This is a genomic window from Halomonas cupida (genome assembly GCF_900142755.1).
Lineage (GTDB): Bacteria > Pseudomonadota > Gammaproteobacteria > Pseudomonadales > Halomonadaceae > Halomonas > Halomonas cupida.
The window spans coordinates 284434-342104 of record NZ_FRCA01000005.1 but is presented as its reverse complement, the minus strand read 5'-3'; the positions used below and the strand labels follow the sequence as shown (position 1 = coordinate 342104).

Sequence of the window (57671 nt, the reverse complement as noted above, 5' to 3'; positions counted from 1 at the left end):
CCGGCTACCACCATGGATACCCTGCCGACACTACTCGAGGCCATGGGCTTTACCATCGACTGGCATCGCGCGGGCCTCGGCGTATCACTGCTGTCGGGAGAACCTACCCTCGCTCAGCATTATGGCCTCGACGAGCTGAATCGCTATATGCGTGAGGAAACTGCGCTCCAGGAACGCCTCTGGGAAGGTCTGGCGCCGGAATTCCACAGTGATGGCCAGCCTCAGACTCCCCCCACAGCCCCCACAGCTCCCGAACAACCCTGAGCCGAGCTTGATGCCCCGCTCATTTCGACGACCAGAGCCGGAAGGTCACCAAAAAAACCAATAAACTACAATAAAAACAAGTGGTTAAATAAAAAACTCTTGATCGATTCCAGCGGCATTCTCCCAACAGAGGAACGCCGCTGTTTCACGTGAAACATGCCAGCGCTGAAATCAGCTTCAGTCCATGTCCCAACCACTGTCCTCCATGGCCTGACGGGTGATGGCTGTCACCCGTTGCAATGCCGGGCGCTGCTCCAGTGACTGACAGTAGGTTTCGAACTCCGGACGTTTTTCCAGCGAGCCGAAACTCATTCCCCAGCGCAGATGTGAACCGAGGTAGACATCAGCCGCCGAGAATCGGCCACCGGCGATGTATCGCTTGTCCTTCACCGCCAGGACCAGTGCTTCGATAACATGCTCATAACAGCCATGACCGAATGACACCTGTTGCTCCGCTGTCGGTTCGATACCGGCGCTTCTGAGGGACGAGGCCATCTCCACTGGACCCGCGGCAAAGAACAGCCAGCGGTAGTAATCGGCCCGCTCCGACAACGGCGGTGCCAGTCCCGCCTCGGGAAAGGCATCGGCGAGGTAGGCGCAGATAGCGGCGGCCTCGGTCACCACCACATCACCGTGACGGATCGCCGGTACCTTGCCCATGGGGTTGATGGACAGATATTCCGGTGTCTTCAGGTCAGCACCGAACTCCAGCACTTCCGTGGTGTAGGGGACAGCCAGTTCTTCGAGCATCCAGTGCACAATACCGCTGCGCGATAGAGGGTTGGTATAGAAGACAAGCGGTGCAGACATTGAAATCTCTCCTGATCGGGCGAGCTCTGTTCAAGCTCATAAGTGGATGGAGCCGCACACACAGGATATTCGGTACCACTGTCAGATTCTGTCAGTATTGAACCGATGAACATTGGCGGATTGACTGTGCCTTCTTCCACGCCTTGAGCATATCCTGTCGCCTCCCTGGGTAGCGTTGCTCCAATACCTCGGCCTCGGTGATACGATCGGTTCTGAAATGGCGAAACGCCTCTCTCAGTTCACACCAGGCTACGATCATGCAGACGGATTCAAAGAAGGTGATCGCGATAGGCCAGATGGTTCTGCTGGTCGGTTGGCCATGGGCATCAAGATAGGCAATACCGAGCTTGCGCTCTTCACGTACAGCCCGGTGCAGTATGCTCAGTGCGACCACCTGGGCGGGCCGAGCCACCGGCCCTACCAGCAAGGCCGAATCTTCCAGACGGTAACGCAGCTCTGTCGGCAACACCGCCGCCACCTTGCTCAGCGCCTCACCAGCAGAAGCGGCAAGGTCATCATCGGTACGCCTGGTCACCCAGCTCAGGCCGAGAGCAATCGCTTCGATCTCATCCTCGGAGAACATCAGTGGTGGCAGAAGGAAGCCTGGCTTCAGGACATAACCGATACCGGGCTCGCCTTCGATATCCGCGCCCAACGCCTTGAGTTCGGCAATATCACGATACAGGGTACGTTGAGAGATCCCCAACTCCTCGGCCAGACAAGCGCCACTGACGGGGCGACGATAACGCCGTAGTGTCTGCATCAGGACGAATAGCCGGGTGGTACGAGACATGGCAATGCTCCTGGATGCTCAGGTGACGGTGTCGGACTGAGCATGGATGATGGCAGTACCGCACGGGGCCGGCGCTGCTGGGCAGGAGGGTCAGGGACTGTCGAGAATCGCCGTCCGCAGGCTCTCGGGCGAAATCAGGTTGAGACAGTTGGTATGGCCCAGCGGGCAGTGGCGCTCGAAACAGGGCGAGCATTCCAACGCCAGGTAGTGGACCTGGGCGTTGTCGGTCAATGGCGGAGTATAGGACGGGCTGGAGGAGCCGTAGATGGCCTGGATACGCGTGCCCACAGCCGCAGCAACGTGCATCAGCCCCGAGTCATTGGTGACCACCTGCTGGCAGTCTCCCAGCAGATCCACGGCGTCTTCCAGACGTGTCTCGCCACAGAGATTCCAGGCATGTGCCAGGCCACGAACGATCTCCTCACCCGCAGGACTGTCCTTCGGTCCACCAAACACACGTACCTCGAAGCCCCCTTCGACCAGCATGGCTGCCAGACGATGAAAGTACGGCAACGGCCACTGCTTGGCTGGACCATATTCGGCGCCTGGCATCATGCCGATGGCCGGGCGGCCACCGAGTCCATGAACCTCAAGTAGTCGAGCGAGGTTGGCTGGATCACGGCGCAACTCGGGGCGCGGCATCGCGAACTCGCCTCGCGCAGCGGCATCCCGGGAGGCCCCCAGCGAGACGAAACGTTTGACGGTCTGATCAAGCACCGCTCTGTCCAGCTTGCGATGCTCGTTGAGCAAGCCATAGCGCTGCTCGCCAATAAAGCCGACACGCCGTGGAATACGCGCAAAGAACGGCACCAGCGCCGACTTCCAGGAACGAGGCAGGACGATGGCGTGGTCAAAGCGGCCACGCAAGGAACGCCCAAGACGCCGGCGCGCCGCAAGTCCGAACTCGCCATGTCCGGTGCCCAGCTCGATGATCTCATCGACCTCATCCATGCGCTCGAGAATCGGCCGCGACCAGGCTGGCGCAACAACGGCCACGCTGGCGGCTCCGTCGCGCTTGAGAGCCTTGAACAGGCTCTGGGCCATGACCATGTCACCGACCCAACTGGGGCCCACCACCAACAGGCGCTGCCCCATATAACGTTGTGTTGCTCCGCTCACTGCGGCCTCAGGCATTCAGCCACTCCAGATACTCGCGTACCCCCTCGGATACGGTGCGGAATTCCTTGTCATAGCCCACTTCGCGCAGGCGAGAAATATCCGCACGAGTATAGCTCTGATAGCGCCCCTTGAGCTCGTCGGGGAAGTCGATGTAATCAATTCGACCCTGAATTCCACGTGTCGAGGCGTAGAAATCGATCACCGTCTCGCCGATGGTCTTGAACGGCTCGGCGCGACCGGTGCCGAGGTTGAAGATACCGCTGGCTTCCGGGTGGTCGAGGAACCACAGATTGACGTCGACAACATCACCGACATAGACAAAGTCACGGCTCTGCATACCCGCTTCATAGCCATCCCAGGCACCGAACAGGCGAAGATTCTCGCCGCCCTTGACCTGGGTATGGTTGTGGTAGGCAACGCTGGCCATCTTGCCCTTGTGCTGCTCACGTGGGCCATAGACATTGAAGTAGCGGAACCCCGCCACCTGAATCTCGAAACTGTCCTGACGAGAGCGAACATACTGGTCGAACAGCAGCTTGGAGTAGCCGTAGACGTTGAGTGGCTTCTCGTGCTCCGGTGACTCGACAAACACCTCACTGCCGCCATAGGTCGCCGCCGAAGAGGCATACAGGAAGGGAATGCCCTGCTGCTCACAGAAGTGCAGCAGTTCCTTCGAATAGGTAAAGTTGTTTTCGAGCATGAATCTGCCATCCCACTCGGTGGTATCCGAGCAGGCCCCCTCGTGGAAGATCGCCTCGATGGGCGGCAGTTGATTCAGCTCGCCACGCATATGCGCCTTCACTCGAGCAAGGAACTCGTCCTTGTCCATGTAATCCCCGAGGGTCAGGTCGGCGAGGTTGACGAACTTGGTGCCGTCCCTCATGTCATCGACCACCAGCACGTCCGTGCGGCCACGCTCGTTGAGCGCCTTGACCAGATTCGAGCCGATGAAGCCGGCACCGCCTGTTACTACAATCATGGAAACCCCCTGATCCTGAAACACCGGGTATGCGGGTATGACCTCGTAAGCACTAAAACGCTCAATATGAGGTCATCGCACCCTGCGCCTATAACCGAATTGCCTGTGATTGTATACTTGACGGCTCGTGAATTCATGGCCAACGGTGCTTCTCCAATGACCCACTCAGCAACCTCGTCGACGCCAGACGCGGCGACCTTCCAGGGCTTGATCCTCGCCCTGCAACAGTACTGGGCCGAACAGGGCTGCGTGATCATGCAGCCGCTGGACATGGAAGTCGGTGCGGGCACCTTCCACCCGGCGACCTTCCTGCGCTCCATCGGACCCGAATCCTGGAACTCTGCCTACGTGCAGCCTTCTCGTCGCCCCACCGATGGCCGCTACGGCGAGAACCCCAATCGTCTGCAGCACTACTACCAGTTCCAGGTGGTGATGAAGCCCTCTCCCGCCAACCTGCAGGAGCTGTATCTGGGCTCACTCAAGCGCCTCGGCATTGATCCGCTGGTGCATGACATCCGCTTCGTCGAGGACAATTGGGAGTCCCCCACTCTCGGCGCCTGGGGGCTGGGATGGGAAGTCTGGCTCAACGGCATGGAAGTGACCCAGTTCACCTATTTCCAGCAGGCCGGCGGCATCGAATGTTTCCCGGTGACCGGCGAGCTGACCTACGGCCTCGAGCGTATCGCCATGTACCTGCAGGACGTGGACAGCGTCTACGACCTGGTGTGGACCATCGCGCCGGATGGTACTCGAGTCACCTATGGCGATGTTTACCTGCAGAACGAGCGCGAGCAGTCGACCTACAACTTCGAGCATGCCGACGTCGAAGCGCTGTTCCGCAACTTCGACCATCAGGAAGGTGAATGCCACAAGCTGCTTGACGCGAAGCTGCCACTGCCCGCCTACGAGCAGGTGCTCAAGGCATCCCACACCTTCAACCTGCTCGATGCTCGTCACGCCATCTCGGTAACCGAACGCCAGCGCTACATTCTGCGCGTTCGCACCATGGCCCGTGACGTGGCCCACGCCTACTACGATTCGCGCAAGGCCGCCGGCTTCCCGCTGGCGCCGGAAGCCCTGCGCAAGGAACTTCTGGCCGACGAATCCGATGCCGACCGATCCATTGCAGAACAGGGAGAAGCATAAGCATGGCTGTCAACACGCTACTGGTTGAACTCGGCGTCGAGGAACTTCCGCCGAGCGCCATCGACACCCTGTCCGATGCTCTTGCCAACGGTATTCGCCGCGGCCTGGATGACGCCGGCGTGGCCTTCGAGAACGTCATTGCCTACGCCTCTCCGCGCCGCCTGGCGGTGCGTGTCGAAGCACTGGCCGACAAACAGCCGGATCGCGAAGTCGAGAAGCGCGGCCCAGCCCTGGCCGCGGCCTTCAAGGACGGCCAGCCGACCAAGGCGGCCGAGGGCTTCGCCCGCTCCTGTGGTGTCACCGTCGATCAACTGATCCACCTGGAAACCGACAAGGGTACCTGGCTGGGCTATCGCGAACAGCAGCAGGGTGAAGCCAGCGTCGAGCTGCTGCCTGCCATCATTGCCCGGTCTGTTGCTGCCCTGCCGGTTCCGAAGAACATGCGCTGGGGTGCCTCGCGCATTGAGTTCTCCCGTCCGGTTCACTGGTTGGTGGTGCTGTATGGCGACCAGGTAGTGCCTGCCGAAGTGCTGGGACTGGAATCCGGCCGTGAAACACGCGGTCACCGCTTCCATGCCCCCGAGGCGATCAGCCTGGCACACGCCGACGACTACCTCGCCGCATTGGAGAATGCCTGGGTCATCGCCGATCGTGACAAGCGCCGTGAACGCATCCGCGAACAGGTACTCGCCGAGGCTGAACTGATGGAAGCCGAAGCGGTGATCGACGAGGAACTGCTGGTGGAAGTCAGCGGTCTGGTCGAGTGGCCAGTCGCGCTGACCGGCAGCTTCGACGAGCGCTTCCTCGAAGTGCCGGCGGAATGCCTGATCTCCTCGATGAAGGCCAACCAGAAGTACTTCCACCTGCTGGATGGCAACGGCAAGCTCAAGCCGGCTTTCATCACCATCTCCAACATCGACAGCCACGAGCCCGAGCAGGTGATCGCCGGTAACGAGAAGGTGATTCGCCCACGCCTGGCGGATGCCGCCTTCTTCTACGAGACCGATCGCCTCCACAAGCTCTCCGAGCGCGTCGCGGGCCTCGGCAATGTGGTCTTCCAGAAGCAGTTGGGTAGCCTGGCCGACAAGGCTGCACGTAGCGCCGGTATCGCTGCACACATCGCTACCCGCATCGGCAGTGATGAAGCACGTGCACGTCGTGCCGCGGAGCTGGCCAAGTGTGACCTGGTGACGGAAATGGTCCTCGAGTTCCCTGAACTGCAGGGCATCATGGGCCGCTACTATGCCGAGCACGACGGTGAAGATGCCGAAGTGGCCCAGGCACTGGAGGAGCAGTATCTGCCGCGCTTCGCCGGTGATGAGATTCCCGCCACTCGTACCGGACAGGCGCTGGCCATCGCCGACCGCCTCGATACTCTGACCGGTATCTTCGGTATCGGCCAACGCCCCAGCGGCACAAAGGACCCCTTCGCCCTGCGCCGCGCCTCCATCGGCGTGCTCAACATCCTGATCAAGGGCGAGCTGGATCTCGACCTGCGCGAGCTGCTCGAGCTGGCCGTGGCCCAGCATAAGGAACTGCCGAAGGCTGAAGGTCTGGTCGATGAGGTGCTGAGCTATATGCTGGACCGCTTCCGCGCCTGGGCCCAGGACGAAGGCATTGGCGCCGAGGTCTATCTGGCCGTGCGGGCCCGCCCGGTCACCAGACCACTGGACTTCGCCCGCCGTCTGCGCGCCGTGCATACCTTCAGCCACCGTGAAGAGGCTGCGGCCCTGGCTGCGGCCAACAAGCGCGTCTCCAACATCCTCGCCAAGCAGGAGCACGACGGCAGCACCCAGGTAGATGCCGGCCTGCTGTCTGAAGACGCCGAGAAGGCCCTTCACGAGGCTGTTACCCAGTGCCAGCAACAGGTGGCACCGTTGTTCGAGAACGCCCGCTACAGCGACGCTCTGGACGTTCTGGCCAGCCTGCGCACACCGGTTGACGCCTTCTTTGATCAGGTCATGGTCATGGCCGACGACAGTGCCGTACGCAACAACCGCCTGGCTCTGCTGGCCAGCCTGCAGGCACTGTTCCTCGAAGTCGCGGATATCGCCGAACTGCAACAGTAGGCAATCACCACCAGCAACAGGAAAGGGGCCGATCCAATGGATCGGCCCTTTTTTTCGTCCTTCGGCCCTCCCCTCCCACCTCAACTACCTACACCTGCGCCGTGGCTCGCGACCCACAGGGAGGTGGGAAGTGTGCATGTTCGTCGGGAACGAACATGTGCCAGCTCGTAGCTCACGTCCATGTTCCACGTGAAACATGGTCAGCCCGAGACAGAGTGCGCCAATACCTCATCCACCAGGATGACTGTCTTGCCGAGTGACTCCGGCCTGAGTGTCAGCGCACGCTGGATCTCTTCCGGGGCTAGAGTTGCAGCAATCCGGGGACGCAACTGGTGTTTGCCCATGAAGTCCAACAGCTCCGCGAACTGGGCCCGGCTTCCCACACTGATACCCTCGAGACGCAATAACCCTTTCAGCATCGGGCCGACCAGATCGCCGTGGACATGGCTGTCATCAAGAAAGCCGACCACTGCAATACGGCCCCCCGTGGCCATTGCCGGCAATACCAGCGACATCAGGGTTTCGCCACCCGCAACATCCACCGCGACGCTGACGCCCCGCCCTTCGGTGGCCTGCATGATCTGCGTCAGGCGTGTACTGCTGCTACCGGGCCCGATGACGACCTCGGCCCCCAACTGATGCAACTGCGCGGACAACTGCTCTCGCGAAGTCACGACGATGGGGCGTGCCCCGGCGCTGGCCGCAAGCTCGAGCGCCATCAAGGAGACATTACCGGTACCCTCGATCAACACATGCCGCCCGTGAAGGTCCGCTACATCGCCAAGCGCATGCCATGCGGTGACACCAGAAATTGCCAGACTGGCTGCCTCCATCAAGCTCCAGCCTTCAGGTACCTCTAGCAACGCACTGGCGGGCATCACGATCTCTTCCGCCAGCCAGCCATCCAGGGGACCACCGATCTTGCTGTCGTGGTATGACGGCTGGAAAGCGCCATCGAGCCAGGCGCTGGTGTAATGCCCCATGACCCGATCACCAGGTGTCAGATCAGTCACCTGATCGCCGGTTTCAAGCACAATACCAGCGCCCTCCGACAGTGGCACATAGGGGCGTGCCATCTGCGGTAGATATTCCCCGGTAGCAAGAGCGTAGTCGCGATAGTTGATGGCAGCTGCAGCCACCTTGACGCGTACCTCGTCCACAGCCAAAGCACGCCTCGCGCGCGCTCTCGGGCGGATACCATCGAGGCCTGGAGTGAAGGATTCATGAACCCGGAAAGTGCCACTCATATGTTTTCTCCATGGTCGGTCCAGCAACAGGATCTGAAGGCATGATCCCGCCGGTACATCTTCCCTTCCAGTGAAAGTCCCTCGACACAGTGTTGCGCCGGGCGCAACAATGCACAGGTTCCCGTCATGGCGGAGTCCCCATGCGCTATCCCATTCACGGTATTACCCTTGATGATATGGTCACCTTCGCCGAGGTGGCTCGGCTACGTTCACTGAGTCAGGCTGCCCACCAGTTACATCTCACGACGGGAGCTGTCAGTCGTCGCATCGACACACTGGAACAGCGCCTTGGTATACGCCTACTGCACCGTTCCACACGACTTGTCGCACTGACAACCGAAGGTAGCCAGTACCTCTGTGACATACTCCCGGCACTCGACGCCATAGCAGCGGCGGGCAATAGGCTGAATGAGGGGCAGCAAGAAGTTCGTGGCGAAATTCGCGCGGTTTTTCCTGTCAACTATGGGCGCCTGCATATCGCGCCTCATCTGGCTGAGTTTCTGCACCAGCACCCCGGCGTTGATCTGGAAGCGGTCTTTGACGACAGCTTCAATGACATTCCCGCAGAGGGATTCGATCTGGCGGTGCGCATTGGTCGGCTCGAGGATTCCCGACTGGTAGCCAGGCGTATCGCAACTGACCAGCGCGTGCTGGTCGCCTCCCCCGACTACATAGAGCAGTATGGCGCCGTCTCCCACCCCGCAGACCTGATGCACCACAACTGTCTCCACTACACTCGCTTCCGCGGCGTTCAAAGATGGTACTTCGAGAAAGAAGGCGAACAGTTGTCGATTGCCGTCAATGGCAACCTGAAAGCCAACTATGGCCTGGCCCTGACCATGGCCGCGGAGCATGGCCTTGGTATAGTGCAGACCGCCAGATCCATCGTCGGTGAGGCTCTGAACAGCGGTAGGCTGCTTGAGGTGCTCAGCGACTGGTCTCTGCCAGAGATCGATGTCCATGCGGTCACACCATCCCGAGAGGTTCCCGCTCGCGTCAAGGCACTGATCGACTTCCTGGCCACACGACTTCCGGATGCCTGAGCAGGCACTCATCGATGACCAGGTTATTAACCCGGCATGCTTTCATGTTGGGTTAATGGCGGCACAGGGACGTGCCGCCATCGGCCATCAGGCCAACGCGAGACCGCGCCACACCAGCAGATCCGCGCATCTGTGCCAGTGGGGTGCGGACGAAAATCAAATCGATCAGGATGAGCTATTTGATTGCCATGTTAATAATAGCGGCAGGATTGTTTCACGTGGAACACCACCCTACACTCTTCATTCCTGTGCCTCGAACTCGCTCCGGCACTCAGTCCTTCTCAGCAATCAGATGTCCCCATGCCAACCAAACTCGTTATTCTCGATCGTGACGGCGTCATCAACCAGGATTCCGATGAGTATGTGAAATCATTGGATGAGTGGATCCCCTACCCATCCTCCATCACCGCCATCGCCCGACTGAGCCAGGCTGGCTGGAAAGTCGCCGTCGCTACCAACCAGTCCGGTATCGGTCGTGGTTACTATGACGAGTCAACGCTGGCTGCGATGCATGACAGAATGCTGGAGCTGGTCGACACGGCTGGCGGGCATATCGATCATGTGGTCTATTGCCCGCATGTCTCCGAAGATGGATGCGATTGTCGCAAGCCCTTGCCAGGTATGCTGGAACAGATTCGTCAAGCTCTGGAACTGGATAGTCTGAAAGGGAGCTGGATGGTCGGTGACAGCCTGCGAGACCTCCAGGCCGGCAATACGGCCGGCTGTCGGCCCGCATTGGTGCGCACCGGCAAGGGTGAAAGAACCCTGGCCAGCCACCCAGAGCTGAACACGCCAGCAGATCCGACTCAGGTATTCGATGACCTTGCTGCGTTTGTCGACTGGCTACTCAACGGCGAAACCTGTCCCTGAAGTCGGCAATGTTTCACGTGGAACATCCACGCCATGGCGGGCGAAGGTGAGAAGCTATCCAGCAGCAGACCAGGGAACCGCTGCCTGAGTGCAGCCCGCCGCGACGCTCGTGAACTGACCAGCGCGACTACATCGGCGCCGGGAATTCACTGCACCATAGCCAGACCCGGTTGCGGGGCCCGGTGCCACATGCCGGCAAGGGCTATATCGCAGTGGGTCAAGAGGCTCACACAGTGTTCACCGAACGAGCGCGCAAGGCCGCTACAGATGGCTTTATAACCCTATGAATACCCAGTATCCCCTGCCCTATCGTCATATCGGTTCGACACCTACTTCACGTGCAGAACGACATCTGGCCGGTGTTAAGGAGGTTCGCGCTGGTGTGTACGTCTTCTTCGACCTGTTTATGGCTGACCTGAGGTTTCGCCGACTGAAAGATATTGCACTGCCGGTGTTGACCACCGTTATTGGGCATCAATACCACAAGGGTTGGATCTTGGTGGATGCGGGCAGGATGGCTTCACCGCGTGACAGAGGGACCGTCAGGCAGGGGATCGATCATGGCTCTGGGCTGGTCTGTAATCTGAATGTCGAGATCATACCTGGACCTTGTACTCGAGGGCGTCTATCAGCAACATGGCCTTCTCGAGCACCACACAGGGAGTAGCGTCACTCTGCCCTCCCGGAGCTTACCCTCGGCCCTCGCCTGAGCACGCCCCCCCATCCACGCCTGTGCCACCACCGCCCAGCACGCGCTCCACAGCAGGCCAGGCTTCCATTCAGGTGGATAGTCCTCCCGATGTTTCACGTGGAACATTTCTTCCATGTCTCTTGAGCATGTCTGTCCGGTCTCTGCAAACATGCATGTCGGAAACAATTTGCTCCTGAATGCAGAAATCCCGGCAAGCAGAAGCTGGCCGGGATTTCTGTACTGATGTGTTGATCAGTCTGACTGTTGCTGCGAGCAGTGATGTTCCACGTGAAACATCACGACTCACCAATGGTGGTTAAACGTCGAGATTCGCGACCAGTGCATTGCGCTCGATAAAGTCACGACGAGGTTCGACCTCATCACCCATCAGAGTGTTGAACATCATGTCGGCCGCTACGGCATCTTCGATAGTGACGCGCAGCATTCGGCGGGTATTCGGATCCATGGTGGTTTCCCACAGCTGATCCGGATTCATCTCGCCAAGCCCCTTGTAGCGCTGGATAGCCAGGCCACGCTGGGCTTCCGCCATCAGCCAGTCCAGCGCTTCATAGAAGGTGCTGATACTCTTCTGGCGCTCACCACGGGCGATATAGGCTCCCTCTTCGAGCAATCCATCCAACGTCTCACCGAGAGCAGCCATGGCGCGATAATCAGCACTGGTGAAGAAATCCAGGCCCCAGACGTAATCGGTGGTCACACCATGAGCAATCAAGCTGACCGCCGGCAGGAACACTCCTCGCTCGGTGTCCTCCTGCAGCGAGAAGGTGTAGCGCGGGCCGCCCTCATAAGCCACAAGGTCGTCCATTTCCTTCTGCAGGAGCTCAATCCACTGCTGCATGGTACTGCGATCCTTGAGGCTTTCCTCGCCATCAAGCTTCGCCGCATGCACCACCTTGCGCAGGACTTCGTTGGGGTAGACCCTCGATAGGCGATCTACACGCCTCATGACATCACGGTACTGGTTGACCAAGCTCTCGAGATGGGAGCCGCTAATGCCCGGAGCGTCGGCGTTGACACACAAGCGCGCACCATCAAGCGCTGTAGTGGTCAGGTAGTCGGTCATCGCCTGCTCATCCTTGAGGTAGCTTTCCTGCTTGCCTCGCTTGATCTTGTACAGCGGCGGCTGTGCGATGAATACATGACCACGCTCGATCAACACCGACATTTGACGGAAGAAGAACGTCAGCAACAGCGTACGGATGTGCGAACCATCAACGTCGGCGTCGGTCATGATGATGATCGAGTGATAACGCAGCTTTTCGGGGTTGAACTCCTCGCGGCCGATGCCACAGCCCAGCGCCGTGATCAGAGTACCGACCTCGGCAGATGACAGCATCTTGTCAAAGCGCGCCTTCTCGACGTTGAGGATCTTGCCCTTGAGCGGCAGGATAGCCTGAGTACGACGATCGCGGCCTTGCTTGGCACTACCACCGGCCGAGTCACCCTCGACCAGATAGAGTTCGGAAAGGCTGGGATCCTTCTCCTGGCAATCGGCCAGCTTGCCCGGCAGCCCGGCGATATCGAGAGCGCCCTTGCGGCGGGTCATGTCACGCGCCTTGCGTGCGGCCTCACGCGCCCTGGCAGCATCAAGCATCTTGTTGACGATTGCCTTGGCCTCGTTGGGCTTCTCCACCAGATACTCGGAGAACAGCCGTCCAAGCTCTTGTTCTACGGCGGTTTTCACCTCCGAAGATACCAGCTTGTCCTTGGTCTGCGAGGAGAACTTGGGATCGGGCACCTTGACTGAAATAATCGCCGTCAGGCCTTCACGAGCATCATCGCCTGATGTTGCAACCTTGGCTTTCTTCAGCAGCCCTTCCGCCTCGATATAGTGATTGAGGGTACGTGTCAGTGCGGCACGGAAGCCGGCCAGGTGCGTACCGCCATCGCGCTGCGGAATATTATTGGTGTAGCAGAAGATGTTCTCGGCAAAGGTGTCGTTCCACTGCATGGCCACTTCCACGGCCACGCCATCTTCGCGCTCGGCATTGAAGTGGAAGACCGGATTGAGCACCGTCTTGTTGGTGTTCAGATGGTCAACAAAGGCCTTGAGCCCGCCTTCATAATGGAACAGCTCTTCCTTGCCACTACGCTCGTCAAGCAAGCGAATGGCCACGCCAGAGTTGAGGAACGACAGTTCGCGCAGGCGCTTGGCAAGAATATCGAAGTGGAACTCGATATTGGCAAAGGTCTCCGGTGACGGCCGGAAATGGACCCGGGAACCGGTCTTTTCGGTCTGACCAACAACGCCCAGCGGCGCCTGAGGTACGCCATGACGATAGATCTGCTCATGCACCTGGCCAGCCCGCCAGATGGTCAGCTTGAGCTCCTCGGACAGTGCGTTGACCACCGAAACACCAACGCCATGCAACCCGCCCGACACCTTGTAGGAGTTGTCATCGAACTTACCGCCGGCGTGCAGCACCGTCATGATGACCTCGGCCGCCGAAACGCCCTCTTCCTCATGGATATCGGTGGGAATACCACGCCCGTTATCACTCACGGTAACCGACTCGTCAGGGTGAATGATCACCCTGATCTCGGTGCAGTGTCCGGCAAGGGCCTCGTCGATGGAGTTATCCACCAGCTCGAAGACCATATGGTGCAGGCCAGTGCCGTCATCGGTGTCGCCGATATACATCCCGGGCCGCTTGCGTACGGCATCCAGGCCTTTCAGTACCTTGATGCTCGATGAGTCGTAAGCCTGTTCGCTCATTGACCGCTCCGTCATGACGTCTGTCTGTCTATTGCCTGAAGCACTCCACCACCGTCAGCGTCATGTTTCACGTGAAACATCGCGACTGGTGTCGTGTCATGCCACAGGTTGGCCAGCACTTCGTGATCCACGCTGGTGATGAAGGCCTGGCACTGCATCCTTTCCAGCCACTGGCAGAAGACAGCACGGTGTGTGCTGTCCAGCTCCGCTGGAAGGTCATCGATCAGGTAGAGGCAGGTTCGCCCCGTGGTCCGTTCCAGCAACCGTCCCTGTGCCAGCTTCAATGCGCTCACGACGAGCTTCTGCTGTCCTCGTGAAAGCACTTCCACTGCTGGCCGCTTGTTCAATCGGATACCAAGATCCGCTCGCTGTGGCCCCTGTTGAGTAAACCCCATCTGGCGATCTGTATCACGCCCCTGGCGCAACACCTCTGCCAGATCACGCTGTCGATCCCAGCCCCGCGAGTAACGCAACCTCAACCCCGGCATGGAAATCAATCCTTCCAACGTCTCTTCAAATACCGGCAGAAAGGATTCCACCCACTCTGCTCTCAACTCATCGAGTCGCCGTCCCCATACCGCCAGCTCATGCTCCCACACATTCAGTGAGGCATCGTCCATTCTACCATGTCTGAGCAGTGCATTCCGATGTTTCAGCGCCCGCCTGAAACGACGCCACGCATCGATGAAGTCATGTTTCACGTGAAACACACCCCAGTCGAGAAACTCACGGCGACCTGCTGGAGGTCCCTCGAGCAGACGAAAGGCATCGGGGTTGATCAATTGCAGCGGCAAGGTCTCGACGAGACTGGCAATACGCTCGACTCGCTCGCCGGAAACCTTCATCAACAGCTCGCTCTGGTCGCGCTGGCGACGAATACCGATGGTAACGGGAGGATCCCCGGCCAGACGGCCGTGGAGGGTCACTGAGGGCGTTTCATGGGTAATCGCATGGGTCAGCCTACGAGCGCGAAAGGAACGGCCCATGCCGAGGATATGGATGCCTTCGAGCAGGCTGGTCTTGCCACTGCCATTGGCGCCGGAGATCAGATTGATTCTCGGGCCCGGAGAAACGTCCAGGGCCTGCAGATTACGCAGGCCCTGGAATATCAGACGGTCAATCGGCATGGGGATTCAGCCTCAACCGCATCGAGAGTCAACAGGCATCCGTTACAGACGCATCGGCATGACAACATAGAGCGCGTCGCCGCCACCCGGCTCCTCCATCAGCGCACTGCTGTTGGGGTCGCCAAGCGTCATCTGAACGCGATCCTCGCCGACAGCATTCAATACATCAATCAGATAACCAACATTGAAGCCGATTTCCATCGCCGCACCACTGTACTCGATGGCGATATTCTCTTCGGCCTCTTCCTGCTCAGGGTTGTTGGCCATGACCTTGAGATTGCCTTCCTCGAGATGCAGACGTACACCGCGATACTTCTCGTTGGACAGAATCGCAGTACGCGACAGTACCTGGCGAAGCTCCGAGCGCTCGGCGATAAACACCTTGTCGCCGCCGCGCGGCACAACACGCTCATAATCGGGGAATTTTCCGTCGACCAGCTTGGAGGTGAAGGTAAAGTCGCCAGTGTGGGCGCGCAGATGGGATGAGCCCAGTGTCAGGCTGACCGGCTCCTCGGAGTCGTCCAGCAGGCGCACCAGCTCGAGCACGCCCTTGCGCGGTACGATCAGCTTCTGCGAAGACTCAACCTGAATCTCGGCGGAACGCGAACACACCGCCAGGCGATGGCCATCAGTCGCCACCGAGCGCACCAGGTTAGGCGCGAACTCCAGCAGCAGGCCGTTGAGGTAGTAGCGTACATCCTGCTGCGCCATGGCGAAGGATGTGGAATCGATGAGGTGCTTGAGCGTGCCGCGCGGCAATGCCAGCTCGACGCTCTTCTGGCCATCCTCGATATTGGGGAACTCGGCAACCGGCAAGGTCGACAGCGTGAAACGCGAACGCCCACTACGCAGCACGGCACGACCGTCCTCCAGTGCCAGCTGGATCTCTGACTGGTCCGGCAGCGATTTGCAGATATCCATCAACTTACGCGCCGGGACAGTGATCGCGCCGACTTCCTCGACCTCGCTGGCCACGGTGCGACCCACCAGCTCAACCTCCAGATCCGTTCCGGTCAGCGAGACCTCGTCCTGCTCGACCTTGATCAATACATTGGAGAGCACTGGTAAGGTCTGGCGGCGCTCGACTACGCCAGCGACCAGCGTAAGTGGGCGCAACAGTGCTTCTCTGGAGATGGAAAATTTCATGACGGCTCCACTTCTTGTCCTGGAAGGGGTTGAGACGAATGACCCCAGCGGGTGTAACTCATGTGATCTGGACCCTGTTGGTCAAGACCCTGCAAGTCGAGGCTCCGGGGCCCATATGTCTAGTCAGCTGGTCAACAGCCGCAACAGATTCTTGTAGTCCTCACGAATATCGGCACTTTCTTCCTGCAACGCCTGAACCTTGCGGCAGGCATGCAGCACAGTGGTGTGATCACGACCACCGAAGGCATCACCAATCTCCGGAAGACTATGGTTGGTCAGTTCCTTGGCCAACGCCATGGCGACCTGACGGGGACGAGCTACAGAGCGGGAACGGCGCTTGGAAAGCAGGTCCGCCAGCTTGATCTTGTAGTACTCCGCCACGGTACGCTGAATATTGTCTACTCCAACCTGCTTGTCCTGCAGGGCGAGCAGATCCTTGAGAGACTCACGGATGAAATCCTGGGTAATCGGTTTGCCCATGAAGTGCGAGTCGGCAATCACCTTCTTCAGCGCCCCTTCCAGCTCACGCACATTGGAGCGGATCTTCTGGGCAATGAAGAAGGCGGCATCGTGAGGCAGGTCGACCCTGGCCTGATCAGCCTTCTTCATCAGGATTGCGACACGCGTCTCCAACTCGGGCGGCTCGATGGCAACCGTCAGGCCCCAGCCAAAACGTGACTTGAGACGCTCCTCGACACCACTGATCTCCTTCGGATAGCGATCCGAGGTCAGAATCATCTGCTGGCCACCTTCAAGCAACGCATTGAAGGTATGGAAGAACTCCTCCTGGGAACGCTCCTTGCCGGCAAAGAACTGGATGTCATCGATCAGCAGCGCATCAACGCTGCGATAGAAGCGCTTGAAGTCATTGATGGCGTTGAGCTGCAACGCCTTGACCATATCGGCCACAAAACGCTCGGAGTGCAGATACACCACCCGCGCATTCTCGCGACGCCCTGCCAACGCATTGCCCACGGCATGCATCAGGTGGGTTTTACCAAGCCCCACACCGCCATACAGGAACAGTGGGTTGTAGGCGCCCCCCGGGTTCTCCGACACCTGGCGCGAGGCGGCACGGGCCAACTGGTTCGACTTACCCTCGACAAAGGTTTCGAAGGTGAAGTTGGGATTGAGGCCACTGGAGTGCTTGAGGCTACCCTCCACCTGCACCTGGCGTTCGCCGCTGGGCGTACGAGTGCCACCGCCCTCACCAGTCTCGCGCAGACGATCAATCTCGCGCTCGTCTGCTACGTCTCCGCGGGGAGGGGTACGTACTGCAGGGGCCTGTGGCGGGGTGGCCGATACCGGATCACCCAGGTCACGAGTCAGGGGAGCTTGAGCCGCAGCGCGTCGGCTTCCCACTGCCAGCATCACCTTGGGTGGTTTGGCCGGCGCAAGCTCACGCATCAGCTCACTGATACGCTTGGCGTACTTGTCGTTGACCCAATCACGCACAAACCGGTTGGGCGCCAACAGCCGAAGCTGATTGGCCTCCTCCTCCGCCTGAAGCGGTCGAATCCAGGTGTTGAACTGCTGTGAACTCAGTTCGTCCTGGAGGGTTTCCAGACATTGTTGCCAAAGAGCGAGCGACACACGAGCTACCTTGATTGGAAGAACGACCGCGCATTGTATCGTTCCGGGAATGAGTTATCCACACGCCAGAAGTATCAAGAGAGCTCTGTGGAAAACCGGAGGTTTGCTACCCCAGGGAACTGGGGATGGAACAGGGACGGATTCCCTCCTGTGGATAATGCCAACCTTTCTGCACAGCTCATCAACGTCTCGCCCACCGGTGTTCAACGCTTTTCCCACACTTTTGTGTGCGGCGCAGCATATTGACTTTAAAGAAACTTTGCCAGTTATCCACAAACATTATCCCCAGTAATAATAACAAGTATATACAGGTACTTAGTTCTATAGTGATTAAGGTTTGAACATTCGAAGGAAGGTAAGCCGGGCTGTGGGTACCTGGCTCCTCCCGACCTCGCCATCTCAATGCCATCGAATGACAGCCACCGGGAACTTCCGAGCAGCTGGCAGTGGCAGGCGGTATTCAAGGCGGTAACCAGCACTGCTGGGCTAAAAATGCGCACAACAATTGCGCAGAGGACTTGAAATCACTAGAATGTCCGGTCTTGAACCGAATACCCCCGAGGAGCCCGACCCGATTCCGGGCTCCTTTGGTTGTCTATCCGATCCAAAAAACCATTCAGGATTAACAAGTTATGAAGCGCACATTCCAACCGAGCGTTCTCAAGCGCAAGCGCGCGCACGGCTTCCGTGCTCGCATGGCTACCAAGAACGGCCGTGCCGTTCTGGCACGTCGTCGTGCCAAGGGCCGCAAGCGCCTGAGCGCCTGATCGCAGGTCGAGCGTGACCTGTCTGACCTTTCCCCGGCACTACCGCTTGCTGACTGCTGGGGATTACCGCCACGTCTTTGACAGTGCGGTATACAAGGTCCACGGCAAGGGCCTGATGGCGCTGGCTACCCCCAATGATCTGGGGCACCCGCGCCTTGGCCTGGTGTTCAGCAAGAAGAACGTACGCAGGGCCGTTGATCGCAACCGTCTCAAGCGATTGGCCCGCGAATCTGTACGCCATTCCCAGTATCGACTTCCCGGTGTGGATATCGTTCTACTGGCGAGACGTGGCGTCAATGAGGTCGACAACAATACCGTGCATCGTCAGTTGTTCGGCATGTGGCGCCGCCTCGAGCGCGAGGCCGAGAAGTCGACCCGACCCTCTCGCTCCTCGACGGCCCCCCACTCCCCCGCCGCTCACCAGCGCCGCGGATAGCGCCGTCCGGCTCCTTCGATGCGATGACACTGTATATGCGCATGATCGAGCCCAACGTCGTCGATAACATTGACGTCACCTCTCTCATCGCAGAATGTCTGCGTACGGATCCTGGCCTGCCTCTGGCGGGCTTTGGTGTATTTCTCCCAGGCGTCGGCGCCCAGACGGACGCCACTGGATTGTTCACTTCCCATCGGGCAGACCCCTCATGGACGTAAAACGACTACTTTTGCTGATCCCCCTGGCGGTGCTCGCTTACCTGATCATGGTGCAGTGGAACCAGGATTATGGTCAGCCTCCCTCATCGCCGGAAGCTCCTCCGGCCATCACCAGCAACGCCGCTCCTCAGGAAGGCTCTGAAGGTTCCGAGGGTCTTGCAGCACCGGACTCAGGCTCCAGCAATGCCGTCAGCAACGAGCTGCCGGGCAACGAAGCTGCGGCAACCAACAGCCGCGACCTGATCGCCGTGATCACCGATGTGCTCGATGTACGCATCGATCCCGAGGGTGGTGATGTTGTCTATGCCGCGCTGCCTGAGCACCTGATGAGCCAGGACAGTGAACGTCCCTACGTGCTGCTGGCCGACAACAGCACACTGAGCTATGTCGCCCGCTCTGGCCTGCAACTGGACGGCAACTCCGGTCGTATCTCCTTCTCCCCGGAGAAGACCGAATACCGTCTGGTCGATGGCCAGGATGAGCTGCAGGTCGACCTGACCGCGACCGTCAATGGTGTCGATATCATCAAGCGCTTTACCTTCAAGCGTGATGACTATGCGGTCAACGTTTCCTACCTGCTGGACAATGGCAGCGGTGAAGCGGTGAATGCACGCTTCATTGGTCAGTTGGTCCGCGACAACAATCCTGACCCGTCCACCGGTCCCAAGATGGGCATGCGCTCGTTCCTGGGTGCCGCCTACTCCACTCCGGAGAATCGCTACGAGAAGGTCGATTTCGAGGACATCCAGGCCGGCAAGGTGCCCAATCAGGATGTCACCGGCGGCTGGGTAGCCATCATTCAGCACTACTTCACCTCGGCTTGGGTGCCTTCGCAGAAGCAGCAGAACCTGTACTACGCGGCCACCGATTCGAAGCAGCGCAACATCGCCGCCTTTGCTGGTCAGGCCCAGACTGTCGAACCCGGTGCCAATGCGACCCTGGCCGCAACCCTGTACGTGGGCCCCAAGATCCAGGAGCGCCTGGAAGCCGTGGCACCCAACCTCGAGCTGACCGTCGACTTCGGTTGGCTGTGGTTCATTGCCAACCCGCTGTTCTGGCTGCTTGATCATATCCACGACCTGATCGGTAACTGGGGCTGGTCGATCGTGATCCTGACCATCATGGTCAAGGCAGCACTGTGGCCACTGTCCGCCAAGGCCTACAAGTCCATGGCGCGCATGCGCAAGTTGGGCCCGGAAATGCAGCGTCTCAAGGAACGCTTCGGCGACGATCGCCAGAAGATGTCCCAGGAGATGATGAAGTTCTACCAGAAGGAAAAGATCAATCCGCTGGGGGGCTGTCTGCCGATCCTGATCCAGATGCCGGTATTCATTGCCCTGTACTGGATGCTGCTGGAGTCCGTTGAGCTGCGCCATGCTCCCTTCATGCTGTGGATCCAGGATCTGTCGGTGAAGGACCCATACTTCGTGCTGCCGATCCTGATGGGCGCTTCGATGTTCGTCCAGCAGATGCTCAACCCGACACCTCCGGACCCCATGCAGGCGAAGATCATGAAGATGCTGCCGATCATCTTCACCTTCTTCTTCCTGTGGTTCCCGGCTGGTCTGGTGATCTACTGGGTGTGCAACAACTGCATCTCGATCGCCCAGCAGTACATCATCACCCGCAGGATCGAGGACGACCCCAATGTCGGCAAGGGCATGAAGACCAAATAAGGTCACTGCCCATCTCGATCTTCCGAGCCCCCGCCTGATGAGCGGGGGTTCGGCTTTTCAGGGTGGTCAAACGCCATCCGTCCCCGGACAATAGCCCTGATCATCAAGGAATCCTGCCATGACCCAGCGACTCTACACCCAGGACAGTATCGCCGCCCTGGCCACCGCCCCAGGCCGTGGTGGCGTCGGCATCATTCGCGTCTCAGGGCCAGCCTGTGAGTCGATTGCCCGGGAAGTACTGGGACACTGCCCCACGCCTCGCCTGGCCCATTACGGTCCCTTCAGCGGCGCTCAGGGCGTCATCGACGAAGGGATCGCGTTGTTCTTTCGGGGGCCCCACTCCTTCACCGGAGAAGATGTACTGGAGCTCCAGGGCCATGGTGGGCCAGTGATCATGGATATGCTGCTGGAACGCTGCGTCGAACTCGGCGCTCGTCTGGCCAGACCCGGAGAATTTTCCGAGCGGGCCTTCCTCAACGACAAGCTCGACCTTGCCCAGGCCGAAGCCATCGCCGACCTGATCGAGGCCAGCTCACGCGGGGCCGCGGAAAATGCCCTGCGTTCGCTGCAGGGTGAGTTCTCGATCCGAGTCCAGGCATTGGTTCAGGGGCTGATCGAGCTGCGCATGTACGTCGAGGCCGCCATCGACTTTCCCGAGGAAGAGATCGACTTTCTTGCTGATGGCCATGTCGCCGGTAAATTGACAGCACTGATGAGCGATCTGACCGAGGTGCGTGCCAGTGCCGGCCAGGGCGCGCTGATGCGTGAAGGCATGAACGTGGTGATTGCAGGACGTCCCAATGCCGGAAAATCGAGCCTGCTCAATGCGTTGACCGAGCAGGAAACCGCCATCGTCACCGATATCGAAGGCACGACCAGAGACGTCCTGCGCGAACACATTCACATCGATGGCATGCCGCTGCATATCATCGACACTGCGGGGTTGCGTGATACCCCCGACGCCGTGGAGCAGATCGGCGTGGCTCGCGCATGGGCCGAGATCGAGAAGGCCGACCGAGTATTGTTGCTGGTCGACGCCGGTACCACTGACGCCGATGACCCGATGGCGATCTGGCCGGAATTTGTCGCGCGTCTGCCACTCCCCGATCGCCTGACCCTGGTGCGCAACAAGATCGACCAGAGTGGCGAACCGCCGGGTATCGATTTATCCACATCCACTCCCACCCTGCGTCTCTCGGCGCATACTGGCCAGGGTGTGGATAACCTCAAGGAACATCTCAAGGCAGTGATGGGCTTTGAAACCACCACCGAGGGCCGCTTCTCCGCCCGCCGCCGCCACCTGGATGCCCTCGACCGCGCTCGTACAGCGATGGAAAATGGTCAATCCCAACTGCTTGGCTACGGTGCTGGTGAACTGCTGGCCGAGGACCTGCGTGATGCCCAGCATGCGCTGGGCGAGATCACCGGTGAGTTCAGCGCCGATGACCTGCTGGGGGAAATCTTCGGTAGCTTCTGTATCGGCAAATAGCCCCCGGCAACAGGCCCGCTATCACATGCCTTGCACGTTGCTGTCGAGCGCAAGAACGGCATCGGGTAGCCAGGCCTGTTCGCCGCTCTCCGCCTCACAGAAGACAAAGCCACTTTCACTGAATATCAGCCGCAGGCGGTCTCCCCTGCGGACAGAGTGCTCCAGTGCACTGTAATCCCGCATCAGTTTCCAGCCATCAGCGCAGGGCTCACACCAGGCATTGGGCACCCAACCAGCGCGTCCGTCATTGGCAATACACCATGTCCAGCCCATGAAGTCGGTCTGCATGGAGCCATCTGTCAGCGGTTGAATCACTTCACCCTGATCAACTTCGATGGGAGTCTCGTACGGCCGAGAATAAGCCTCCATCGCCATGGCATAGGTGTGAGCGGGAAAGCGGTAGAGCATATGGACCTCATGGATATCAGCCTGCATTACCGAACATACGGGGACAGGGCCTCTCCTGCGGCCACACCACCGCCACAAGGCCAGCTACACTCATTCTGGATCAATGCATCAGGAGTATCCTGTCATGAGCTATGTCGAAGGATTTGTGGTTGCTGTACCGGAAGGCAACAAGCAGGCGTATCGCGATCTGGCGGCTGAGGCCGCCGAGATATTCAAACGCTATGGGGCAACCCGGATCGTGGAGGCCTGGGGTGTGGATGTGCCGGAAGGCAAGGTCACCGACTTCTATCGTGCTGTGCAGGCCGAACCAGGAGAGGTCATCGTCTTCAGCTGGATCGAATATCCCTCCCGACAGGTGCGCGATGACGCCTTCCAGAAGATGGAAGACGACAAGGCCATGGAAGGCTTCATGGGCGAGGCACCTTTCGATGGCAAGCGGTTGATCTACGGTGGTTTCGAGACCATCCTCGATGTCTGAATCGTAACCTGACAGAGCGGTGGGCAACCTTGACCATCACTCCTCCACCAACCAGCTCGATCGGTGTGACGACTGCGCCCCCAGCACCGGCAACCAGCGCTGAATGGCAGCTTCCAGCGCCTGATCAAGCCCCCAGGGAAGGTTGATCACCAGCATACCGCTGCCGTACATGCCGTGAGTCGCGTGAGTAGGCGGCTCACGGCATACTTCGCTACGCCATATCTTGCGGATCCCACTGCCGCCAAGTGCCTCCAGCATGGCTCGATGGCGTCCTGCCGGCAGCAACGGGTACCACACCAGCACCACGGCATGCCGCGCCTTGCGCATCGCCTGCCTGAGCGTCTCGACGACTTCGAGGTACTCGTCCTTGCGCTCGAAACTGGGGTCGATGAGCACACAGAGACGGGGGGTCGCTACCGGCAATGCCTTGACCAGGCCCTCGAGTCCGTCACCATGCACTCGCCTCAGCTTCCCTTCGTGCTCTGGCGCGACCACCGACTGCTCGGCCAGATGACGATGCTCGCCGGGATGCAGCTCGAAAAGTGTCAGTCGGTCCTGATCGCGAACCCGCGACCCCAGCCACCAGGGAGATCCCGGATAGCACACCAGGCGCTCTCCTTCCTGAAGCGCTCCCAGTGCTTCCAGCCATTGGCCAAGAAGGGGTTGATCCTGCAGCTGTCGACGTTCCTTCCATAGCCGTTCGACACCATCTCGATACTCCTGCAGCTGTTCCGTCTCCCTGGCGGTCAACGGATAACTCCCACGACCCGCATGAGTATCAATAAACGTAATGGGAGATTTTTTACGTAACAAATGTTCCGCTGCAGCATATGTGCAGAGATGCTTGTGAACGTCGGCGAAATTGCCGGCATGATAGGCGTGCTGATAGGAAAGCATAGTCAAGAATCCAGACCAGAGATCCACTGGGGTAGCAGAAATTACGAAAAGACTAGCGGCTGAAGCCCTGGCAATACCAGCAGAAATGCGGCTTCCCCTCCAGTCGCCGAAATTCATCGCTTGAGCCGGCTTACGGCCACAAAAAACCCGCCACCCTGAGGTGGCGGGCCGGATTCTCACCGAAGCGAGAGTCGCGCGACTATCAGCCCTACTGGCCAGCCTGGCCGGTCGGGGTGACCACGATCTCGACGCGACGGTTCTGGGCACGACCCTGTTCGGTGTTGTTGCTGGCGATCGGCTGGTTCTCGCCATAACCCATCATCGACAGGCGAGTACCGGAAACGCCACTACTCTGCAGGTAGCTACCCACGGCCTGGGCGCGACGCTCCGAGAGCTGCTGGTTGTAGCCGGCATCGCCAGTGGAATCGGTATGGCCCGCGATGGTGATGCGAGTTTCCGGGTACTGGTTGAGAACGTTCGCTACATCATTGAGTGCGCTGGATGCCTGCCCCGTCAGCTGCGATGAATCAAAACCGAAGGTCACACTGTTGGGCATGTTGAGCACGATGTTGTCGCCCTGACGCTCGACACCGATGCCGGTACCCTGAGTGCTCTGACGCAGCTGCTCTTCCTGCTTGTCCATGTAGGCACCGATACCGCCACCTACCGCCGCACCGGCGGCGGCGCCGATCAGTGCTCGGTCACGCTTGCTGGTGCTGCCGTCGCCACTGATGGCACCAGCAGCGGCACCTACGACGGCACCTACCGCAGCGCCGATACCGGTGTTGTTGCGATCTGTCTGACCTGTCGGCTGACCTGAATAGGGATCGTTGGAGGCACAACCCGCCAGAATGGCAGCGGCTGCCAGGGGAGCAATCAATCGAGTGGAGCGGATCATATTCTTCTATCTCCTTCCGTGCTGGTATGGGGAAATCTCTGCATCAGCATAAGCCACCGGGGCTGGAATGTTCATGCAGGCTTCCTGAATTACTGTCAGGTTTCACTGATCAGGGTCAACAAGTCATTCAAGAATAATAGACCGCGGGGGCTCGCTTGAAGCCTTGAGGGATCTTCCACAATAAGTCCTTTATCCCTCGCCGGCTGGAGACACTCCGCGAGCCTTTCGGCAGGTTGACCGGTATGTTGCTGCCAGATAGAGAGCGCTACCCCATCAACCAGCCGCAGGGCATTCATGGCAAACTCCAGCACCAGCTCGTCATCATTGATCTCACGGGCACCGGCGACAAACCCTCGAGGGTCATCAAGCCGACGCAGGTAAGCCTCAGGCTGTCGCGTTTTCCAGCGTCGTTCGATGCGTAGCCCATCATTTCCCGGCTGGCTGAGTTTGCCATGAGCTCCAGCGCCGATTCCCAGGTAATCACCGAACTGCCAGTAGTTGATGTTGTGTCGTGCCCGGCGCTCTGAACGGGCATAAGCCGATATCTCATAGCGATGAAAACCGGCCTGCTCCAGGCGCTCGTGCCCCAGATCCTGAATATCCCAGAGAATTTCCTCATCCGGCAGCGCCGGTGGATGCGAATGAAATTCGGTATTGGGCTCCAGCGTCAGTTGATACCAGGACAGGTGTTCCGGCGCCAATGCCAGGGCCTGATCCAGATCGGCCAACGCCAACTCCGGCGTCTGGCCGGGCAGGCCATGCATCAGGTCGAGATTGAGATTGTCGAAGCCGGCCTGTCGTGCTTCGCCGACAGCACGTTGGGCATCATCTCCCGAATGAATCCGCCCCAGCGCCTGTAATTGATCATCCTGAAAGCTCTGCACTCCCAGCGACAATCGGTTGATCCCCGCTTCGCGATAGGCCGCGAAACGTCCTCGCTCGAGCGTGCCGGGATTGGCTTCGAGGGTGATCTCGATGCCCCTGGCCAACGGAACACGCTGGGCAATGGCTTCCAATAGACGGGCGTAGAAATCACCGGACATCAGGCTTGGCGTACCGCCACCGATAAATATGCTAGTAAGTGAACGCTCACCAACAAGTGCGATATCCGCTTCGAGATCGGCCACAAGGGCACGCAGATAATCCTGTTCCGGCAGCGTCGACTGGCGGCCAACACCATGGGAGTTGAAATCACAATAGGGGCATTTGCGCACACACCAGGGAACGTGCACGTAAAGCGCCAGGCTGGGTAGTTCAGACGGAGTCGACATCTAAAGTCCCGGCACACCTTCATCGAGCGTCTTGAGCAGCACATCCAGTGCGCGGCCACGATGACTCAGGCGATTCTTTTCCTCGGCCGACAGCTCGGCGGCAGTCATGCCACACTCCGGCACCCAGAACAGTGGATCATACCCGAACCCTCCCTCACCACGAGGGTGCGCAAGAATCTCGCCACGCCACTGCTGTTGAACTACCAGCGGGACGGGGTCCTCGGCATGGCGCAACAGCACCAGTACGCACCAGTAACTCGCCCCTCTGCTGCCCTCGGGAATATCCTGCAACTGTTCCAGCAGCTTGTCGTTGTTGCGCTGATCGTCCTTTGGTTCACCGGCAAAACGTGCGGAATAGATTCCCGGTCGACCGCCCAGCGCATCGACCGCCAATCCGGAGTCATCCGCCAGCGCCGGGTGACCACTGACACGACAGGCTTCTCGGGCCTTGAGCAGAGCATTTTCGACAAAGGTGGAACCAGTTTCCTCAACATCGGTCACATTGTAGTCAGCCTGAGGCCTGACCAGGATATTGCGCGATGCCAACAAGGCGGAGAATTCCCTCAGTTTGCCGGCATTGCCGCTGGCGATAACCAGCTCGGTGGATTCGGTCATTGGAAAGACTCTTGCAACAATGAATTCTTGCTCGGCATCAGGGGGTCAACGCCCAGCATCGTTATACTTTATCACGCATAAGGGAAAGGCAGCCTAACAACCTGGAAAGTGCCAGGTAACAATGCAGTAACACTCATTTATGCTGCGCTAGAACGCGCATGGTGCTTCGTGCTGCTGGTATTCATGCGATATGCTGAAATTCGTATAACCCCCTGGCCGAAATGTAACACAAGATTACACGATGCCTTGTGCTGGCTGATCAAAAGCCCTCGGATCCCTCGTCATACCCATCTCGGACGAGAGGAGGTCGGTGGATGAATGGAGGCATTAGAATGAGCAACACTGCAGGACAGATAGTGCTGGTGACGGACCACAATCCTCAGTCACTACTTTTTATCAATTACATCAAGGATCAGTTCCACTGTCCTGTATCCATTGCCGCGCCGACTGAAACCATCGAGGTCGACGACGAGACCCCGACGCTGATTCTGATGGATGCGGATCACGTCGATGACGGTGCCATGCAGCACTGGCAGGATCAGGGCGCTCGCCATACGGGGCTACTGCTGACCGCCTTCAACCTGCGCGACGAGGAACATGCGCTGGAGGTATTGTCCTTCATGCATCTGCGCGGCGTATTCTACCGCCAGGATAGTCTCGAGCGCATCTGCAAGGGCATCGAGAAACTATTTGGTACCAACGATCTCTGGATGTCACGCTCGTTGATGACCCGCCTGATCGAGTTTTCTCGTCGTCAGCAACTCAATGCCTATCGCCCGGCTTGCGGCTTGACCCAGCGCGAGATGGAAATCATCGGCCTGCTGGGCTCTGGTGCCTCCAACATGGAAATCGCCGAACGCCTGTGCGTCAGTGAGCACACCGTCAAATCGCATCTCTATAACGTCTTCAAGAAGATACGTGTGAGCAACCGCCTCCAGGCCGTCAACTGGGCTCGTCAGAACCTCGGCGCCCCACCACCCCGTCGGTCGATATCCTGAAAGCAGCCGAGCTACAAGTCACGAGCAGCGAGCAGATTCCTGCCTGCTTGCCGCTCGTAGCTCGCGACCCACATGGACGTGGGAAGTGTGCATGTTCGTCGGGAACGAACATGTGCCAGCTCGTAGCTCGTAGCTCGTAGCTCGTAGCTCGTAGCTCAAAGCACCCTGACATGCTCTTCGATCATGCTGGCGAGGGTCTCGGCAGCATTCTCGGCGGTGCTGTCGATCCGCACCAGATGCAGGCGTTCCTCGTCAGTAAAGTCCTCAAAGGCATCCTGCTGAGCCGCAAGTACTGCGAGACTCATGGATTCGTCTCGATCATTACGCAAGGCACGCTTGCTGATGCGACGGCGCAGCGTGGATTCATCGGCCTCGAAGCTGACCAGCAACACCGGCAATCCTCTGGCTTCGGCCTGCAGACGCAACAGGTCGCGCTGACTTCGTTCGAGGAAAGTCCCATCGATACAGACCATGAAACCCGCATCAAGCAGAATGCCGGCACAGGTCGCCAGTCGCTGATAGGTCTTGGTGGTGACTTCCCGGGTATAGATATCCTCGGGAAGATCGCCTTCCAGGGTACGAATATCCAGACCGTAGAGCGCCAGTCGCTGTACGTCCGAACTCAAGCGTACCGCTCCCATGCGCCCGACCAGAGCCCGGGTGAAACGACTCTTGCCGCTGCCCGAGACACCGACACCGATGATCAACGGCGGGAAGCGGAACTCGGCATGACGCTCGGCCAATGCCAGATAACGGCGGAAGCTGTTCATGGTCTCGGCGAGCAGGGCCGGTCGCTCATTGTCGCCCCGGGAATTACGCCGTTGCAGGGACCGCCGCATGCCGGCCATGGATTCCACCACCTGCAGCAATGACACCACCCGCGCCAGCTCGTAGTCGGCACTGCGTCGCAGATACCCATCCAGTGCCTGATGGGAAAGCTGCATTTCACCACGTAGTTCCAGCTCGACACGCAGGCTGGCAATGTCATTGCCGGGATCCGACATCACCGGGTAGTCAAACGGCTGCGGGTCCTGAGCGGCACTCTGGGTGATGACCAGGCGCCCCTTGTCATGCAGACGTACGTCGGAGTATTCCATGTACCAGCGGCTGGGGCGCAGGCGATCACGGCGCGACTCGATGATCGGCGCCAGACGGGCCATATCCTGATGCAGCCAGTTATGGAGTGACTCCAGCCGCTGGATATCCTCATCGCCTGACAGCAGTGAGCGACAGGCATTGTACTCACGCTCGACACGCTGCTTGAGCAGTTCCATGGGGTCAGGAACCTCATACTCACAAGCCAGGGGCTCGGCGTGAAATTCCGCCAGCGCATCCAGTAACTCGTCGAGACTGAAGGGGTCCGATACGGTGTTCTGCTCAGAGGCTTGATGGCCTGTCATGGTCAACTCCTGTCAGACCCTTGAGGTCATTTGGGCAAAGGCATGTTCGGCAGCGTCCAGCGTTACCTGGATGTCCTCAGGGGTATGGGCACTGGACATGAAGCCCGCCTCATAGGCCGACGGTGCCAGATACACTCCCTGCTCCAGCATCGCCGAGAAGAAACGCCGGAAGGCATCGTCATCACAGGCGGTGGCCTGGGCAAAGTTCTCGACACTACGCTGGGCAGTAAAGAACACCCCGAACATGCCGCCAGCGCGCTGAGTGATCATATCGATTCCGGCATCACGGGCACGGCTCTCGAGTCCATTACACAGCGTATCAACGCGTTGCGCCAGGGCATCGTGAAAACCAGGTTCACGAATCCGGCTGAGCAACGCAACACCGGCCGCCATGGCCAGAGGGTTACCGGACAGGGTTCCCGCCTGATACACCGGGCCGAGTGGCGAGAGTTCCTGCATGATGTCGGCACGACCACCAAAGGCGCCAACCGGCATCCCACCGCCGACGATCTTGCCCAGGCAAGTCAGATCCGGTGAGACTCCATAGTAGGCTTGAGCCCCGCCCAGAGCCACCCGGAAGCCTGTCATCACCTCATCGAAGATCAATACGCTCTGGTAGCGGTCACAGACCTGGCGCAGCGTCTTGAGGAAGCCATCGGTGGGAGGGATACAGTTCATGTTGCCGGCCACCGGCTCAACAATGATACAGGCGATCTGACTACCGACTTCCTCGAAGCAGCGTTCGACCTCATCAATGTCATTATAGGACAGGGTAATGGTGTGATCGGCCAGTGACGCCGGTACACCAGGCGAACTGGGCTCACCATGGGTCAGAGCACCGGAGCCAGCCTTGACCAGCAGCGAATCGCTATGGCCATGGTAGTTGCCCTCGAACTTGACGATCTTGTCACGACCGGTGAAGCCCCGCGCCAGACGGATGGCCGACATGGTAGCTTCAGTACCGGAGTTGACCATGCGAACCATCTCGATGCTCGGCATGATGTCGCAGATCAGATCGGCCATGGTGGTCTCGATGGCCGTCGGTGTGCCGAAGGACAACCCCTTGTCGAGTCGCTCGCGTACCGCATCGAGGACATCAGGGTCGGCGTGCCCGGTGATCATTGGTCCCCAGGAACCGACATAATCCACGTATCGTTTGCCTTCCACGTCGTACAGGTAGGCGCCCTGGGCGCGCTCCATGAAAACCGGTGGACGATAGAGCCCCTTGAACGCGCGTACCGGCGAATTGACGCCACCGGGAATATGTCGACAAGCCTGTTCGAAGAGCTCAGCGGATGTTGTCATGGCAACCTCTTGGCCAGAAAGTAATCTCCAGCGCCAACATCATGCTGTCAGCGCCTGTATATCGCTATTGGGCTGTGGGTAACTCTGTGGAGTGACTGGGACAACTCGGTGAATGAGCGGTGAATATCGCCTATCGACCCGTATTCCAGCTATCCAGAACATCCAACGTCAGCCCGTCATCAACCCGGCAACCCAATGGATCAACCGGATCTCCTTGATTGAGTGTCGGCAGCATTTCCTGCTCGCAGATACTCATGCCACAACCGATCCTGAATGGAGGATTGCCGAGGCCGTATCATAACCCGGCCTCGTCGGTGGTGAAGCATGGACTGGGCAAACGCCACAGACGCCTCGGCAGATGCTGCCCACGACTGGGCTGCCAACCATGAGCCAGCGCCTGCCAGGTAAAGACCTGTGCCTGCTCACAGGCAGCAACCAATGATTCCCCGGCCGCCAGGCGAGTCGCCAGAGCGGAGGCCAGGGTACAGCCGGACCCATGATACTGACCGTCAAGACGTGGCCAGGTCCACTGCCGATCGATATCCGGTGCATGCAGCGTATGTGCTACACGGCCTGTCGGTATCTGGCTGGGTGGTTCATCGGTACCTGTCACCAACAGTGCCTGACACCCCAGTTGCATCAGGCTGACGGCCCGCTCGGTATCGTCACGATAGGCTTCGCCTGCCAACCGCGCCAATTCCTGACGATTGGGCGTCAGAATATCGACACGAGGCAACAAACGCTCGCACCAGGCATCAATCAACTCACGGGTGGCCAGTTCACAACCTCCTCCCGCGCGCAGCACCGGATCCGCTACTACCGGAACCCCGGGACGGCGGCGAATGACATCCACCACCGCGTCCAACGCCTCAAGATCGGCGATCAAGCCAATCTTGATCGCTGCCACCGGCAATTCATCCAGAGCCGCCGCCGCACGTCGAATGCCATCTGCCGACACCGACACAACCGCCTCGACATCGTTCAGATTCTGCACGGTCAAGGCAGTGGGGATAGTCAGGGCCCAACCACCGCAGGCAGCAACCGTTTCTGCATCAGCGATGATTCCAGCCCCTCCGGTAGGATCATGCCCTGCCAATACCAGTACACCAGGCAGATTTGGCGCCCAACCCTCGCTGACATGATTCAAAATGGCTTCACCACAACAAGAATGACAACAGCAATCAGTGCCAGCACAGGCAACTCATTGAAGATTCGAAAAAAGGTCGAACTGCGTCGGCAGCGATCCTCGGCCAGCTGCTTGAGATAGACAAGACAGACATGGTGATAGGCCACCAACAACAGCACCAGCGCCAGTTTGGCATGCAACCAGCCCTGGCTGAACCAGGCTGGACTCAACCACAACAGCGCACCACCCAGGGCCAGCACGGCAATCATGGATGGTGTCATGATACCGCGATAGAGCTTGCGCTCCATGATCTTGAACGTCTCCATACTGGTGGATTCGCCCTTGTCGCGTGCCATGGCGTGATAGACGAATAACCGCGGCAGATAGAACATGGCGGCAAACCAGGTGATCACCGCCACCACATGAAGTGCTTTTATCCACAGATACATGACGACTCCCCAGGCTGTGGATGAATCAAGTTATGGATGCATCAGAGAAGCGATAGTAACGCTCGATGGCATCCCGCGTGATGATACCGGAAATTCGCTTTTGACCCGGCCGGTATCCATGCTCCACATAGAGTCCATCTACCTTGCTGTTGTTCAGCGTGGTGAAGGCTTCGCTGAGTGTCGCCTGCAGGTGAATCGGAGCAAGGTCGAGACGCTGGCCGGGAATCTCCAGCAGGTCCAGCAGATCCGGTCCCTTCTCCTTCTCCTTCTCCTTCTCCTTCTCCTTCTCCTTCTCCTTCTCCTTCTCCTTCTCCTTCTCACCTCCCTGCTGACCTTCCGTCTCCTCGTCTCCGGGTGAGGCTTCCCGAGGCTCGACTTCCGGCTCGGCAGTCTCTGAGGCACGACGCCTGGCTTCCTGCTCATCATGCTCGAGTAACCACCGGGCCAGATCGGCGGCTTTCAGCGCCAGGGTCGGCTTGTCATCGGAGGAACGCTCGATGAGGATCCACACCGGATTGGCCTCGAGTAGCGTCCGAGCCTGTTCACGATCCACACGACGCCGGGTCCGGACCAGGCTGCGTTCCATCACCGCAGGCACCGAGACGCGGGATAATGCCTGCATCAGTGGTTGCTGCAGCGGATGCAGACCATGCAGCTTGACGCTGATGAAGAAACCATCGCAGCGACACAACTGCCGAGCCGTCAGTCCCGATACCACCACGGCCAGCATGCCCGGCAGCAGAATGTGTGGATGATGAGTCAACTCCAGCAGCGCCATCAACGCCGCCAATGGTGCCTGCAACACCGCTCCCATCATCGCCGCCATGCCGATCATCGCAAAGAGCCCGGGATCTGCGGCCTTCTCGGGCCACAACCAGACCCCGAAAATGCCGAACAGGGCCCCCGCAGCCGAACCGATCACCAGTACTGGACCAATGATGCTCACCGGTATTCCGCAGGCGACGGTGAAGGCCGTCAACAACAGTTTGCCGACCATCAATGCCAGCAACACCTGAACCGTAAGCTGGCCGAACAATGCCTGGGACAGGCTGTCGTAGCCAATTCCCTGTACCTCGGGGTACCACCAGGCCAGACCGGCCGCAAACAACGCCACCAACACCAGCCGCAACCACAGTGCCAGGCCCGCGACTCGCTCACTACGTGCGACGTGGATAAAGACGCCGGCCAACAGGCCGATACCGAACGCCATCACGGCTATCCAGTAGATATTGAACAACGACCCCATGGCCAGTTCGGGCACCGCGAAGGCTGGATCCGCGCCATATACCAGTTGGGTGATCAGAGCGCCCATACAGGATGCGAGAATGACCGGCATGAAACCGACGATGGTGTATTCCATCATCACCACTTCCATGGCAAAGATCACCCCGGCAATCGGGGTGTTGAAGGATGCCGAAATCCCCGCCGCCGTACCACAGGCCACCAGTACTCGCAGACTGTTGTGGGGCAGGCGCAACAACTCCCCCAACCCGCTGGAGGCTGCGGCTCCAAGATGGATGGCCGGCCCTTCACGACCGGCCGACAGGCCGCCGAGTACCGACACCACCCCGACCCACCACTGGTTGATCCAATTACGTAACGGGAAGCGCCCTTGATGATAAGTGAGGCGTTCAATGACATGCGCCACACCAATCTTGCGTGCCGCGGTCGGTTGTCGCCACAGCAGCAATATTCCGATCAACGCCACCGCGACCAACGGTAATATCACCCGCGTCAGATGGGGCAGCAGCTCGAAGGCTTCCGGGTCGCCATTGGGCATCATCAGGGCCGCACCCATCAGCAACAACGAGCGAAATACCACCATCAGACCACCGGTGATCAAACCCGTCACCACGCCAAGCACGCACAGCTGAGGCAATGCATCCACGTTCGCCAGTTGACGGCGAAAGGCATCGAGACTGAGTGACGATAGGCTGAATCGTGCCAAGTGCGGCATTCCTCCCTGATGAATGGTCCCCTGCTCCCAACCAACTCACCGGTGTATGATGAGTCGACCGCCCCCTCTTGTGTATCATAGATACCGTAGAGGTACCCATCGCGATGATCATCAATCGATGCAATCGGCGAGTCGGGTCAATGCCGGTCTTTCAAGACCGGCTTTATCAAGAAGGTTTTCAGGGGAGTGTCTCGTGATCAAGGTTGGAATCGTTGGCGGCACGGGTTACACCGGTGTCGAACTGCTCAGACTGCTGGCACGTCATCCACATGTCGAGGTGGAAGCCATCACCTCGCGAAGTGAGGCTGGTCTGGGTGTCAGCGAGCTGTACCCCAACCTGCGAGGACACTACGACGAGCTGCGCTTTTCCGAACCCGACCCGGAACGACTCGGTAACTGTGATGCCGTGTTCTTCGCCACCCCTCATGGCGTCGCCCATGCCCTGGCCGGCGACCTGCTGGAACGCGGCACTCGTGTCATCGACCTATCGGCGGACTTCCGACTGCGTGATGCCGGCATCTGGGCCGATTGGTACGGCCAGCCCCATGGTGCGGTCGAACTGCTCGACGAAGCCGTCTATGGTCTACCGGAAGTGCAGCGCGAGAAAATTCGCCAGTCGCGCCTGATTGCCGTTCCCGGCTGCTACCCCACCGCCGTGCAGCTCGGCTTTCTGCCACTGCTCGAAGCTGGCCTGATCGACCCCGATCATCTGATTGCCGACTGCAAGTCCGGCGTTACCGGTGCGGGCCGTGGTGCCAAGGTGCCATCACTGCTGGCCGAAGCCAGTGAGTCACTCAAGGCCTATGGCGCCAGTGGCCATCGCCACCTGCCCGAGATTCGCCAGGGCCTGACGGACGCCGCAGGAGGCGAGGTTGACCTGACCTTTGTTCCTCACCTGATCCCGATGATCCGCGGCATCCATGCCACGCTCTATGGTCGCCTTACCGCCGATGCCGGCGATCTCCAGCGACTGTTCGAGGAACGCTACCGGGATGAGCCCTTTGTCGACGTCATGCCGCCGGGCAGCCATCCGGAAACCCGTAGCGTCAAGGGGGCCAACATGTGCCGCATCGCGGTGCATCGCCCCGGCAATGGCGATACCGTGGTGGTACTGGCGGTGATCGACAATCTGGTCAAGGGGGCTTCCGGTCAGGCCATCCACAACCTCAATCTGATGTTCGGATTCAATGAGACCGACGGCCTCGACGCCCCGGCGATCATGCCTTGAAGCGGATGCATTGAAGCTTCAGATCCCCAACCATGAATTATCCACAGCCTGTCACTGACGACGGGCTGTGGACAAGCTGAACTCGGGAACCAGAACTCGAGATACAGGCAGCCGAATGACCCCTGCGATGGGCAATGGCTTGTCGCCAGCCGGACTCAGACCATAAAGGACGCGCCACACCCGCAGGTAGTGGTGGCGTTGGGGTTCTGTACCAGAAAACGTGCGCCGGCCAGACCTTCCTCATAGTCGATGGTGGAACCCACCAGGTACTGCCAGGACAATGGATCGACGATCAGCGAGACATCACCAAAGGGAATCTCGGTGTCATCGTCATTGATGCCGTTGGCCACATCGAAGCCGTACTGAAACCCCGAGCAACCGCCGCCGGTCACATAGACCCGCAGGGCAATACGCTCTGCTTCTTCCTCTGCCTTGAGCGCGCGCAAGCGACGCTGGGCATTATCGGACAGCAGTAGAGGGGTAGGTACAAAGGATTCGGCTCCGCTCATGGCGAGCTCCCGCAATCGGTGAATGTCATGCAATGACACATTATCCACAATCCCCACCAAAAGGGTCAACTTTAGCTCTCGACCAGCGCCAATACCGTCACTGTGCCGATCTGGTGCGTTGACAGGGTCCCCCTCGGTGTCCCTTGACCCCTTCCTCTTGCCTGGCCAAGGTAAATGAGGGTTTGAACAATAATTTCTTTCTGGGGATAACCATGAAATCAGTCTTTACGTCTGCCGCGCTGCTCACTGCCATGGCCCTGACTGGAGCCAGCCAGGCCCAGGCAGAAACTCTGACCGTCGCCACCGACCCGAGTTTTGTGCCCTTCGAGATGCTGGATCAGGAGTCCGGCGAGATGATCGGTTTCGACATGGACATCATCAAGGAAGTCGCCGAGCGTGCCGGTTTCGACTATGAACTGCGCACCATGGACTTCAATGGCATCATCCCGGCCGTACAGACCGGCAACGTCGATATCGCCATCGCCGGCGTCACCATTACCGACGAACGTGCGCAGATCGTCGACTTCTCGGATCCCTACTACGACAGCGGTCTGAAGGTCCTGGTAAGCGCCGATCAGGAGGGCGTCGATGGAGTCGAGGATCTGGCCGGTATGCGCATCGGTACCAAGATCGGGTCCACCAGCTATGACTTCCTGCAGGAAAATCTCGGAGATCAAGCCGAGATAACCCCCTATCCGGGCACCAGTGACATGTATATGGCACTGCTCGGAGGCAGTGTCGATGCCGCCTTCTATGATGCCCCCAATGTCGGTTACTTCTCCCAGACGCGTGGCGAAGGTCGGGTCAAGGTGGTCGGCCCTCTGTATGAAGGTCAGCAGTATGGCATTGTCCTGGTCAAGGGCAGTGAGTGGGTCGAGCCGGTCAATGAGGCTCTTGCCGCCATGAAGGAAGATGGCACCTACGACGAGATCCATACCAAATGGTTTGGCTCGGCCAGCGAATAAGCCCCATTCGCTGATGCTGGCGGGGTCAAGCCTGACTCCGTCAGCGTCATTTCCATCCATAATATAAAGAAGCGCTGATCATCAGCCTGCTGACTCCGCTGCTGTTTCCTGACCATCGTCACGGTGCTCATGGGATGATGTGTCAGTGCTTCCGCCAATCGCGGAGACTCCTTCGTGAACGTTGATTTCACTTTTGACTGGTCGGCGGCTCTGGCTTCCATCCCGCAGCTGCTGACCGGCATACCCTGGACGCTGTTGATCTCCTTCGGTGGCCTTGCCATCGGACTGGTCATCGGCATCATCTTCGGCCTGTTGCGTATCGCACCTCAGGTATGGCTGCGCATTCCCGCCATTGTCTATATCGAGGTCTTTCGCGGCACTCCGGTACTCGTGCAGGTGCTGTTCATCTTCTATGGCCTGCCGCAGATCATTGGTGGGCCCATCAATGCACTGACCGCCGGTATCGCAGCCATCGCTGTCAACTCCGGGGCCTACATTTCCGAAATCGTGCGTGGCGCCGTGCAGTCCGTTGCCCGCGGCCAGCGAGAGGCAGGCCTGTCTCTCGGTCTGTCGCGGCAACAGACCTTTCGTCATGTGATCTGGCCGCAGGCCTTCCGCCGCATGATTCCTCCTCTCGGCAACCAGGGCATCATCAGCATCAAGGACACCTCACTGTTCGCTGTGATCGGCGTGGGAGAGCTGGTACGCCAGGGACAGATCTATATCGCCACAACCTTCACGGCCCTCGAGGTCTACCTGATGGTGGCGCTGCTCTACCTGGCCATCACGCTCTCCCTGTCCCTTGCGCTGCGCATGCTCGAACGCAAGGGCCTCGTGGGTGAATAACCCGCTGTGTGCTGATACTTCATGGAAATGGATATGAACGACATCAATCTCGACAAGAGCGCACAGCAGGCTGACGAGCCCATCGTACGAATGCATGGCCTGAACAAGCACTTCGGCAGCCTGCATGTGCTCAACAATATCGACCTCGAGGTCTCCCAGGGCGAAGTTGTAGTGGTCATCGGTGCCAGCGGCTCCGGAAAATCGACCATGATTCGCTGCATCAATGGGCTGGAGGAATTCCAGAGCGGTGAGCTGCGAGTCGATAGCCACGACCTACTGCCCCATGGCAAGGCCTCTCGTGCCCTCCAGACCATCCGCACTGAGGTGGGCATGGTCTTCCAGCAGTTCAACCTCTTTCCGCACCTCTGCGTGCGCGACAACGTTACTCTGGCACCAATGAAAGTACGTGGTGTCCCGCAGTCGGATGCCATCGCCACTGCTGAGCGCCTGCTGGATCGCGTCGGTATTCGTGACCAGGCCGACAAGTACCCATCCCAGCTCTCCGGCGGTCAACAGCAGCGTGTGGCACTGGCACGCGCTCTGGCCATGGAACCTCGATTGATGCTGTTCGACGAGCCCACCTCGGCGCTGGATCCCGAGATGATCGGCGAGGTCCTTGATGCCATGCGCGAGTTGGCGAGGGAAGGCATGACCATGATCATCGTCACTCACGAGATGGGCTTCGCCCGCGAAGTGGCCGACCGAGTGATCTACATCCATCAAGGTGAGATCGTCGAACAGGGCGCTCCCGAAGAGGTGTTCGATAACCCTCGCAACGAGCGCACACAGAACTTTCTGGCACGCGTCCTCAAGCACTGATCACGCTTCACCAACCCCGGATTTTCTCAAGCAAGGCCTGTTGAGCTTCTCAACAGGCCTTTTTTTCACCTGTGGATAAAAAAAATGATGATTGCCTCGATAGTCGGAGGATACGGGACTCCTGGCGATTCTACTGGGTTGTTCACCATCGCGGTGACAAGTGTTCGTGAGATCGGTGGATAACGAGTGGAGGATTCTGCCTGTGGGCAATCCGGCATTTCATCCACAGGCTGCAGACAACTCATACGCAACTCGCAAGCCTGCTTTCCAAACTTTTATTAACTCAACAAGAAATTGATTTTAAAAGATTAAAATAACTTATCCACAGAAATTACCCACACCAGTAGTTACTACCATTACAGAACTTCTCTTTATTTACTTATTCTTTTTATAAAGAAAGACCAGAAGCGGGACCTCTGCTGAACCCTATGTGGAAAACCCTGACGTTTACCCACAGGGGCGTTATACTGGCGGGCTTGTTTTCAAGACCGTTTTCACTCGACACTTTTTCCACGCTGGCGATTGACCGCCAAAACGAGGTGAACCTTGGAGTATCCCGACCGCTTTGACGTCATCGTCATCGGCGGTGGCCATGCCGGAACGGAAGCTGCTCTGGCCTCTGCCCGAATGGGTTGCCAAACCCTGCTGCTGACACACAACATCGAGACCCTGGGACAGATGTCCTGCAATCCCGCCATCGGTGGGATCGGCAAGAGTCATCTGGTCAAGGAAATCGACGCCCTGGGCGGTGCCATGGGTCTGGCGACAGACCTGGGTGGCATCCAGTTTCGCGTGCTCAATGCACGCAAGGGCCCTGCGGTACGTGCCACACGTGCTCAGGCCGACCGTGTCCGCTACAAGGCGGCAATCCGCTCGATGCTGGAAAACCAGACCAACCTGACCATTTTCCAACAGGCTGCCGGGGATCTGATCGTTGATCAGGACACGGTTCGCGGCGTAGTGACGGAAACCGGAGTACGCTTTCTGGCGGAAACCGTGGTGTTGTGTACCGGTACTTTCCTCGGCGGGGTAATTCATATTGGTCTCGAAAAGAGCCGCGGCGGGCGGGCTGGAGACCCTCCCTCCAATGCACTTGCCGAACGCCTGCGTGCTCTGCCATTCCGCGTGGATCGGCTGAAGACCGGGACGCCACCGCGTATCGATGCCCGGAGCGTGGATTTTTCCCGCCTCGAGGAGCAACCCGGTGATACACCAACACCGGTAATGTCCTACCTGGGCTCACGTGATATGCACCCCCGTCAGGTGAGTTGCCATATCGCGCATACCAATGAGCGTAGTCACGAGATCATCTTCGCCAACCTCGATCGGTCACCGATGTTTTCCGGTGTCATCGAGGGGGTCGGCCCGCGTTACTGCCCGTCCATCGAGGACAAGGTGCATCGCTTTGCCGACAAGTCGAGCCATCAGGTGTTCATCGAGCCCGAAGGCCTCGACACTCACGAGCTATACCCAAATGGTATTTCGACCTCGCTGCCCTTTGACGTGCAGCTGCAGGTGGTACGTTCGATGGAAGGGTTGGAGAACGCCCACATCACGCGTCCAGGTTATGCCATCGAATATGATTTCTTTGATCCGCGTGATCTCAGGCACTCTCTGGAAACCCGGTTTATCCACAACCTGTTTTTCGCGGGCCAGATCAACGGCACCACCGGCTACGAGGAAGCGGGTGCCCAGGGGCTGCTGGCAGGACTCAATGCGGCGCTTCGCGCACGTGGTCAGGAGGCCTGGTGCCCCCGGCGTGATGAGGCCTACCTGGGCGTGCTGGTCGATGACTTGATTACCCTGGGAACGCGTGAGCCTTATCGCATGTTCACCTCACGTGCCGAATATCGCCTGTTACTGCGCGAGGACAACGCCGACATGCGTCTGACCGAGCGTGGCCGTGAGCTGGGGTTGATCGAAGACCTGCGCTGGTCGCGTTTCAGTGCCAAGCGTGAGGCAGTGGAGCAGGAAAACGCGCGGCTCAAGGCCAGTTGGGTACAACCCGGCACGGAAGCTGCCGCCAGTGTCGAGGCCATCACCGGCAAGCCACTGGCTCGTGAGTACAGCCTGATGGACCTGCTCAAGCGCCCCGAGCTCGGCTATGCCGACGTGGCGGGACTCAAGGGTGACGCGATCAATGATGAGTCGGTTGCCGAACAGGTCCAGATCCAGGCCAAGTATCAGGGCTACATCGATCGTCAGCAGGATGAGATCGACAAGCTCAAGCGCCATGAGGCAACGCCTCTGCCGGAAGACCTGGATTACCAGCGTATCGAGGGGCTGTCTCACGAGATTCGCCAGAAGCTCAGTGAGGCCCGCCCGCAGACTCTGGCTCAGGCTGGACGTGTCTCCGGCGTGACACCTGCGGCCGTCTCGATTCTACTGATTCATCTCAAGAAACGTCGCATGCTGGACAAACAGCAGGTAGTCAGCGGATGACAACGGTCTTGACCGAAGCACAGAATAACGCGATCAATCAGCGACTTGAGGAAGGTCTCAAGGCGCTTGGCATTACTGCCAGCGAGACACAGCAGCAGCGCCTGTCCGCCCTGGTCAGTTTGTTGCACAAGTGGAACCGGGCCTATAACCTCACCGCAGTGAGGGATCCGCTCGACATGGTGTCACGTCACCTGCTCGATAGTGCGGCAGTGCTGCCACATGTCCGCGGCCCCAGAGTGCTGGATGTCGGCTCTGGCCCCGGCTTGCCGGGACTGGTGTTGGCCATACTGGCGCCGGAACTGGATGTGACCCTGCTCGACAGCAACGGCAAGAAGGTTCGCTTCCAGCGTCAGGCGGTGATGGAACTGGGCCTGGGCAACGTCACACCGGTCCAGGCACGGGTTGAGCAGTTTTCTGCTCCCGCTGGAGGTTTCGACCAGGTGGTGTCGAGAGCTTTTGCCAGTCTCGCTGATTTCATCGGCCTGACCCGCGAGCTGATCGCCGAGGATGGCCAGTGGTTGGCGATGAAGGGGCCGGCGGTGGAAGGTGAGCTCGCCCAGTTGGATGCCGACGTGCATCAGGTTGCCCGTTTGACGCTACCGGTACCCTTCGAGTCTGGCGTGCGTGAGCTGGTTGTGCTGGAACCTGACGCCAGCGCCCGCTAGCCTCTTTGAGGGGGCGTGGCCAGTCCGAGGAGTGGGTATGGCTCTTCATCAGCTGCCCTGGATTTTCCAAGACGAGATTTCCCAAGCAAGGATGTCGCCGTGACCAAGATCATCGCCTTGACCAACCAGAAGGGTGGAGTCGGCAAGACCACTTCCGCCGTGAACCTGGCCGCCAGCCTTGCTTCGCTGGATCGTCGCGTATTACTGGTCGACCTCGACCCCCAGGGCCATGCCACCATGGGCAGTGGTGTCGACAAGCATGAGCTCGAGGGCAGCGTGCTCGATGTCATCCTCGGCGACAAGCGTCCGGTGGAGGTGATTCTCGATTGCCCCGAGGCGGGCTATGCTCTGTTGCCGGGCAATGGTGATCTGACCGCCGCCGAGGTTGAACTGCTCGACCGCAGCGAGGGGCGCGAGCGTAGCCTGGCCCGAGCGCTGGACGAAGTGGCCAGCGAATATGACGTGGTCATGATTGACTGCCCGCCGTCACTGAACATGTTGACCGTCAATGCGCTGACCGCCGCGGATGGTGTGTTGATCCCCCTGCAATGCGAGTTCTACGCCCTGGAAGGCCTTTCGGCTCTGCTTGATACCGTCGAGCAGATCAAGGATAGCGTGAACCCTTCGCTGGAAATCTACGGCATCCTGCGCACCATGTTCGATTCCCGCAATAGCCTGACGCGTGATGTCAGCAAGCAATTGCGCGACTATTTCGGTGATGCCCTGCTCAAGACCACCATTCCCCGCAATGTGCGTGTTGCCGAGGCTCCCAGCCATGGGTTGCCGGTGACCAAGTACGCGCGTTTCTCACGGGGTAGCCAGGCGCATCGCGTACTGGCCAAGGAACTGATTCGCCGTCTGTCCCTCTAGCGGCCTGGCCGCTGGTGTCGGGCCTGGTTGATGCAGTGTATTCAACCGGTGGTACCGGGGTTTCGAAAACCGGGTTTCTAGAATGAGATTCGAGAAGAGTGAGGGATAGTTGATGACGCGTAAACGCGCCCTGGGTCGAGGACTGGATGCGCTGATCGGTGCCGGTGCACGTCGCCGTGACAGCCTGGATCTGCCGGATTCCGGAGAGGCGCTGGAAGCCGCGGTGGATGGCACTGCCGATGCGGCTGAGCCGGCTGTCTTCGAGGAGCGCCTCGAGCGCCTGCCATTGGGCCAGTTGACCCGTGGCCGTTATCAGCCGCGACGCGATATTCAACCCGAGGCTCTCGAGGAGCTCGCCGACTCGATCCGTGCTCAGGGCGTTATGCAGCCCATCGTGGTGCGCCCGATTGGTCCTGATCGTTACGAGATCATTGCCGGCGAGCGTCGCTGGCGCGCTTCGCAACTGGCCGAGTTGGATGTCATCCCGGCGGTGATCCGTGAGGTCACTGACGAGGTGGCACTGGCACTGGCGCTGATCGAGAACATTCAGCGCGAGAACCTCAACCCGGTGGAGGAGGCGATAGCACTGAAGCGCCTGCTCGAGGAGTTCGAGCTGACCCAGCAGCAGGTGGCAGATGCGGTAGGCCGTTCACGTGCCCAGGTGACCAACCTGTTGCGCCTGCTGTCGCTGGATGCCGAAGTCCTGACCCTGCTCGAGCGTGGCGACCTCGACATGGGCCATGCTCGCGCGTTGTTGTCGCTGCCTGCGGCAAAGCAGCGCAAGGCGGCCCATGAGGTGGTCAACAAGGATCTCACCGTGCGAGCCACCGAGGCGTTGGTCAAGCAGATGACCAGCCCACGGACAAAAGCCGACAAGCCCGAGCCAAATCGCGATGTGGAGCGGCTGGAGTCACGACTGGCTGATGTGCTCGGAGCTCCTGTGCGCATTCAGCACGGCAAGGCGGGCAAGGGCAAGGTAACCATTCAATACTCCAGCCTTGATGAGTTGGATGGAATTCTCGAGCACATTCGCTGAGCGGTAGGGCGAGAGGGAGCTGAAGAAACGCAGTAAACCTATTAGCTTGCTAATAAGTATTGTGGTTTTTTCTCGACATTTGGTCGAAAGCAGGCCCAAAGTGCGGACAAATCGTTACTACTTCGGTTGAAGGTGTAAGGGGGCTTCCCTATAATCGCGCCGGAGTCTGTCGGTGGTGTGTCACGTCGGCAGTGGATGACGACAGTTTCGCGCCAGGCGGCGCGGCGGGAGATTTCCTTGGCGGCCAGGATACAACGACCCCAGGTGCAGCGCCTGCTGCTTGCGCAATTGGCGGTTGTTGCACTGCTGAGTCTGCTGGGGGCCTGGTTTTCCGGTATCCCGGGTGCCGCTTCGGCGTCAACCGGTGGTCTGGTGGCCTTTCTCCCCAATGCCTTCTTCGCCTGGCGGGTATTCCGTTATCAGGGGGCTCGTTACTCGCGGGCCATCATCAACGGTTTTTACCGTGCAGAAGCAGGCAAGTTCGGTTTGACGGCGGCGCTGTTCACCCTGGTGTTCATCGCAGTGCCTCCTTCAAACCCAACTTTTTTCTTTGGCGCTTATGTGGTGACGCTGTTTGTGCACTGGCTGGGTCCCTGGCTGGTAAAGCAACCGTCGCACACCTGACACGAGGCAGACATGGCAGGCAATAATCCGACTCCGACGGAGTATATCCAGCACCACCTGCAGAACCTGACCTTCGGGTTGCACCCCGACAATGGTTGGTCGATTGCTCATTCCGCGCAGGAAGCCTCCGACATGGGGTTCTGGGCGGTGCACCTGGATACCCTGGGCTGGTCCATCGGCCTTGGCCTGCTGTTCATCTGGCTGTTCAAGAAGGCGGCGAATGCGGCTACCACCGGTGTGCCTGGTGCGCTGCAGAACTTTGTCGAGCTGATGGTCGAGTTCGTCGACAACTCGGTCAAGGACACCTTCCACGGCAAGAGCCGATTGATCGCCCCGCTGGCACTGACCATCTTCTGCTGGGTGTTCCTGATGAACCTCATGGACCTGGTGCCGGTTGACTTCCTGCCCATGCTGGCAGCGAAGATCGGAGCCCTGTTCGGCGCAGATCCGGCGCATGTCTACTTCAAGGTGGTGCCCACCACAGACGTCAATGCCACGCTCGGCATGGCGCTGTCGGTGTTCGGCCTGGTCATCTTCTACACCATCCGTGCCAAGGGCTTCAGCGGCTTCATCGGTGAGCTGACCCTGCATCCGTTCAACTCGCCCAACAAGCTGGTCCAGGCGTTGTTCATTCCGGTCAACCTCCTGCTGGAGACCGTGACCCTGCTGGCCAAGCCGATCTCTCTGGCACTGCGACTGTTCGGTAACCTCTATGCCGGTGAGCTGATCTTCATCCTGATCGCCATGATTGGTCTGTGGCAGCTGCCGCTGCACTTTGCCTGGGCGGTGTTCCACATTCTGGTCATCACCCTGCAGGCCTTCATCTTCATGATGCTGACCATCGTCTATCTGAGCATGGCGGTGGAGAAGCACTGACCGCTTCACTGTTTGAACCTGAAACCCAACCCATTAACCCTTAACCATTAAACGAAAACTGGAGAGACCACCATGGAAGCACAAGTTCTGGGTATGACCGCTATTGCCGTGTCCCTGCTGATTGGCCTGGGTGCCCTGGGTACCGCTATCGGCTTCGGTATCCTCGGCGGTAAGTTCCTGGAAGGCGCAGCACGTCAGCCGGAAATGATCCCGATGCTGCAGGTCAAGATGTTCATCGTTGCTGGTCTGCTTGACGCCGTAACCATGATCGGTGTTGGTATCGCGCTGTTCTTCACCTTCGCGAACCCGTTTGTCGGTTAATCGAGCGACGCTCGCAGGAGCTGTCGAACCGTTAACCCCAAACCCTTAACGCGAGAGGTGCTGGCGTGAACCTGAACCTTACCCTAGTTGGCCAGGCTATCGCCTTTGCGTTCTTCGTCTGGTTCTGCATGAAGTTTATATGGCCGCCGGTCATGCAAGCGCTGCAGGAACGTCAGAAGAAGATCGCCGATGGTCTGGATGCTGCCAGCCGTGCGGCGCGTGACCTTGAGGTCGCCGAGCAAGAGGCCAGCGAAACCCTGCGCAAGAGCCGGGAAGAAGCGGCCGAGATCCTGGAACAGGCCCAGAAACAGGCCAACCAGAAGCTCGAGCAGGCACGTGAAGACGCCCGCCTGGAAGGCGAGCGCATGATTGCCAAGGCCAAGACCGAGATCGAGCAGGAAGTGACCCGTGCGAAGGAAGAGCTTCGCGGTCAGGTGTCACAGCTTGCCATTCTGGGCGCCGAGCAGATTCTGGAGTCCTCCATCGACAAGACGCAGCATTCTGCGCTGGTCGACAAACTCGCCAAAGAGCTCTGAGGAGGTACCCATGGCGGAATCGTCAACTATCGCTCGTCCTTATGCCAAGGCTGCCTTTGAGCACGCTGTGGCGAAGAACGCGCTCGACGACTGGTCCGGCATGCTGACCCAGGTAGCGCAGATCGTTGCTGATGACGAGATGCGCTCCCGGGTCCTCGGCAATCCAAAGCTGTCCAGCGCGGAGAAGGCTGAAGTTGTCGTTGACGTCTGTGGTGACGCCGTCAATGACGATCTCCGCAACTTCATCCGCCTGGTTGGCGACAAGGGCCGTCTGTCGGCGCTCGGCGCCATTGCCGAACAGTTCGAGGCGTTCAAGGCCCAGCAGGAAAAGCGCATGGATGTCGACATTCATTCCGCTTTCCCGCTGACCAAGGCCCAGGAAAAATCGCTCGCGAGTGCACTGGCCAAGCGTCTGAACCGCGAAATCTCCATTACCACTCAGGTGGACAAGACGCTCCTGGGCGGCGTGATCCTGCGTGCCGGCGACACCGTCATCGACGGTTCGGTACGCGGTCGATTGAACCGCCTCAAGGAAGCACTTTCCGCCTGAGTCTGAGGGACATGGCATGCAGCAACTGAATCCTTCCGAGATCAGCGACATCATCAAACAGCGTATCGAAAAGCTGGATGTTGCTTCTGAAGCCCGTAATCAGGGCACGATTGTCAGCGTGTCTGACGGTATCGTGCAGATCCACGGCCTCGCCGACGCAATGTTCGGTGAGATGATCGAATTCCCCGGTGGCATCTTCGGTATGACCCTGAACCTCGAGCGCGACAACGTCGGCGCCGTGGTTCTGGGGGATTACCTGGAGCTTGAAGAGGGCATGACTGCCCAGTGTACCGGTCGTATCCTCGAGGTGCCGGTAGGCCCCGAGCTGCGCGGTCGTGTGGTCGACGCTCTGGGTAACCCGATCGACGGCAAGGGCGATCTGGGTACCACGCTGACCGATGCGGTCGAGAAGGTCGCTCCCGGCGTTATCACTCGTCAGTCAGTCGACGAGCCGATCCAGACCGGTTTCAAGTCCATCGACGCCATGGTGCCGATCGGTCGTGGTCAGCGTGAGCTGATCATCGGTGACCGTCAGATCGGTAAGTCCGCCATCGCGATCGACGCCATCATCAACCAGAAGGGCACGGGTGTGACCTGTGTCTACGTCGCCATCGGCCAGAAGCAGTCGACGATTGCCAACGTGGTGCGCAAGCTCGAAGAGCACGGCGCCATGGAGCACACCATCGTCGTTGCCGCCGGTGCTGCTGATCCGGCGCCGATGCAGTTCCTCGCCGCCTACTCCGGCTGCACCATGGGCGAGTACTTCCGTGACCGCGGTGAAGACGCGATGATCGTCTATGACGATCTGTCCAAGCAGGCTGTGGCCTACCGTCAGGTATCCCTGCTGCTGCGTCGTCCACCGGGCCGTGAAGCCTACCCGGGTGACGTCTTCTATCTCCACTCTCGTCTGCTCGAGCGCGCCGCACGCGTCAACGCCGACTACGTCGAGAAGTTCACCAACGGTGAGGTCAAGGGCAAGACCGGTTCTCTGACCGCTCTGCCGATCATCGAGACCCAGGCCGGCGACGTTTCCGCGTTCGTTCCGACCAACGTCATCTCGATCACCGATGGTCAGATCTTCCTCGAGGCTGACCTGTTCAACTCCGGTATCCGCCCGGCGATCAACGCTGGTCTGTCGGTATCGCGTGTGGGTGGTTCTGCTCAGACCAAGATCGTCAAGAAGCTCGGCGGTAGCGTGCGTCTGGCGCTGGCCCAGTACCGCGAACTGGCGGCGTTCTCCCAGTTTGCGTCTGACCTTGATGAGGCCACGCGCAAGCAGCTGGAGCACGGTCAGCGTGTTACCGAGCTGATGAAGCAGAAGCAGTACTCGCCGATGTCCGTGGCGGAAATGGCGATCTCGCTGTTCGCCGCCAACGAAGGTTTCCTCGATGATGTCGAGGTCAAGAAGGTGCTCGACTTCGAACATGCGCTGCATGAGTACATGAAGTCCGAGCACAGCGACCTGATCGACAAGATCAACGACACTGGCGACTACAACGACGAGATCAAGGACGGCCTGAAGCAGGGTCTCGAGAAGTTCAAGGCTTCCCAGAGCTGGTAATTCCCGTTGGCCCGTCGAGCGTTTTTCGGCCGAAGGTTTTCGATAGCGCGGAGGCGGGCCCTGGAACCTTCTGAGAGCCCCGAACAAAGGTAGATCGCCATGGCAGTCGGAAAAGAGATTCGCACTCAGATTGCGAGCATCAAGAACACGCAGAAGATCACCAATGCGATGCAGATGGTGGCAGCGTCGAAGATGCGCAAGACCCAGGATCGCATGCAGGCTACCCAGCCCTATGCAGAGCAGATTCGTGCTGTTGTGGGTCACCTCTCCCGGGCTACCCCGGAGTATCGTCATCCGTGGATGGATGAGCGTGAGGTCAAGCGTGTCGGATTCATCGTTGTCTCCTCTGACCGTGGTCTCTGCGGCGGCTTGAACGTCAACCTGTTCAAGGCGGCGGTCAAGGAAGCCAGAGAGTGGCACGACAAGGGTGCCGAGCTGGATTTCTGCGCACTGGGCAGCAAGGCCGGTGGGTTCTTCCGCAAGTACGGTGGGAACCTGGTGGCAGCGGTAAGCGGCCTGGGCGAGACTCCGCAACTTGATGATCTGATCGGTAGCGTGAAGGTGATGCTGGATGCCTACGATGAAGGCAATCTGGATCGTCTTTACGTGGTGCACAACGAATTCGTCAACACCATGACGCAGAAGCCGGTGGTCCGTCAGCTATTGCCGCTGGCTGAGCAAGCCGATACTGCGCAGGACGACGAGAACAAGCGTCCCAACAGCTGGGACTACCTGTATGAGCCGGATGCCAAGGCGCTGCTCGACAGTCTGCTGGTGCGCTATGTTGAAGCGCAGGTCTATCAGGCTGTGGCCGAGAATGTGGCCTGCGAGCAGGCAGCGCGAATGGTCGCCATGAAAAGTGCGACGGACAATGCGGGCAACCTCATTGACGATCTGGAGCTGGTGTACAACAAGGCCCGTCAGGCTGCGATTACCCAGGAAATCTCCGAGATCGTTGGTGGCGCCGCTGCCGTATAGCGCCGGGCAAGCAGGTTTCAATTGCAGGTATTTTGAGAGGAACCAAGATGAGCGGACGTATCGTACAAATCATCGGCGCGGTGATTGACGTAGAGTTTCCGCGGGACGATGTTCCCAAGGTCTACGACGCGCTGAAGGTCGCCGACAAGGAAACCATTCTGGAAGTCCAGCAGCAGCTGGGCGACGGTGTGGTTCGTACCATCGCCATGGGCTCCACCGAAGGGCTCAAGCGTGGCATGGTTACCGAGAACACCGGTAATGCGATTTCCGTGCCGGTCGGTCAGGCGACCCTGGGTCGGATCATGAACGTACTCGGCGAGCCGATCGACGAGGCCGGTGACATCGGTGAAGAAGAGCGCATGCCGATCCACCGCAAGGCTCCGAGCTACGCGGATCAGGCAGCCACTAACGAACTGCTCGAGACTGGCATCAAGGTTATCGACCTGGTGTGTCCTTTCGCCAAGGGCGGTAAGGTCGGTCTGTTCGGCGGCGCCGGTGTCGGCAAGACCGTCAACATGATGGAGCTGATTCGTAACATCGCCACCGAGCACAGCGGTTACTCTGTGTTCGCCGGTGTCGGTGAGCGTACTCGTGAGGGTAACGACTTCTACCACGAGATGCAGGAGTCGAACGTTCTCGACAAGGTGGCACTGGTCTATGGCCAGATGAACGAGCCGCCCGGCAACCGTCTGCGTGTGGCCCTGACCGGCCTGACCATCGCCGAGAAGTTCCGTGACGAAGGTCGTGACGTTCTGCTGTTCGTCGACAACATCTACCGTTACACCCTGGCCGGTACCGAGGTATCCGCACTGCTCGGCCGTATGCCGTCTGCAGTGGGTTACCAGCCGACACTGGCCGAGGAGATGGGCGTTCTGCAGGAGCGTATCACCTCGACCAAGACTGGCTCGATCACTTCCGTGCAGGCCGTTTACGTGCCCGCGGATGACCTGACCGACCCGTCTCCGGCAACCACCTTCTCGCACCTTGATGCGACGGTGGTACTGGCGCGCTCCATCGCCGAGCTGGGTATCTATCCGGCCATCGATCCGCTGGACTCCACGTCTCGTCAGCTCGATCCGCTGGTGGTGGGTGACGAGCACTACGAGACCGCACGTGGTGTGCAGGGCGTCCTGCAGCGCTACAAGGAGCTCAAGGACATCATTGCCATTCTCGGCATGGACGAGCTGTCCGACGAAGACAAGCAGGCCGTGGCACGTGCGCGTAAGATCCAGCGCTTCCTGTCGCAGCCGTTCTTCGTCGCCGAGGTTTTCACTGGTTCGCCCGGCAAGTACGTGTCTCTGAAGGAGACCATCCGTGGTTTCCAGGGCATCCTCAACGGTGATTACGATGAGCTGCCCGAGCAGGCCTTCTACATGGTCGGCACCATTGACGAGGCCGTCGAGAAAGCCAACCAGATGAAGTAATCCCTCAGGAGGCACCATGACGGATATCGTCGTGCATGCCTTGCGGTACCAGCCTCGATCAATGAGGCTGGTACTGGACCGGCAGCAGCGGCGATGAAACGTCGGCGTCGGTGCCTTCAACTGGTGCTTTCAACCATCCGGGAGACGTCATAATGACGAAGACCATTCAATGCGAGATCGTCAGCGCCGAAACCTCGGTCTACTCCGGTAGTGCCGAGCAGGTGGTGGCGGCTGGCATCATGGGGGATCTCGGCATCCTGGCCGGCCATACTCCGCTGTTGACCGAGCTGGCACCGGGTCCTGTCCGTGTGCTCAATGAGGGCAGCGAGGAGCACTTCTACGTTTCCGGTGGCTTCATCGAAGTTCAGCCGGACAAGGTAATCGTGCTGGCCGATACTGCGGTGCGTGCGTCGGATCTGGACGAGGCTGCTGCCGAGGAAGCCCGCAAGCAGGCCGCCAAGGCCATGGCAGACAAGTCTGCGGAGCTGGATTACACCCGTGCCGCAGCCGAGCTCGCCGAGGCCATGGCTCAGTTGCGTACCATTCAGCAACTGCGCAAGAAGGCGGGCAAGGGCTGATACGTCCTCCATAGCTGTACCTTCTGTGCCCTCCGAGTGTATGACCATTCGGGGGGCGCACTCGTTATTGACCCGAAAGTTCCTGTGTTGGGTCAATGGCGGCATAGTGAAGTGCCGCTGTCGGCCATCCGGCCGATGTGAGACCGCGCCACACCAGCAGATCCGCGCATCTGCGCCAGTGTAGTGCGGACGAAAATCAAATGGGTCAGGATGAGCTATTTGATTGCCATGTCAATAATAGTGCCTCGTTTGTTCCCGGGAGCAGGCAATGGATCTCGATACCACCCTCGATACGTACAAGCATGAGCTGCTGCGGGCATTGGCGATAAAGGACCAGTCCGCGCTGGATGAGCGATTGCCGGAGATCCGTTCTGCCGATCTGGCGGAAATTCTCGAGCAGTTGATCGAGGATGACGACGAGTTGGCGACGGCATTGGCACTGCTTCAGCAGTTGCCTGTGGAGCGCCAGGCCAGTGTTATTGGACATCTGCCCGGCGACGAGCAGGAAAAGGTCAGTGACGCCATCGAGGATGCCCAATTGGTGCGTATCCTCGATCGCATGGGCTCAGACGAGCGAGCCGATATCTTCAAGGTCTTCGATGATGACCGCAAGGAAGCCCTGCTTCGCCGCATGGCACATCGTGAGCGAGAGGCTCTCAAGCGTCTGGCCAGCTATGAGGAAGGCACAGCCGGGGCCTTGATGACGTCGGACTACGTGGCGATTCCTGCCGGTTTGACCGTGTCCAGGGCGATGATGCGTGTGCGTCAGACGGCGCCGGACGCGGAGACGGTTTATCAGTTGTATGTCGTCGATGACCAGGGGCGTCTGGCTGGCACCATGTCGTTGCGTCAATTGATGGTGGCTCGTCCTCAGGCCTTGATTGATGACCTGATGATCCGCGATGTGATCAAGATCAGCGTTGATGTCGACCAGGAAGAGGTCGCGCGCATGGTCGCGCGTTACGACTTGCTGGCGATTCCGGTCGTGGATGGGGAACAACGGCTGGTGGGCATTGTCACTCATGACGATGCGCTCGACGTGGTCGAGTCCGAGGCCACGGAAGATATCCACAAGGGGATGTCGATCGGCCAGCTCGAGGATGGTGTCTCACGGGTGCCACTGTGGAGCCTGTATCGCAAGCGAGTGACCTGGCTGGTGTTGCTGGTGTTCGGCAACCTGTTTTCAGGGGCCGGAATCGCGCATTTCGAGGACACTATTGCGGCCCAGGTGACACTGGTATTCTTCCTGCCGTTGCTGATCGGTAGCGGTGGTAACGCCGGGGCTCAGGCGGCGACGCTGATGGTACGCGGTATGGCCACCGGTGACGTTGGCGTCAAGGATTGGGGCAAGCTGCTGGGACGTGAGTTGCTGGTAGCAGGAGCTCTGGGACTGACCATGGCGTTGGCCGTGGCTCCCATCGGCATGATTCGGGCTGGAGAAGCCGTAGCGCTGGTGGTGGCAATCAGCATGGTCAGCATCGTGCTGTTCGGTAGTTTGCTGGGAATGTGCCTGCCCTTCGTACTTGATCGATTGGGCTGGGATCCCGCGACGGCCTCGGCACCGCTGGTGACGACACTGATCGATGCCTCCGGCGTCTTGATCTACTTCTCGATTGCCACCGCCATCCTGTCCAATACGGCGTGACGGCAGGTGACGAGACGTGAGACGTTGACCCGGGTCATGGCGTGCCCATGCTCAAGTATGGCCTCTTGTCGGGGTACCAATTGGCTGATACCTCGTTCTGCGAAGGGGCCCACGGCGGACATCCCGAAGACCGAGGTGTATCCTCTTGCGAGTGTTTCATCCCCTGTTGTCTTTTACCCCCGGTTTCTAAACCCGATTTCTAAACCTCGGTCTCACAGGTTCTTCCATGGATTGGCTTCAAATACTGGTTCTTTCCCTGATACAGGGATTCACCGAATTTCTTCCGGTTTCCAGCTCTGCTCACCTGATACTGGTTCCCGTATTCAGCGACTGGCCGGATCAGGGACTGGCATTTGATGTCGCGCTGCATGTGGGAAGCCTGGTCGCCGTTGTCCTCTATTTTCGTGAAGAGCTGGTGCGCATGACGGCCAGTTGGTGCACCAGCCTGGCAGGGCGGGGCACCGATGATGATGCTCGTCTGGCCTGGTGGGTGATTCTGGCCACGATTCCGGTGGGCATTGCAGGACTGCTGGTCAAGGACATGCTGGAGACTCATGCACGATCACCGCAGCTTCTGGCTTTCGGGCTGATCGTGTTCGGTATTGTGCTGGGGATCGTCGACTGGCGTTGCCGTGGGCGGCGCAGCGAGTATCAGATGAACTGGAAGGATGCCCTGTGGATTGGCCTCGCCCAGGCTCTGGCGCTGTTTCCCGGCACATCACGTTCCGGTATCACCATGACCATGGCACTGTTGCTGGGGTTGAACCGTGAAGCCAGTGCACGTTTTTCCTTTCTGCTGTCGATCCCGGTGATTGTGCTTGCCGGCGGGCTCGAGGCCGTTGATCTGGTTCGTTCCGGTATTGATGTCGACTGGTTCAGCCTGTTGCTGGGAGCCCTGTTGTCCGCCATCAGTGCCTATCTGTGCATTCACTACTTTCTTGCGTTCATCAAGCGCATCGGTATGCAGCCTTTCGTGATCTATCGGGTGTTGCTCGGTATCGCGTTGTTGTGGCTGTTCGCTTGAGCTGCCCCCTTCGAGGAGACCTATCATGAACCTTGCCTCTCGATCACCTCTATTGCCGCTGGTACTGGCGGCGTTGCTGGTTGGCCTGAGTGGTTGTGACGATGGCGCCGAGCCCGGGGCGGAGTCCGAGCCCCAGGAACTGGTCAGCTTCAATGGCGACATCTTTGGTACCTTCTATCAGGTGGCGATTGCTGACTCGTTGGACACCGGACGTCAGGAAGAGCTGGAACAGGGGATTCTCGATGAGATGCATGAGGTGGACGAACAGATGTCCACCTGGCGTGATGACTCCGAATTGTCGGCGCTCAACCAGGCCCCCATCGGTGAGTGGCAGAGCATTTCCGATGAGTTCATGCAGGTGCTGGAGCTCAGTCAGCAGATCAACCAGCAGAGTGATGGTGCCTTTGATGTCACCATTGGCAGTCTGGTCAATCTATGGAGCTTCGGCCCTGAAGCTGAGCCGCAGGAAATTCCGGATGAGGCGGTGCTTGAAGAGCGTCTGGCCACGGTGGGCATGGATGCCATCGAGCTTGACCCGGACAACCTGCGAGTTCGCCGGCTTCGCGATGTCTATGTCGATCTGTCTGCTATCGCCAAGGGTTTCGCCACTGACGAAGTGGCGGCGTATCTGGAGCGTCAGGGCATCGAGAACTATCTCGTCAACCTGGGCGGTGAAGTGAAGGTGAAGGGTCACCGTGATGGAGACTCCCGGCTATGGCGCATCGGCATCGAGGTACCGAGTGATGCCTCACAACCTCGGGCAGAACACATCATCGGACTCGAGGATATCTCGATCGCCACCTCGGGTGACTATCGCCATTACTTCGAGCAGGACGGAAAGCGCTATTCTCATACCATTGATCCGCGCACCGGACGCCCGATTACCCATCGCCTGGCATCGATCAGTGTGGTCCACTCTTCCAATGCCATGGCGGATGCGCTGGCGACGGCATTGACCGTGCTGGGCGAGGACGAGGGCATGGATATGGCGATTCGAGACAACATTGCCGTCGTCATGCTGGTTCGTTCCGATGGTGACTGGGAGAGTCGAGTCAGTCCTGCCTTTGTCGAACGATTCGGGCAGGAAATGGTCGATTCCCTGGGCCTCAAGGTCGTGAGCGCTGACTGAGTGAAACACAACACAACTACGGGTCACCGGATTGATGATGCCGATGAATGCACCCCTGAACATTGACAAGGAGTCGCCATGAGCCTCGATATTGTGATACTTGCTGCCGGCCAGGGCACCCGTATGCGCTCCAGGCTGCCCAAGGTACTTCATGAACTGGCCGGCAAGCCGCTGGTACGCCATGTACTGGATACCGCCCAGGGCCTGGCGGCGGAACGCACCCATGTAGTGATCGGCCATGGAGGAGAGCGGGTGCGCGAGGCGCTGGCCGACTCCCCGACTCGCTTTGCCGTGCAGGCCGAGCAGAAGGGCACTGGTCACGCGGTGGCCCAGGCGGTTGACGGGATCGGTGAAGGCAAGGTGCTGGTGCTGTATGGGGATGTACCGCTGATTCGTCGCGATACCCTGGAGGCTCTGCTGGCGCATGTCGACGAGCATCACATGGGCTTGTTGACCGTGACGCTGGAGGATCCGAGTGGTTATGGTCGCATTGTACGCAATGCCGAGGGCAAGGCGGTGGCCATTGTCGAGCACAAGGATGCCTCGGCTGAGGAGCGGGCCATCACGGAGTGCAACACCGGCATCATGGCGATGACGGCGTCACAGCTCAAGCGTTGGCTGCCGCAGCTGTCGGCGGACAACGCCCAGGGAGAATACTACCTGACGGATGTCATCGCGCTGGCGGCGGCGGAGGGCATCCAGATTGCCACCGAGCAGCCACACCACGCCATGGAAGTCGAAGGCGTCAACAACCGGTTGCAGATGGCACAACTCGAACGCGCCCTGCAGCAGAGCACTGCCGAGTCCTTGATGGTCGAAGGCGTGGCGCTGGCCGATCCGGCTCGCATCGATGTGCGTGGCACCCTGCGCTGCGGCCACGACGTACAGATTGACGTCGGTTGCGTGTTCGAAGGTGACGTGGAGCTGGGTGAAGGCGTGCGCATTGGTCCCTACTGCGTGATCCGCAACAGTCATATCGGCGCCGAGAGTGTCATTGATGCGCATAGTGTGATCGATGGCGCGGTTCTGGCTGGGCTCAACAATGTCGGCCCCTTTGCGCGTCTGCGTCCGGGGTCGAGGCTGGCGGTGCGAGCGCGGGTCGGCAACTTCGTCGAGACCAAGAATGCCGAGGTCGGTGAAGGCAGCAAGATCAATCACCTGAGCTATGTCGGCGATGCTCGACTGGGGCGTGATGTCAATGTCGGCGCAGGCACCATCACCTGTAACTATGATGGCGCCAACAAGCATCGCACCGATATCGGTGATGCTGCCTTCATCGGCTCCAATTCAGCGCTGGTGGCGCCGGTCAGTATCGGCAACGGAGCCACGATCGGCGCGGGTTCGACCATCAGTCGTGATGTGGCCGACAACAGTCTGGCAGTGAGCCGTGCTCGGCAGATCGCCAAGGCAGACTGGCCGCGACCTTCAAAGGACGATTAGACGCGAGCCTTGAGTCACTGACCTTATTCCGGGAGCACTAGTGTATGTGTGGCATTGTTGCTGCGGTGGCGCAGCGAAACGTTCAGAAGATTCTGCTCGAGGGCCTCAGGCGTCTTGAGTATCGCGGTTACGACTCGGCCGGTATGGCCGTGCGCAACAACCAGGGAGAGCTCAAGCGGCAACGGGCAGTAGGCAAGGTACAGGCGCTGGCCGATCGTCTTGCGACAGACCCGCTGCCGGGCACCTCGGGCATTGCTCATACCCGCTGGGCGACCCATGGTCGCCCCAGTGAGCCGAATGCCCACCCTCACCAGTCCCGTGAGCGTCTGGCGGTGGTCCATAACGGTATTATCGAAAACCATGAAGCGCTGCGTCAGGAGCTGTCCGAGCAGGGCTATGTGTTCGAATCGGAAACCGACACCGAAGTGATTGCCCACCTGCTGGAGCGGGAGTCCGCTGCGGCTGGTGACCTGCTTACGGCATTCAAGAAAGTCGTGGCCGGCCTCGATGGTGCCTACGCACTGGGGGTAATGGCTGCCGATGCACCGGATGTGGTGGTGGGAGCTCGCAAGGGTAGCCCGTTGGTGGTGGGCGTGGGGAGTGACGAAGCCTTCCTCGCCTCGGATCCGCTGGCGCTGCTGCAGGTGACTGACCGCTTCATCTATCTGCTGGAAGGCGACGTGGTGCGGCTTTCTGCGGGCGGCCTGATCGAGATCTTCGACGCGTCGGGGGCAGTGGTCGATCGTCCAGTGCAGACCTTCGAGCATGGCGATGGTTCGGCCAGCAAGGGCAACTATCGCCACTACATGCTCAAGGAGATCCATGAGCAGCCGGCGGTGATTGCCGCAGCCCTGGAAGGTCGTCTGGGTGATCGCTCGGTACTGGTCGAGAGTTTCGGCCCGCAGGCGGAATCACTGTTCAAGCAGGTGCGTCAGATTCATATCGTGGCCTGCGGCACCAGCTATCATGCTGGCATGGTGGCACGCTACTGGTTGGAGCGTTATACCGATGTGCCGGTGCAGGTCGAAGTGGCCTCGGAGTATCGCTATCGTCGCGTCGTGGTGCCCGAGGGCACGCTGTTCGTGACCCTGTCCCAGTCCGGTGAGACCGCCGACACCATGGCGGCACTGCGCTTCGCCATGCAGCAGGACAACTATCTGGGCAGTCTGGGGATCTGCAACGTACCGGGCAGTTCGCTGGTCCGTGAGGCTGATCTGTCATTGATGACCCAGGCGGGTCCCGAGATCGGTGTAGCCTCGACCAAGGCCTTTACCACTCAGTTGACCGCCTTGATGCTGTTTACGCTGGCGCTGGGTCGAGTGCGTGGCATGCCGGAGGACGAGCAGGCAACCCTGGTCGAGGAACTGCGTCGACTGCCGTCACTGTGCAGTGAGGTGCTGGGACTGGATCGGCCCATCGAAGCCATGTCGACGGCCTTTGCCGAGAAGCATCATGCGCTTTTCCTTGGCCGCGGTGCCCACTTTCCGATTGCCCAGGAAGGTGCGCTCAAGCTCAAGGAAATCTCCTATATCCATGCCGAGGCCTACCCGGCGGGTGAGTTGAAGCATGGCCCGCTGGCACTG

54 protein-coding genes (2 of these 54 only partly in view) are annotated in these 57671 nt (G+C 59.3%); 33 read left to right on the top strand and 21 right to left on the bottom strand.

The features are described from left to right. Positions 1-264, top strand: partial view of a sulfatase-like hydrolase/transferase gene (locus BUE38_RS11770; protein ID WP_073435390.1) — the 3' end only. 1377 nt of this gene lie to the left of the window's left edge; the window shows 264 of its 1641 coding nt (coding positions 1378-1641); its start codon lies off the left edge, out of view; the stop codon is at positions 262-264. A gap of 177 nt (positions 265-441) precedes the next feature. On the opposite strand, the gene BUE38_RS11765 is transcribed toward BUE38_RS11770, so the two are convergent. The 4 genes from BUE38_RS11765 to rfaD form a co-directional block, all read right to left on the bottom strand. Further along, the gene (locus BUE38_RS11765) at positions 442-1074 is read right to left on the bottom strand and encodes a glutathione S-transferase family protein (protein ID WP_073435389.1); all 633 of its coding nucleotides are present in this window, start codon (positions 1072-1074) and stop codon (positions 442-444) included. 91 nt (positions 1075-1165) lie between these two features. Continuing rightward, on the bottom strand, positions 1166-1867 hold the full coding sequence (locus BUE38_RS11760; protein ID WP_073435388.1) for a helix-turn-helix transcriptional regulator: 702 nt from the start codon (positions 1865-1867) through the stop codon (positions 1166-1168). 90 nt (positions 1868-1957) lie between these two features. Further along, complete coding sequence (waaF, locus tag BUE38_RS11755) at positions 1958-3001, bottom strand: lipopolysaccharide heptosyltransferase II (protein ID WP_084541898.1); 1044 nt, start codon at positions 2999-3001, stop codon at positions 1958-1960. Further along, on the bottom strand, positions 2994-3965 hold the full coding sequence (rfaD, locus tag BUE38_RS11750; RefSeq protein WP_073435387.1) for an ADP-glyceromanno-heptose 6-epimerase: 972 nt from the start codon (positions 3963-3965) through the stop codon (positions 2994-2996). Before rfaD ends, waaF begins: the two co-directional genes overlap by 8 nt. Before the next feature lie 156 nt (positions 3966-4121). Between rfaD and glyQ the strand changes: the two genes are divergently transcribed. Together glyQ and glyS are read left to right on the top strand one after the other, a co-directional pair. Continuing rightward, positions 4122-5111, top strand: a complete 990-nt coding sequence (gene glyQ / locus BUE38_RS11745) for a glycine--tRNA ligase subunit alpha (RefSeq protein ID WP_073435386.1) — start codon at positions 4122-4124, stop codon at positions 5109-5111. A gap of 2 nt (positions 5112-5113) precedes the next feature. Beyond that, positions 5114-7180 (top strand): glycine--tRNA ligase subunit beta, encoded by a 2067-nt coding sequence (gene glyS / locus BUE38_RS11740; protein WP_073435385.1) that lies wholly within the window; start codon positions 5114-5116, stop codon positions 7178-7180. Between the two features lie 200 nt (positions 7181-7380). On the opposite strand, the gene BUE38_RS11735 is transcribed toward glyS, so the two are convergent. After that, the gene (locus tag BUE38_RS11735) at positions 7381-8427 is read right to left on the bottom strand and encodes a zinc-dependent alcohol dehydrogenase family protein (RefSeq protein ID WP_073435384.1); all 1047 of its coding nucleotides are present in this window, start codon (positions 8425-8427) and stop codon (positions 7381-7383) included. A gap of 140 nt (positions 8428-8567) precedes the next feature. Here BUE38_RS11735 and BUE38_RS11730 point away from each other — a divergent pair, with 140 nt between their 5' ends. Together BUE38_RS11730 and gmhB are read left to right on the top strand one after the other, a co-directional pair. Further along, positions 8568-9470 carry a LysR family transcriptional regulator gene (locus BUE38_RS11730; protein ID WP_084541897.1) on the top strand — a complete coding sequence of 301 codons (903 nt, stop codon included), beginning with the start codon at positions 8568-8570 and terminating at the stop codon, positions 9468-9470. 300 nt (positions 9471-9770) lie between these two features. After that, positions 9771-10340, top strand: a complete 570-nt coding sequence (gene gmhB / locus BUE38_RS11725) for a D-glycero-beta-D-manno-heptose 1,7-bisphosphate 7-phosphatase (RefSeq protein WP_073435383.1) — start codon at positions 9771-9773, stop codon at positions 10338-10340. 1007 nt (positions 10341-11347) lie between these two features. On the opposite strand, the gene gyrB is transcribed toward gmhB, so the two are convergent. From gyrB to dnaA, 4 genes are all read right to left on the bottom strand, one after another. After that, positions 11348-13768 carry a DNA topoisomerase (ATP-hydrolyzing) subunit B gene (gene gyrB, locus BUE38_RS11720; protein WP_073435382.1) on the bottom strand — a complete coding sequence of 807 codons (2421 nt, stop codon included), beginning with the start codon at positions 13766-13768 and terminating at the stop codon, positions 11348-11350. A gap of 11 nt (positions 13769-13779) precedes the next feature. Next, entirely contained in the window at positions 13780-14895 is a 1116-nt protein-coding gene (gene recF, locus BUE38_RS11715; protein ID WP_073435381.1) for a DNA replication/repair protein RecF, read from the bottom strand. A gap of 42 nt (positions 14896-14937) precedes the next feature. Then, complete coding sequence (dnaN, locus tag BUE38_RS11710) at positions 14938-16041, bottom strand: DNA polymerase III subunit beta (RefSeq protein WP_073435380.1); 1104 nt, start codon at positions 16039-16041, stop codon at positions 14938-14940. Positions 16042-16164: 123 nt separating this feature from the next. Continuing rightward, positions 16165-17634: a chromosomal replication initiator protein DnaA gene (gene dnaA / locus BUE38_RS11705; RefSeq protein ID WP_073435379.1), complete on the bottom strand. Its 1470-nt coding sequence runs from the start codon at positions 17632-17634 to the stop codon at positions 16165-16167. Between the two features lie 632 nt (positions 17635-18266). Here dnaA and rpmH point away from each other — a divergent pair. The 4 genes from rpmH to mnmE all read left to right on the top strand — a co-directional run bounded on the left by rpmH (position 18267) and on the right by mnmE (position 22220). Then, positions 18267-18401, top strand: coding sequence for a 50S ribosomal protein L34 (rpmH, locus tag BUE38_RS11700; RefSeq protein ID WP_008959105.1), 135 nt, complete (start codon positions 18267-18269; stop codon positions 18399-18401). Between the two features lie 13 nt (positions 18402-18414). Continuing rightward, positions 18415-18837: a ribonuclease P protein component gene (gene rnpA / locus BUE38_RS11695; RefSeq protein WP_073435378.1), complete on the top strand. Its 423-nt coding sequence runs from the start codon at positions 18415-18417 to the stop codon at positions 18835-18837. Between the two features lie 208 nt (positions 18838-19045). Beyond that, on the top strand, positions 19046-20731 hold the full coding sequence (gene yidC / locus BUE38_RS11685; RefSeq protein ID WP_073435376.1) for a membrane protein insertase YidC: 1686 nt from the start codon (positions 19046-19048) through the stop codon (positions 20729-20731). A 118-nt stretch (positions 20732-20849) separates the two neighbouring features. Then, positions 20850-22220, top strand: coding sequence for a tRNA uridine-5-carboxymethylaminomethyl(34) synthesis GTPase MnmE (gene mnmE / locus BUE38_RS11680; protein WP_073435375.1), 1371 nt, complete (start codon positions 20850-20852; stop codon positions 22218-22220). Between the two features lie 21 nt (positions 22221-22241). Here the strand turns inward: mnmE and BUE38_RS11675 are convergent, their stop codons facing one another. Continuing rightward, positions 22242-22628, bottom strand: a complete 387-nt coding sequence (locus tag BUE38_RS11675; protein WP_159438881.1) for an SH3 domain-containing protein — start codon at positions 22626-22628, stop codon at positions 22242-22244. 124 nt (positions 22629-22752) lie between these two features. Here BUE38_RS11675 and BUE38_RS11670 point away from each other — a divergent pair, with 124 nt between their 5' ends. Beyond that, positions 22753-23106: a DUF1428 domain-containing protein gene (locus tag BUE38_RS11670; protein WP_073435373.1), complete on the top strand. Its 354-nt coding sequence runs from the start codon at positions 22753-22755 to the stop codon at positions 23104-23106. 36 nt (positions 23107-23142) lie between these two features. On the opposite strand, the gene BUE38_RS11665 is transcribed toward BUE38_RS11670, so the two are convergent. The 4 genes from BUE38_RS11665 to BUE38_RS11650 all read right to left on the bottom strand — a co-directional run bounded on the left by BUE38_RS11665 (position 23143) and on the right by BUE38_RS11650 (position 26787). Then, complete coding sequence (locus BUE38_RS11665) at positions 23143-24003, bottom strand: 23S rRNA (adenine(2030)-N(6))-methyltransferase RlmJ (protein ID WP_073435372.1); 861 nt, start codon at positions 24001-24003, stop codon at positions 23143-23145. 208 nt (positions 24004-24211) lie between these two features. After that, the gene (locus tag BUE38_RS11660) at positions 24212-24901 is read right to left on the bottom strand and encodes a YiaD family glycine zipper/OmpA-like lipoprotein (RefSeq protein WP_174788038.1); all 690 of its coding nucleotides are present in this window, start codon (positions 24899-24901) and stop codon (positions 24212-24214) included. A gap of 95 nt (positions 24902-24996) precedes the next feature. Beyond that, entirely contained in the window at positions 24997-26172 is a 1176-nt protein-coding gene (hemW, locus tag BUE38_RS11655) for a radical SAM family heme chaperone HemW (RefSeq protein WP_073435371.1), read from the bottom strand. Then, positions 26173-26787 (bottom strand): XTP/dITP diphosphatase, encoded by a 615-nt coding sequence (locus BUE38_RS11650; RefSeq protein WP_073435370.1) that lies wholly within the window; start codon positions 26785-26787, stop codon positions 26173-26175. A 332-nt stretch (positions 26788-27119) separates the two neighbouring features. On the opposite strand from BUE38_RS11650, the gene BUE38_RS11645 reads away from it, so the two are divergent. Next, positions 27120-27785 carry a LuxR C-terminal-related transcriptional regulator gene (locus BUE38_RS11645; RefSeq protein WP_073435369.1) on the top strand — a complete coding sequence of 222 codons (666 nt, stop codon included), beginning with the start codon at positions 27120-27122 and terminating at the stop codon, positions 27783-27785. 155 nt (positions 27786-27940) lie between these two features. Here BUE38_RS11645 and BUE38_RS11640 read toward each other — a convergent pair whose 3' ends face one another. The 6 genes from BUE38_RS11640 to BUE38_RS11620 all read right to left on the bottom strand — a co-directional run bounded on the left by BUE38_RS11640 (position 27941) and on the right by BUE38_RS11620 (position 34013). Beyond that, positions 27941-29185, bottom strand: a complete 1245-nt coding sequence (locus BUE38_RS11640; protein ID WP_073435368.1) for a P-loop nucleotide/nucleoside kinase family protein — start codon at positions 29183-29185, stop codon at positions 27941-27943. Between the two features lie 12 nt (positions 29186-29197). Next, positions 29198-30490: a glutamate-1-semialdehyde 2,1-aminomutase gene (gene hemL, locus BUE38_RS11635; protein WP_073435367.1), complete on the bottom strand. Its 1293-nt coding sequence runs from the start codon at positions 30488-30490 to the stop codon at positions 29198-29200. Between the two features lie 130 nt (positions 30491-30620). Beyond that, positions 30621-30746: a hypothetical protein gene (locus tag BUE38_RS23365; protein WP_255320755.1), complete on the bottom strand. Its 126-nt coding sequence runs from the start codon at positions 30744-30746 to the stop codon at positions 30621-30623. A gap of 39 nt (positions 30747-30785) precedes the next feature. Further along, on the bottom strand, positions 30786-31637 hold the full coding sequence (gene thiD / locus BUE38_RS11630) for a bifunctional hydroxymethylpyrimidine kinase/phosphomethylpyrimidine kinase (protein WP_174788037.1): 852 nt from the start codon (positions 31635-31637) through the stop codon (positions 30786-30788). Then, a complete protein-coding gene (hemJ, locus tag BUE38_RS11625; protein ID WP_073435366.1) occupies positions 31634-32065 on the bottom strand; it encodes a protoporphyrinogen oxidase HemJ in 432 nt (143 codons plus the stop codon). The genes thiD and hemJ overlap by 4 nt, the downstream gene beginning before the upstream one ends. Before the next feature lie 25 nt (positions 32066-32090). Then, positions 32091-34013, bottom strand: a complete 1923-nt coding sequence (locus tag BUE38_RS11620; RefSeq protein ID WP_143166291.1) for a chloride channel protein — start codon at positions 34011-34013, stop codon at positions 32091-32093. A 202-nt stretch (positions 34014-34215) separates the two neighbouring features. Here BUE38_RS11620 and argC point away from each other — a divergent pair, with 202 nt between their 5' ends. Further along, positions 34216-35250 (top strand): N-acetyl-gamma-glutamyl-phosphate reductase, encoded by a 1035-nt coding sequence (argC, locus tag BUE38_RS11615; RefSeq protein WP_073435365.1) that lies wholly within the window; start codon positions 34216-34218, stop codon positions 35248-35250. A gap of 155 nt (positions 35251-35405) precedes the next feature. On the opposite strand, the gene erpA is transcribed toward argC, so the two are convergent. After that, positions 35406-35759 carry an iron-sulfur cluster insertion protein ErpA gene (gene erpA, locus BUE38_RS11610; RefSeq protein WP_073435364.1) on the bottom strand — a complete coding sequence of 118 codons (354 nt, stop codon included), beginning with the start codon at positions 35757-35759 and terminating at the stop codon, positions 35406-35408. A gap of 212 nt (positions 35760-35971) precedes the next feature. Here erpA and BUE38_RS11605 point away from each other — a divergent pair, with 212 nt between their 5' ends. From BUE38_RS11605 to glmS, 21 genes are all read left to right on the top strand, one after another. After that, positions 35972-36724: a transporter substrate-binding domain-containing protein gene (locus tag BUE38_RS11605; RefSeq protein ID WP_073435363.1), complete on the top strand. Its 753-nt coding sequence runs from the start codon at positions 35972-35974 to the stop codon at positions 36722-36724. A 174-nt stretch (positions 36725-36898) separates the two neighbouring features. Next, positions 36899-37570 carry an amino acid ABC transporter permease gene (locus BUE38_RS11600; RefSeq protein WP_073435362.1) on the top strand — a complete coding sequence of 224 codons (672 nt, stop codon included), beginning with the start codon at positions 36899-36901 and terminating at the stop codon, positions 37568-37570. A 33-nt stretch (positions 37571-37603) separates the two neighbouring features. After that, positions 37604-38389 (top strand): amino acid ABC transporter ATP-binding protein, encoded by a 786-nt coding sequence (locus tag BUE38_RS11595; protein ID WP_073435361.1) that lies wholly within the window; start codon positions 37604-37606, stop codon positions 38387-38389. A gap of 546 nt (positions 38390-38935) precedes the next feature. After that, on the top strand, positions 38936-40831 hold the full coding sequence (mnmG, locus tag BUE38_RS11590) for a tRNA uridine-5-carboxymethylaminomethyl(34) synthesis enzyme MnmG (protein ID WP_073435360.1): 1896 nt from the start codon (positions 38936-38938) through the stop codon (positions 40829-40831). Continuing rightward, complete coding sequence (gene rsmG, locus BUE38_RS11585; protein ID WP_073435359.1) at positions 40828-41496, top strand: 16S rRNA (guanine(527)-N(7))-methyltransferase RsmG; 669 nt, start codon at positions 40828-40830, stop codon at positions 41494-41496. The genes mnmG and rsmG overlap by 4 nt, the downstream gene beginning before the upstream one ends. A 99-nt stretch (positions 41497-41595) precedes the next feature. Further along, entirely contained in the window at positions 41596-42366 is a 771-nt protein-coding gene (locus tag BUE38_RS11580) for a ParA family protein (RefSeq protein ID WP_073435358.1), read from the top strand. A gap of 112 nt (positions 42367-42478) precedes the next feature. Beyond that, positions 42479-43402, top strand: coding sequence for a ParB/RepB/Spo0J family partition protein (locus BUE38_RS11575; RefSeq protein WP_073435357.1), 924 nt, complete (start codon positions 42479-42481; stop codon positions 43400-43402). Positions 43403-43639: 237 nt separating this feature from the next. Continuing rightward, the gene (locus BUE38_RS11570; RefSeq protein WP_073435356.1) at positions 43640-44026 is read left to right on the top strand and encodes an ATP synthase subunit I; all 387 of its coding nucleotides are present in this window, start codon (positions 43640-43642) and stop codon (positions 44024-44026) included. A gap of 12 nt (positions 44027-44038) precedes the next feature. Beyond that, on the top strand, positions 44039-44902 hold the full coding sequence (gene atpB / locus BUE38_RS11565) for a F0F1 ATP synthase subunit A (protein WP_073435355.1): 864 nt from the start codon (positions 44039-44041) through the stop codon (positions 44900-44902). A 72-nt stretch (positions 44903-44974) separates the two neighbouring features. After that, positions 44975-45223 carry a F0F1 ATP synthase subunit C gene (gene atpE, locus BUE38_RS11560; RefSeq protein ID WP_013334203.1) on the top strand — a complete coding sequence of 83 codons (249 nt, stop codon included), beginning with the start codon at positions 44975-44977 and terminating at the stop codon, positions 45221-45223. Between the two features lie 65 nt (positions 45224-45288). After that, positions 45289-45759 (top strand): F0F1 ATP synthase subunit B, encoded by a 471-nt coding sequence (locus tag BUE38_RS11555; RefSeq protein ID WP_073435354.1) that lies wholly within the window; start codon positions 45289-45291, stop codon positions 45757-45759. A gap of 10 nt (positions 45760-45769) precedes the next feature. Beyond that, positions 45770-46309 (top strand): F0F1 ATP synthase subunit delta, encoded by a 540-nt coding sequence (locus BUE38_RS11550; RefSeq protein WP_073435353.1) that lies wholly within the window; start codon positions 45770-45772, stop codon positions 46307-46309. A gap of 16 nt (positions 46310-46325) precedes the next feature. Next, on the top strand, positions 46326-47870 hold the full coding sequence (gene atpA / locus BUE38_RS11545; RefSeq protein WP_073435352.1) for a F0F1 ATP synthase subunit alpha: 1545 nt from the start codon (positions 46326-46328) through the stop codon (positions 47868-47870). A 99-nt stretch (positions 47871-47969) separates the two neighbouring features. Next, a complete protein-coding gene (gene atpG / locus BUE38_RS11540; protein ID WP_073435351.1) occupies positions 47970-48848 on the top strand; it encodes a F0F1 ATP synthase subunit gamma in 879 nt (292 codons plus the stop codon). A gap of 47 nt (positions 48849-48895) precedes the next feature. After that, on the top strand, positions 48896-50272 hold the full coding sequence (gene atpD / locus BUE38_RS11535; protein WP_073435350.1) for a F0F1 ATP synthase subunit beta: 1377 nt from the start codon (positions 48896-48898) through the stop codon (positions 50270-50272). Positions 50273-50424: 152 nt separating this feature from the next. Continuing rightward, positions 50425-50850, top strand: a complete 426-nt coding sequence (locus BUE38_RS11530) for a F0F1 ATP synthase subunit epsilon (protein WP_073435349.1) — start codon at positions 50425-50427, stop codon at positions 50848-50850. Positions 50851-51118: 268 nt separating this feature from the next. After that, positions 51119-52495, top strand: coding sequence for a magnesium transporter (mgtE, locus tag BUE38_RS11525; protein WP_073435348.1), 1377 nt, complete (start codon positions 51119-51121; stop codon positions 52493-52495). Between the two features lie 226 nt (positions 52496-52721). Then, positions 52722-53519: an undecaprenyl-diphosphate phosphatase gene (locus tag BUE38_RS11520; RefSeq protein ID WP_073435347.1), complete on the top strand. Its 798-nt coding sequence runs from the start codon at positions 52722-52724 to the stop codon at positions 53517-53519. 25 nt (positions 53520-53544) lie between these two features. Then, entirely contained in the window at positions 53545-54648 is a 1104-nt protein-coding gene (locus tag BUE38_RS11515; RefSeq protein WP_073435346.1) for an FAD:protein FMN transferase, read from the top strand. 78 nt (positions 54649-54726) lie between these two features. Continuing rightward, on the top strand, positions 54727-56088 hold the full coding sequence (gene glmU, locus BUE38_RS11510; protein ID WP_073435345.1) for a bifunctional UDP-N-acetylglucosamine diphosphorylase/glucosamine-1-phosphate N-acetyltransferase GlmU: 1362 nt from the start codon (positions 54727-54729) through the stop codon (positions 56086-56088). 44 nt (positions 56089-56132) lie between these two features. Then, on the top strand, positions 56133-57671 hold the 5' portion of the coding sequence (gene glmS / locus BUE38_RS11505) for a glutamine--fructose-6-phosphate transaminase (isomerizing) (protein ID WP_073435344.1). 300 nt of this gene lie beyond the right edge of the window; only the first 1539 of its 1839 coding nucleotides appear in the window; it begins with the start codon at positions 56133-56135; its stop codon lies off the right edge, out of view.

What these genes read in the sequence shown, in the direction of transcription:
- BUE38_RS11670 (WP_073435373.1), top strand. Translation starts at nt 22,753, where the DNA reads ATGAGCTATGTCGAAGGATTTGTGGTTGCTGTACCGGAAGGCAACAAG.
- glyS (WP_073435385.1), top strand. Translation starts at nt 5,114, where the DNA reads ATGGCTGTCAACACGCTACTGGTTGAACTCGGCGTCGAGGAACTTCCG.
- atpG (WP_073435351.1), top strand. Translation starts at nt 47,970, where the DNA reads ATGGCAGTCGGAAAAGAGATTCGCACTCAGATTGCGAGCATCAAGAAC.
- BUE38_RS11735 (WP_073435384.1), bottom strand. Translation starts at nt 8,427, where the DNA reads ATGAGTGGCACTTTCCGGGTTCATGAATCCTTCACTCCAGGCCTCGAT.
- dnaN (WP_073435380.1), bottom strand. Translation starts at nt 16,041, where the DNA reads ATGAAATTTTCCATCTCCAGAGAAGCACTGTTGCGCCCACTTACGCTG.
- BUE38_RS11530 (WP_073435349.1), top strand. Translation starts at nt 50,425, where the DNA reads ATGACGAAGACCATTCAATGCGAGATCGTCAGCGCCGAAACCTCGGTC.
- BUE38_RS11675 (WP_159438881.1), bottom strand. Translation starts at nt 22,628, where the DNA reads ATGCTCTACCGCTTTCCCGCTCACACCTATGCCATGGCGATGGAGGCT.
- hemW (WP_073435371.1), bottom strand. Translation starts at nt 26,172, where the DNA reads ATGTCGACTCCGTCTGAACTACCCAGCCTGGCGCTTTACGTGCACGTT.
- atpD (WP_073435350.1), top strand. Translation starts at nt 48,896, where the DNA reads ATGAGCGGACGTATCGTACAAATCATCGGCGCGGTGATTGACGTAGAG.
- BUE38_RS11730 (WP_084541897.1), top strand. Translation starts at nt 8,568, where the DNA reads ATGCGCTATCCCATTCACGGTATTACCCTTGATGATATGGTCACCTTC.
- atpA (WP_073435352.1), top strand. Translation starts at nt 46,326, where the DNA reads ATGCAGCAACTGAATCCTTCCGAGATCAGCGACATCATCAAACAGCGT.
- BUE38_RS23365 (WP_255320755.1), bottom strand. Translation starts at nt 30,746, where the DNA reads ATGAGTATCTGCGAGCAGGAAATGCTGCCGACACTCAATCAAGGAGAT.
- mgtE (WP_073435348.1), top strand. Translation starts at nt 51,119, where the DNA reads ATGGATCTCGATACCACCCTCGATACGTACAAGCATGAGCTGCTGCGG.
- yidC (WP_073435376.1), top strand. Translation starts at nt 19,046, where the DNA reads ATGGACGTAAAACGACTACTTTTGCTGATCCCCCTGGCGGTGCTCGCT.
- rsmG (WP_073435359.1), top strand. Translation starts at nt 40,828, where the DNA reads ATGACAACGGTCTTGACCGAAGCACAGAATAACGCGATCAATCAGCGA.
- gmhB (WP_073435383.1), top strand. Translation starts at nt 9,771, where the DNA reads ATGCCAACCAAACTCGTTATTCTCGATCGTGACGGCGTCATCAACCAG.
- recF (WP_073435381.1), bottom strand. Translation starts at nt 14,895, where the DNA reads ATGCCGATTGACCGTCTGATATTCCAGGGCCTGCGTAATCTGCAGGCC.
- rfaD (WP_073435387.1), bottom strand. Translation starts at nt 3,965, where the DNA reads ATGATTGTAGTAACAGGCGGTGCCGGCTTCATCGGCTCGAATCTGGTC.
- BUE38_RS11765 (WP_073435389.1), bottom strand. Translation starts at nt 1,074, where the DNA reads ATGTCTGCACCGCTTGTCTTCTATACCAACCCTCTATCGCGCAGCGGT.
- hemJ (WP_073435366.1), bottom strand. Translation starts at nt 32,065, where the DNA reads ATGTATCTGTGGATAAAAGCACTTCATGTGGTGGCGGTGATCACCTGG.
- BUE38_RS11605 (WP_073435363.1), top strand. Translation starts at nt 35,972, where the DNA reads ATGAAATCAGTCTTTACGTCTGCCGCGCTGCTCACTGCCATGGCCCTG.
- gyrB (WP_073435382.1), bottom strand. Translation starts at nt 13,768, where the DNA reads ATGAGCGAACAGGCTTACGACTCATCGAGCATCAAGGTACTGAAAGGC.
- BUE38_RS11520 (WP_073435347.1), top strand. Translation starts at nt 52,722, where the DNA reads ATGGATTGGCTTCAAATACTGGTTCTTTCCCTGATACAGGGATTCACC.
- BUE38_RS11575 (WP_073435357.1), top strand. Translation starts at nt 42,479, where the DNA reads ATGACGCGTAAACGCGCCCTGGGTCGAGGACTGGATGCGCTGATCGGT.
- BUE38_RS11515 (WP_073435346.1), top strand. Translation starts at nt 53,545, where the DNA reads ATGAACCTTGCCTCTCGATCACCTCTATTGCCGCTGGTACTGGCGGCG.
- atpE (WP_013334203.1), top strand. Translation starts at nt 44,975, where the DNA reads ATGGAAGCACAAGTTCTGGGTATGACCGCTATTGCCGTGTCCCTGCTG.
- BUE38_RS11595 (WP_073435361.1), top strand. Translation starts at nt 37,604, where the DNA reads ATGAACGACATCAATCTCGACAAGAGCGCACAGCAGGCTGACGAGCCC.
- glmU (WP_073435345.1), top strand. Translation starts at nt 54,727, where the DNA reads ATGAGCCTCGATATTGTGATACTTGCTGCCGGCCAGGGCACCCGTATG.
- BUE38_RS11660 (WP_174788038.1), bottom strand. Translation starts at nt 24,901, where the DNA reads ATGATCCGCTCCACTCGATTGATTGCTCCCCTGGCAGCCGCTGCCATT.
- rpmH (WP_008959105.1), top strand. Translation starts at nt 18,267, where the DNA reads ATGAAGCGCACATTCCAACCGAGCGTTCTCAAGCGCAAGCGCGCGCAC.
- BUE38_RS11665 (WP_073435372.1), bottom strand. Translation starts at nt 24,003, where the DNA reads ATGCTTTCCTATCAGCACGCCTATCATGCCGGCAATTTCGCCGACGTT.
- BUE38_RS11550 (WP_073435353.1), top strand. Translation starts at nt 45,770, where the DNA reads ATGGCGGAATCGTCAACTATCGCTCGTCCTTATGCCAAGGCTGCCTTT.
- atpB (WP_073435355.1), top strand. Translation starts at nt 44,039, where the DNA reads ATGGCAGGCAATAATCCGACTCCGACGGAGTATATCCAGCACCACCTG.
- mnmE (WP_073435375.1), top strand. Translation starts at nt 20,850, where the DNA reads ATGACCCAGCGACTCTACACCCAGGACAGTATCGCCGCCCTGGCCACC.
- BUE38_RS11650 (WP_073435370.1), bottom strand. Translation starts at nt 26,787, where the DNA reads ATGACCGAATCCACCGAGCTGGTTATCGCCAGCGGCAATGCCGGCAAA.
- erpA (WP_073435364.1), bottom strand. Translation starts at nt 35,759, where the DNA reads ATGAGCGGAGCCGAATCCTTTGTACCTACCCCTCTACTGCTGTCCGAT.
- glyQ (WP_073435386.1), top strand. Translation starts at nt 4,122, where the DNA reads ATGACCCACTCAGCAACCTCGTCGACGCCAGACGCGGCGACCTTCCAG.
- hemL (WP_073435367.1), bottom strand. Translation starts at nt 30,490, where the DNA reads ATGACAACATCCGCTGAGCTCTTCGAACAGGCTTGTCGACATATTCCC.
- BUE38_RS11645 (WP_073435369.1), top strand. Translation starts at nt 27,120, where the DNA reads ATGAGCAACACTGCAGGACAGATAGTGCTGGTGACGGACCACAATCCT.
- BUE38_RS11760 (WP_073435388.1), bottom strand. Translation starts at nt 1,867, where the DNA reads ATGTCTCGTACCACCCGGCTATTCGTCCTGATGCAGACACTACGGCGT.
- waaF (WP_084541898.1), bottom strand. Translation starts at nt 3,001, where the DNA reads ATGCCTGAGGCCGCAGTGAGCGGAGCAACACAACGTTATATGGGGCAG.
- BUE38_RS11640 (WP_073435368.1), bottom strand. Translation starts at nt 29,185, where the DNA reads ATGACAGGCCATCAAGCCTCTGAGCAGAACACCGTATCGGACCCCTTC.